The following is a 57,527-nucleotide window of genomic DNA, read 5'->3' on the forward strand; positions in this document are numbered from 1 at the left end:
GGTCGCGTACCGTCGACTGCTGCCCCGGCACGTGCTCGACAACCTGGACGAGGCGTGGCTCGCCCGGCGGTGGAGCGCGGCGGTGCAGGAGCCGCCCTCGGCCGCGCACCGGGTGCTCGTCGCCGTGGAACAGGCCGAGCAATCCTATCTGGTGGGTTTCGCCGCTTCCGGGCCGGCGGACGCCGAGGCGCTCGCCCCGGGCGAGCCGGCGACCGCGCTGGGCAGCGGGGTGGTGGCGGTGACCGACCTGCTGGTCGAACCGCGCTGGGGTCGGCGCGGGCACGGCAGCCGGCTGCTCTCCGCCGCCGTGGACGCCTGGCGGGCCGACGGGTTCACCCACGCGGTGGCGTGGGCGTTCGACGGCGACGAGGCGACCCGCAGGTTCCTCACCAGCACCGGTTGGGAGCCGGACGGCGCGGCCCGCGCGCTGGACGTCGACGACATGCTCGTCGACCAGGTACGGCTGCACGTGGCGGTCCCCGCCGAGCCGACCGGCACACCCGCACCGGGGCCGACCGCCGCGCCCTGACCGGGGGCCGGGCGACACGCCCGCAGCTGAAGCCGGTCCGACGCGTCCCGCCCGGTTCTGTCGTCCCACCCTGGTAGACCGGGAAGGTCAGGGCACGAACGACGGTGAGGGAGACGGGCATGTTCCGGGAGACGAAGGCGTTCAGCGGGTTCTCGGCCGACGACACCGACCGGGCCCGGGAGTTCTACGCCGGCACCCTCGACCTGCGGGTGTCACAGCTGGGCGGTGCCGGTGGTCTGCTGAAACTGCACCTGGCCGGCGACCGGGACGTGGTGGTCTACCCGAAGGCCGACCACGTGCCGGCGGCCTTCACCGTGCTCAACTTCCCGGTGGCCGACGTCGACCGGGCGGTCGACGAGCTGACCGCCCGGGGGGTGGGCTTCGCGCGCTACCCGGGTTTGCCCCAGGACGAGCGGGGGATCATGCGCGACAACGGGCCGACGATCGCCTGGTTCACCGACCCGGCCGGCAACATCCTGTCGGTGATCGCGCAGGAGTGACGCTGCCGGGCCGGGTGGTTCCCGACGTCGGCCGGGAACCACCCGGACGGCTCACCCCTTGTCGGCGCCGTCGTTGGCGTCCCGGACGAAGTACCGCTGGAAGACCACGAAGATGATCGCCACCGGGATGGTGGCCAGCAGCGCCGCACCCAGCTTCAGCGGATACTGGGTGCCCTTGCCGAGCGACCCGCTGACCAGGTCGGCCAGCCCGCGCGGCAGGGTGAACAGGCTCGGGTCCTGCACGGCGACCAGGCTGTGCGGGAACTCGTTCCAGGAGCCCTGGAACGACAGGATGGTCAGGGTGATCAGCGCCGGTTTCGCCATCGGCAGCACCACCGACCAGAAGGTGCGGAACACCCCGGCGCCGTCGATCCGGGCCGCTTCCTCCACGCTGACCGGGATCGATTCGAAGAACTGTTTCATGATGAACACGCCGGCCGCGTCGGCGAGCAGCGGCACGACCAGCCCGGCGTAGCTGTTGTAGAGGCCGAGCTGGTTGAGGACCAGGAACTTCGGGATCAGCAGCACCACACCGGGGACGGCCATCACCGCGATGACGGCGGCGAAGAGCCCGGAGCGGCCCCGGAACCGCAGCCGCGCCAGGGCATAGCCGGCGAGCGAGTCGAAGAAGACCCGGCCGAGGGTGACCAGCACCGTCACCAGCAGCGAGTTGCCGAGCCAGAGCGGGAAGTTGGTGCCGGCGAAGATCCGTTCGAACCCGGCGAGGGTCACCGGGTCGGGCAGCGGGGAGAGCGGGTTTGCCGCCGCGTCCGGCTCGGTCTTGAACGAGTTGCCGAGCTGGATGACGAACGGGTAGAGGAAGACCAGCCCGAAGAAGATCAGGATGGCGTACCCGAGGAAACGGCTGGCCAGGGTGCGGGCCGCGTGGTCGCCGCGCGGCCGTGCCCGGGGCGGCGAGGGGTCGGCGGGGTGGTCGGTGAGCACGGTCATGACGACGACCTCCCGAGCAGCCGACGCCAGGGCCCGGTGCGGGGCGTCCCGGTGTCGCGGTCGGCGAGCACCCGCCGCTGCACCAGCGTCAGCACGATGATGATCAGGAACAGCACGAACGAGATGGCCGCTCCGGAGCCGTAGTCGAAGTCGCGGAACGCGGTCCGGTACGACAGGTACGCCGGGGTGAGCGTGGTCTTGGCCGGGTCGCCCTGGCTCATCACGTACACCTGGTCGAAGACCTGCCAGGAGCCGATCAGGCCGAGGGTGAGCACCAGGAACATGGTGGGCCTGATCATCGGCAGGGTGACGTGCCGGAACTGTTGCCAGCGGGTGGCGCCGTCGAGGGTGCTCGCCTCCTCCAGGGCCACCGGGACGTTCTGGAGGGCGGCCAGGAACATCAGCATGAAGGTGCCGGAGGTGGTCCAGACCACCAGCGTGATGATCGAGACCATCGCGACGCTCGGCCCGGAGAGCCAGTCCCACCAGCTCAGCCCGAACGGCCCGCCGTCGGCGAGGACGGCCGGCGCGGTGTCCATCCCGACCGCGCCGAACAGCAGGTGCAGCACCCCCCGGGAGTCGGCGAACCACTGCGGCCCGGAGATGCCGAACATGCCCAGGAGCTGGTTGACCGCACCGGAGTTGGCGAACAGGAACAGGAAGACCACGCTGATCGCCACCGAACTGGTCACCGACGGGAAGTAGAAGGCGCTGCGGAAGAACGCCTTCCCCCTGAGCATCCGGTTGTTGACCACCAACGCCAGGCCGAGGGCGAGCACGGTCTGCGCCGGCACCACGATCGCCACGTAGTAGGCGTTGTTGCGGATGCTGGTCATGAAGTCCCGACGGGCCAGCCCGTCCTCGGTGAACAGCCGGGTGTAGTTGTCCGCGCCGACGAACGGCGTCCGGCCCGTGAACGGGCTGCCCTGGCCGTTCCAGTCGGTGAGGCTCACCCAGAGCGCCATCAGGATCGGCAACAGCAGGAACAGTCCGAGGATCACCAGCACCGGGGCGACGAAGAGCCAGCCGGCAAGGTTCTCGTTGCCCCGGATGCCCCGTCCGGGGCGGCGCGGTGGGCGGTTGGTCGCGGTGGCCGGTGCCGCGATCGTCTCGGTGGCCATCTCCCCTCCTTCGACTCGGGCCTGGCCGGTGGGGCGCCGCCGGTCGGCGACGCCCCGTGCTCGGGTCAGCTGCCGCCGAGCGCGGCCCTGGCGTTCTTGTCGAAGTTGCCGAGGATCGCCTTCGGGTCGCCGTTGGCCAACCCCTGCAGCGCGGTGTCGAGGTCGCCGACGACGCTGTCCATCTTCGGGGCGTTCACCGGACCCTGGGCGTACTCGGCGCCGTCGATGAACGGCTTGTCGGCGGGGAAGGCGGTGACGTACTGGTCCCGGACGGACTCCCGGGACGGCATCACGCCGAACGCCTTGGCGAAGGTCATCTGCTGGTCACCGGCGGTCATCGCCTCGACGAACCTGATCGCCTGGTCCTTGTACTTCGACTTCGCGGCGATGCCCCAGCACTGGGTGAAGGACAGCGTGCCCGGCCCCTTCGGCCCGGCGGGCAGCGCGACGACCCTGTACTTCACGTTCGGGAAGTCGTTCTGCATCGCCCCCTTGATCCAGTTGCCTTCGATGGTCATCACGGCCTTGCCCTTGCCGAACGCCTCACCGGACCAGCCGGCGTCGAGCTGCTTGGGGTAGCGGGCCAGCCCGTCAGTGAGCAGCGACTTCACGTAGCTGAGGGCGGCCAGGTTCTCCGGCGTGTCGGCGGTGGGCTGCTTGCCGTCATCGCTGAGCAGCCAGCCGCCGTTCTGCGCCAGGAACGCGCCGATCCGGTCCCGGGTGTCGCCGAGCGCCAGCGGCACCTGCCCCTTCGCCTTGATCTTCTTGGCGGTGGCGGTGAGCTGGTCCCAGGTGGTGGGGATGTCCGCGTCGGTCAGCCCGGCCTTCGTCCACAGCTCGGTGTTGATCTGCAGGGCGAGGGTGGAGAAGTCCTTCGGCGCGCAGTAGAGCTTGCCGTCGTAGCTGAACGTGGTGCGCAGGCTCTGGTAGAAGTCGGCGGAGTCGGCGAGCTTGTCGCCGTACGGCTCCAGCGCGCCGACGCTGGCGTAGTCGGCGAACCGGGCGGCGTCGACGTAGAAGACGTCCGGCGGGGTGCCGCCGGCGAGCGCCTGGCCGAGCTGCTGGGTGAGGTCCTGGGCCGGGGTGACGGTGGCCTGGTTGCCGGAGCTGGCCGCCCACTTCGCGGCGGCGTCCTGCACCGCCTTGGTCTCGGCGTCCCCGGAGGAGCCGATCAGGATCTGGAGGTCGGCCGGGCCGGTGGACTGCGCGGTGTCGGAGCTGTCGTCGTCGAAGCCGCTGCCACAGGCGGCGGAGCCGAGCAGCGCCACGGCGGCGAGACCGGCCACCGCCGCGCGGGTGAGGGAGCGAGATGCCATCGGTTTCTCCTGGTCGAAGGGGTGGTGTCAGGCGGTGTGCCGCAGCACCAGGGCGGGCTGGAGCAGCACGGGGGTGGGGGGTCGCACCGATCCGTCGAGCACGGCGGTGAGCAGGTCGACACAGCGGGCGGCGGCCTCGCCGAGTGGCTGGCCGACACTAGTCAGGCCGATCGCACCGGCCACCGGGGTGTCGTCGAAGCCGATCACCGGCACGGTCGGGTCGGCGTTCCGGACGACCTGGAGGGCGCCCAGGGCGAGCGAGTCGCTGGCGCAGACCAGCGCGGTCGGCGGGGTGGCGGCGGTGAGCAGGTCGCGGGCGGCCCACTCGCCCTCGACGATGCCGTCGGGGGTCTCCCGGGCCAGGCCGGTCGGGTCCAGGTCGACCTCGCGCAGGGTGTCCCACCAGCCGGCCCGCCGGTCGTCGCCGACCCCGGAGCCGCCCGGCCAGCCGATCCAGCCGATCCGCCGGTGACCGGCGGCGAGCAGGTGCCGGGTGGCCTGCGCGGTGCCGGCGGCGCCGTCCACGTCGACCCAGCAGTGCGCGGCGAGGTCGTCCCAGGGGCGACCGAAGGTCACGAACGGCACGTGCCGGTCGGCGAGCCAGGCGGTACGCGGGTCGCCGTGGTCGGTGCCGGTGAGCACGAAACCGTCCAGGTCGTAGGAGCTGAGCAGGTCGTCGTAGGTGGTGATCTCCCGCTGCGGGTCGCTGGCGGTGTAGAGCAGGGTGCGGTAGCCGGCTGCCTCGGCGGTCTCGGTGAGGCCGTGCAGGAAGCGGTCGAGCACCGAGCCGTTGATCCCGTCCCGGGTGGGTTCGATCCGGACGGCGATCAACCGGGACCGGCCGGTACGCATCTGCCGGGCCGCCTGGTTGGCGCGGTAGCCGAGGGTGGCGATGGCCTCCTCGACCCGCTGCCGGGTCTCCTGGCGGACGATGTGCGGCGCGTTGATCACGTTGGAGACGGTCTGCCGGCTCACCCGGGCGTGCCGGGCCACCGTGGCGATGGTTACCTTTTCTGGCACTTGACCCCCCTCGCGGTCTTGAACGATCCAATTCGGATAGGGCAGGATTGGATCGTTCAAGTTTCTGGATTGTTTCGCACTGTGCACCGCCCCGGACGGCCTTGTCAAGACGTCGTCCGCCCCCGACCTGAGCTGGAGTCGAAGTCGTGACCGAACGCCACCTGCAACCCCTGCTGCACGACCTGGTCGGGGTGGTCCTCGCCCCGACCAGCGCGCTGGGTGACCGGGCCGGGCAGATCCGCCCGGCCGGCGTCCAGGGCGTCTTCCACGCCGACGCCCGGGTGCTCTCCCGCGCCGAACTGCGCGTCGACGACCGCGAACCGGAAGCCCTCACCCACGGCGTCGACGGCCCGCACGGCGTCCGCTTCGTCGGGCTCACCCGCTGGCTGGGCGACCCCGGCCCCGACCCGACCGTCCGGGTGGAACGGGTCCGGCGGGCCGGCCCGCACGGCATCGACGAGGAGTTGCACGTCGTCTCCACCGCCGGCGGCCCGGTACGCGCCACCGTCAGCGTCGACCTCGGCTGCGACCTGGCCCCCGTCGAGGTGGTGAAGACCGGCGGCGACACCACCGGGCTGGCTGCCCGCACCGACCGCCCCGGCGAGCTGAGCTGGACCGCCGACGACGTCACCGTCACCGTCACCGGCGACGACGCGCGGGTCGACGTCACCGGCGGGCGGGCCACCGCTCCCCGGTTGGCCTGGCCCGTCGAGCTTCCCGCCCGGGGCCGGGCGACGCTGCGCTGGCGGCTGCGGGTGCACGACCCACGGGCCGTGGTCGCCGCCCCCACCGCCGGGCCGAGCTGGTCCCGCCCCGAGGTACGCGCCGACGACCGCCGGCTGGTCCGGCTGGTCGACCGGTCCCTGGACGACCTGCACGCGCTGCGCCTCACCGACCCCGCCCGACCGGAGGACGTCTTCCTCGGCGCCGGGGTGCCCTGGTTCCTCACCCTCTTCGGCCGGGACAGCCTCTGGGCGGCCCGGATGATGCTGCCCCTCGGCACCGAGCTGGCCGCCGGCACGCTGCGCGTCCTGGCCCGCCGGCAGGGCACCCGGGTCGACCCGGCCACCGGCGAGGCCCCCGGCAAGATCCTGCACGAGCTGCGGCGCGGCGAGTTCACCCTGCCCCGCGAGGGGCTACGGCTCCCCCCGGCCTACTACGGGACGGTCGACGCCACCATGCTCTGGGTCTCCCTGCTGCACGACGCCTGGCGTTGGGGCCTGCCCGCCGAGCAGGTCGCGCCGCTGCTGCCCCACCTGGAGGCGGCGCTGCGCTGGCTCGGCGAGCACGCCGACGCCGACGGCGACGGTCTCGTCGAGTACCTCGACACCACCGGGCACGGCCTGGCCAACCAGGGCTGGAAGGACTCCGGCGACTCGATCCGGTTCCGCGACGGCCGGCTCGCCACGCCGCCGATCGTGCTCGCCGAGGTGCAGGGGTACGCGTACCAGGCCGCGATGCACGGCGCCGATCTGCTGGACGCCTTCGGTCGGCCCGACGCCGACAGGTGGCGCGGGCACGCCGCCCGGCTCGCCGCGACGTTCCGGGCCCGGTTCTGGGTCGACGCCGGCCCCGACGGGCCCCGCCCGGCGCTCGCCCTCGACCGGGACAAGCGCCCCGTCGACTCGCTGACCAGCAACATCGGTCACCTGCTCGGCACCGGCCTGCTCTCCGCCGACGAGGAGGCCCGGGTGGCGGCCCTGCTCACCGGCGACGCCCTCGGCGGCGGGTACGGGCTGCGCACGATGTCCACCGACGACGCCGGGTTCAGCCCGCTGTCGTACCACTGCGGGTCGGTCTGGACCCACGACACCGCGATCGTGCTGGCCGGGCTGGCCCGGGGCGGCTTCCACCGGGCCGCGCTCGGCCTGGCCGACGGGCTGCTCGGCGCGGCCGAGGCGTTCGACTACCGGCTGCCCGAGCTGCACGGCGGCGACGACCGCACGTTGCTCGGCCGTCCGGTGCCGTATCCGGCGGCGTGCCGGCCACAGGCCTGGTCGGCGGCGTCGGCGGTGCTGCTGCTGCAGGCGGGCGCGGGCCTGCACCCGGACGTGCCGAACGGGCGGGTCACCGTCCGCCCGCTCGCCGGCCCGGAGTTCGGCGCGCTGACCGTACGCGGTCTGCGGGTGGCGGGGGCTCCGGTCGACGTCCACGTCGACCACACCGGCCATCCCACGGTCACCGGCCTGCCCGCCGGCCTCACCGTCACCCCCACCATCCCCGCTCCCCGCACCGCCCCGGCCCGCCACCCGGTCGGCTGACGACGACCACCGGCTGGTCATGACAGCGCATGGTCAGCCGGTGCTAGTCGAGCAGGGCGTCCAGGCCGATGGTCAGGCCCGGTCGCTGCCGGACCGACCGCACGGCCAGCAGCACCCCCGGCATGAACGAGACCCGGTCGTACGAGTCGTGCCGGATGGTCAGGGTCTCGCCGAGGGTGCCGAACAGCACCTCCTGGTGGGCGAGCAGGCCGGTGGCGCGGACCGCGTGCACGCGTACCCCGTCGATGTCGGCGCCGCGTGCCCCCGGGACCTCGTCCTTGGTGGCGTCCGGCATCGGGCCGAGACCGGCCTCGGCGCGGGCCTGCGCGATCTGCCGGGCGGTGTGGGTGGCGGTGCCGCTCGGGGCGTCGAGCTTGCGCGGGTGGTGCTGCTCGATGATCTCCACCGACTCGAAGTGCCGGGCCGCCCGGGTCGCGAACTGCATCATCAGCACCGCGCCGATGCCGAAGTTGGGGGCGATCACCACTCCGACGTCGGGCTTGTCTGCCAGCCAGCCGCGCACCTGGTCGAGTCGCTGCTCGCTGAAGCCGGTGGTGCCGACCACCGCGTGCACGCCCTGGTCGATGCACCAGCGCAGATTGTCCATGACGACGTCCGGGGTGGTGAAGTCGACGACCACCTCGGCGGCGGAGAGCGCGGACAGGTCGTCGCCCTGGTCGATCGCCGCCACCAGCGCCAGGTCGTCGGCCCCGTCGACCGCCCGGCACACCTCGGCGCCCATCCGGCCCCGGGCCCCCAGCACACCGACCCGGATCGACAGGTCCCGGTCCTTCGTCTGCTCCTCAGTCACGGGGCACAACCTATCCCAATCGGGACGCGGCCCACCGCCGGACCACCACCGTCCCACGGGACGGTGGACGGGCCGGCAAGGGTCGTCCGGCTAGGCCGGGGCAGCCGGGAGCGGAGGCCCCGGTCCGGTCGCCACTTGCTCAGCCGGGTCGCCACTTGCTCAGCCGGTGAAGTCGTGCTTCCCGAACGGGCCGACCACCGCCAGCGACATCGGCCGGCTCAGCAGCTCGGCGGCGAGGGTGTTCACGTCGGCCACGGTCACCGCGTCGACCCGGGCCAGCAGCTCGTCCACCGGCATCAGGTCGCCGTAGAGGAGCTCACCCTTGGCCAGCCGGCTCATCCGGGACCCGGTGTCCTCCAGGCCCAGCACGAACGAGCCCTTGCTCATCCCCTTGCCCCGGGCCACCTCGGCCTCGGTGAGCCCGTCGGCGGCCACCTTTGCCAGCTCGGCGCGGGTCAGCTGGAGCACCTCGTCCACCTTGCCCGGCGCGCAGCCGGCGTAGACGGCGAACAGGCCGCTGTCGGCGTACTGGCTGGCGTAGGAGTAGACCGAGTAGGCCAGGCCACGGCGTTCGCGGATCTCCTGGAACAGCCGGCTGGACATCCCGCCGCCGAGCACGTTGTTGAGCACCCCGAGGGCGAACCGCCGCTCGTCGACCCGGTCGATGCCGGGGCAGCCGAGGATGACGTGCGCCTGCTCGGTCTCCTTCGGCTCGACCAGGACGGTGGCCGGCTTCGTGCGTACCGCCGGGGTGGTCGGCCGGGGGGTGCCCGGCTCGGCCGGGTCGGTGTCCAGCGGCGTGCCGCGCAACGTCTGGCGGACCAGCCTGACCACCGTGGCGTGGTCGAGGTTGCCGGCGGCGGCGACGACGATCTGCGGCGCGGTGTAACGACGGCGGTAGAAGCCCTGGATCTGCCGGCGGGTCATCGGGGTGACCGTCTCCTCGGTGCCGGAGATCAGCCGGCCGAGGGGGTGGTCACCGTAGACGGCGCGGGCGAACAGGTCGTGCACCTCGTCGCCGGGCTCGTCGTCGTGCATGGCGATCTCTTCGAGGATGACCCCGCGCTCGGTCTCCACGTCGGCCGGCTCCAGCACCGAGTCAGCGACCGCGTCGCACATCACGTCGATCGCCAGCGGCAGGTCCTCGTCGAGGACCCGCGCGTAGTAGCAGGTGTATTCCTTGGTGGTGAAGGCGTTGGTCTCGCCGCCCACCGCCTCGATCTCGGAGGAGATCTCCAGCGCGGTGCGCTTGTGGGTGCCCTTGAAGAGCAGGTGCTCCAGGAAGTGCGCGGCGCCGGCCTGCGGGCCGGTCTCGTCCCGCGAACCGACTGTGACCCAGATGCCGAAGGAGACGCTGCGCATCGTCGGGATCGCCTCGGTGAGCACCCGCAGCCCGCTCGGCAGGACGGTACGCCGCACGGTGCCGCCCAGCGGGTCGTCGCTGATCGTCCGGGTGACCGCCCGGGACGCCGCACCGGCGCGACCGGGCTGGCCGGCGGTGGCGTGCCGGACGCGGTCGGGCGGGGTCACCGGCCGTCGGCCCGGGGAGAACGGCGAACGCTGGGCCCGGCTCACGGAAACCTGCTCTCGGTGCGACGAGGGGTGGAGGGAACACACCGGCCGGGTGACGACGTCGTGTCGTCACCCGGCCGGTCACTGCTCAGCTGTGCCGGGTACGCCGACGCGGACGCTCGCCGCCGTCGCCACCCTCGCCGCCGGACGGGCGCTCGCCGCGCTCCGGGCCACGCTCGCCGCCGGACGGGGCCCGACCACCCCGGTCACCGCCCCGGTCACCGCGGTCACGCGGACCCCGGTCACCGCCGCGACCGGCCGGCCGGTCGCCACCGGCGGCCTCACCGGCCTCACCGGCGGCCGGCGCCTCGGCGCCCTCCGGCCGGACCTTGTCCAGGTAGATCTTGCCGCGGGCGTCGATGTCCGCGATCTCCACCTCGACCTTGTCGCCGACGTTGAGGAAGTCCTCGACCCGCTCGACCCGCTTGCCGTCGCCCACCTTGGAGATGTGCAGCAGGCCGTCCCGGCCGGGCAGCAGCGAGATGAACGCACCGAACGCGGCGGTCTTGACCACCGTGCCGAGGAACCGCTCGCCGGCCTTGGGCAGGGTCGGGTTGGCGATCCCGTTGATCCGGTCCACGGCGGCCTGCGCCGACGGGCCGTTGGTCGCGCCGACGTAGATCGTGCCGTCGTCCTCGATGGAGATCTCAGCGCCGGTCTCGTCCTGGATGGCGTTGATGGTCTGGCCCTTCGGGCCGATCACCATGCCGATCTTGTCCACCGGGATCTTGACGGTGGTGACCCGCGGGGCGTAGTCCGACATCTCGGCCGGAGCCTCGATCGCCGCCTGCATCACGCCGAGGATGGTCTGCCGGGCCTCGTTCGCCTGCTGGAGGGCGGCGGCGAGCACGTCCGACGGGATGCCGTTGAGCTTGGTGTCGAGCTGGAGCGCGGTGACGAACTCCGGCGTGCCGGCGACCTTGAAGTCCATGTCACCGAACGCGTCCTCGGCACCGAGGATGTCGGTCAGCGTCACGTACTGGGTCTTGCCGTCCACCTCGTCGGAGATGAGGCCCATCGCGATGCCGGCCACCGGCGCCTTGAGCGGCACACCGGCCGACAGCAGCGCCAGCGTCGAGGCGCAGACCGAGCCCATCGAGGTCGAGCCGTTGGAGCCGAGCGCCTCGGACACCTGTCGGATCGCGTACGGGAACTCCTCGCGCGACGGCAGCACCGGCAGCAGGGCCCGCTCGGCCAGCGCGCCGTGGCCGATCTCCCGCCGCTTCGGCGAGCCGACCCGGCCGGTCTCCCCGGTCGAGTACGGCGGGAAGTTGTAGTTGTGCATGTAGCGCTTGCGGTTCTCCGGGGAGAGGGTGTCCACCATCTGCTCCATCCGGAGCATGTTCAGCGTGGTGACCCCGAGGATCTGGGTCTCGCCCCGCTCGAACAGCGCGGAACCGTGCACCCGGGGCAGCACGCCGACCTCGGCGGTGAGCGCCCGGATGTCGCGCGGACCCCGGCCGTCGATCCGAACCTGCTCGCGCAGCACCCGGTTGCGGACCTCGGACTTGGTAAGCGACCGGAAGGCGGCGGACAGTTCCTTCTCCCGGCCCTCGAACCGACCGCCGAGCTCCTCGGCGACCTTGGCCTTGATCCGGTCCAGGGCCTCCTCGCGGTCGGCCTTGCCGGCGATCTGCAGCGCCTCGCCCACCTCGGCGCGGACCAGCTCGGCCACCGCCTGGTAGATGTCGTCCTGGTAGTCCAGGAAGACCGGGAACTCGGTGACCGGCTTGGCGGCCACCTCGGCCAGCTCGCTCTGCGCCCGGCACAGCTCACGGATCGCCGGCTTGGCGGCCTCCAGGCCGCTGGCGACGATCTCCTCGGTCGGGGCGGTCGCGCCGCCCGCGATCAGGGTCACCGCGTTCGGCGTCGCCTCGGCCTCGACCATCATGATCGCGACGTCGCCGTCGTCGAGCGCCCGGCCGGCGACGACCATGTCGAAGGTGGCGCGGGCCAGCTCCTCCAGGGTCGGGAAGGCCACCCACTGGCCGTCGACGTGGGCCACCCGGGTGGCCCCGATCGGGCCGGAGAACGGCAGGCCGGACAGCTTCGTCGACATCGAGGCGGCGTTGATGGCCACCACGTCGTACGGGTGCTGCGGGTCGAGCGCGAGGATGGTCTCGACGACCTGGACCTCGTTGCGCAGGCCCTTGACGAACGACGGGCGCAGCGGCCGGTCGATCAGCCGGCAGGTGAGGATGGCGTCCTCGCTGGGCCGGCCCTCGCGGCGGAAGAACGAGCCGGGGATCCGGCCCGCGGCGTACATCCGCTCCTCGACGTCGACGGTCAGCGGGAAGAAGTCGAACTGCTCCTTCGGGTGCTTACCGGCGGTGGTGGCGGAGAGCACGACCGTCTCGCCCAGCTGGGCGACGACGGAACCGGCGGCCTGCCGGGCCAGCCGGCCGGTGGAGAAGGTGATCTCACGGGTGCCGAAGGACCCGTTGTCGATCACGGCGGTACGGGATTCGGTGCCGAGGTTGGTCTCGGTCATGTGCGGCGGTACTCCTTCGCGTCGTGGGCCCACGACACCGGAGCTGCTCAGACGGCCGGTCTTCGATCGAAGCGCCCGGGTGGCCGGCATGATGCCGGGATGCCCGGGGGCCACTACCGGAGACCGGTACGCTGACCGGCTCCCTCTCGGGTGGTCGCGCGGCCCTCTTCTTCAGTGGTGTGCCGAACGGGGGAGCGACCCGGTGGCCACTCCCCCGTCACGTCATCGGCGCAGGCCGAGCCGCTCGATCAGCGACCGGTAGCGGCTGATGTCCTTCTTCTGGACGTAGTTGAGCAGCCGACGGCGCCGACCGACAAGCAGCAGCAGCCCACGGCGGCTGTGGTGGTCGTGCTTGTGCACCTTCAGGTGCTCGGTCAGCTCCGCGATCCGCTTGGTGAGGACCGCGACCTGGACCTCCGGCGAACCGGTGTCGCCCTCGGCGGTCGCGTACTCCGTGCGGATCTTGGCCTTGGCTTCCTGGTCGAGCGCCATGTTCTCCCTGTTTCGGTGGGTTGACAACTGATGTCCGTCGTTCGGGTCCGAGTGGACCGGGGACGGACGAACCTCGCACCCGCGGCGTCGTGCAGGCACGCGAGGCCCCGCGTCGGTCATCCGACGTCACCGCCACCCTACCAGCCCGTCGCGGAACCGCCCGGTCAAGGCCCACGCCTGCGACGACGACGGGTCGCCGGCCCACCCCCGCCCGGCGGGTCAGGCGACCGCCCGGCGGGTCCGCGCGACGTCCTCGGCCATCTGGACGAGCAACGGCTCGATCGCGTCGTACCGGATCTGGCCGCGCAGGTGGGCGGCGAAGTCCAGGGCGACCTGTTCGCCGTACAGGTCGCCGGAGAAGTCCAGCACGTGCGCCTCGACCCGGCGTTCCCGGCCGGCGAACGTCGGGTTGGTGCCGATCGAGATGGCGGCCGGCAGCCGCTCGGTCCCTCCGCGCACCAGCCAGCCGGCGTAGACCCCGTCGGCGGGCACCGCCGCGTGCGGCGGGCAGCGCAGGTTGGCGGTGGGGAAGCCCAGCTCCCGGCCGCGCTGGTCGCCCAGGACCACCACCCCCTCGAGCCGGTGCGGTCGGCTGAGCACGGTCGCCGCCGCCGCGACGTCGCCCGCCTCGACCCGGGACCGGATGTACGTCGAGGAGAAGACCGTGCCTTCGGCGGCGACCAGCGGGGCGTGCTCCACCTCGAAGCCGAAGGTCCCGCCGAGTCGTTCCAGCAGCTCGACGTTCCCGGCGGCCCGGTGCCCGAACCGGAAGTTGTCCCCCACCACGACCAGCGCGGCGTGCAGGCGCTCGACCAGGATGTCGTGCACGAACGCCTCGGGCGACAGCCGGGAGAGCTCGGCGGTGAACGGCACCACACAGAGCACGTCGACGCCCAGCGCCTCGATCAACTCGGCCTTGCGGGCGGGCTCGGTGAGCACGGCCGGGTGCGAGCCGGGGCGGACCACCTCGACAGGGTGCGGGTCGAAGGTCACCACCACCGACCGGACGCCCAGTTCGCGGGCCCGCGCCACGGCGTGCCCGATGGTCGCCTGGTGCCCCCGGTGCACGCCGTCGAAGACGCCGATGGTGACGACCGACCGCCCCCACCCACCGGGCGTCGCCTCGTACCCCCGCCACCGCTGCATGCCGCTCCTCTCCTGCTCCACCGCTGACCGGCGCCCACCCGTGCCCGTCGCCGTCGACCCGTCCCGGTCGCCGTCCCCGCTCGTCGTGCCGTACCGTCCGCCGTCCGCACCGACCGCCGCCGTCGGCGCCGGTCGGCGGCCCGGTCAGGCCGGGGCGAGCACGATCTCCGCGCGGGCCCGGCCGTCCCGTTCGCTGACGATAGCGATCAGGCCACCGTCCGGTCCGAAGACGGCGTACGGCCCGTCGATGCCCACCGGGTCGAGCGGACCGCCGTGGGAGAGCGCCTTCGCCTCGTCGACGCCGGCCTCCCGGCGCGGAAAGTACCTGTCGGCGGCGGTGTCCAGGGGCAGGTTGACCACCTCGGGCGCGCGCTGTTCCAACGCCGCGAGGGTGGCCGCCTCGGCGAGGGTGAAACTGCCCACAGCGGTCCGTCGCAGCGCGGTGAGGTGCCCGCCGACGCCGAGCGACAGACCGGCGTCGCGGGCCAGCGCCCGGATGTACGTCCCCGACGAGCAGGTGACGTCGACGTCGACGTCGACCACGTCCGGGGTGTTCCGGCGGATCGCCAGCACGTCCAGCCGGGAGACGGTGACCCGGCGGGCGGGCAGCTCGACGCTCTCCCCGTCCCGGACCCGCTTGTACGCCCGCTCTCCATTGATCTTGATGGCGCTGACCGCACTGGGCACCTGGTCGATCTCGCCGGTGAGGGGCACGAACGCGGCCCGGATCGCGGCGTCGGTCAGCTCGCCGGCGGGCGTGCTGGCGAGCACGTCGCCCTCGGCGTCGTCGGTGACGGTGGCCTGCCCGAGCCGGACCGTCGCGGTGTAGCTCTTGCCCGCCCCGATCACGTACGTCAGCAGCCGGGTGGCCCGACCCACCCCGATCACCAGCACACCGGTGGCCATCGGGTCGAGGGTGCCGCCGTGCCCGACCCGGCGGGTCCGGGCCAGCCGGCGGATCCGTGCCACCACGTCGTGCGACGTCATGCCGCCGGGCTTGTCGACCACGATCAGACCGTCACCGTTCACGACTGCCAAGCCTGCCAGACGGGGTCGCGTCGCCCGCCACCGCACGGCACCCTGCGGCGGACCGGCCGGAACCGGGATCCGCCGGGCACCGCAGCACCCGCGCCGGTGGCCGGTCCGCCCTGGTCAGCCGCGTACGGCGCCGACCACCGCCCAACCACCGGAGCGCAGCCGCAGCAGCAGGGCGGCCAGCCGCAGCAGCACGAACAGGGTCAACCCGGCCCAGATGCCGCCGAGACCCAGGTCGAACACGTAGGTCAGCCAGATCGCCGGCAGGAACCCGCCGAACGCCGCGACGATCGTCAGGTTACGCAGATAGCGCACGTCTCCGGCGCCGATCAGCACCCCGTCGAGGGCGAACACCACGCCGCCGAGCGGTTGCAGCGCCACCAGCCAGGGCCAGGCGACCATGGCCTGCTCGCGTACCCGGGAATCGGAGCTGAACAAGCCGGGCACGACGCCGGCCCCGACGGCGATGAGCACCGCGAACGCCAGACCGCACGCCGCCCCGAGCAACGCGAGGCGGCGGGCCAGGACACGCGCGCCGGCGGCGTCGCCCGCCCCGAGCGCCGCGCCGACCAGCGCCTGCCCGGCGATCGCCAGGGCGTCGAGCAGCAGGGTGGTGAGGAACCACAGTTGTACGGCGATCTGGTGCGCACCGACCGCCGCCGCCCCGAACCGGGCCGCGACGGCGGTGGCGGACAGGAAGCTGGCCTGGAAGGCGACGCCCCGGACCAGCAGGTCCCGGCTGAACATCACCTGTTGGCGGAGCACCGCCGGGCGGGGGCGCAACGCCACCCGCTCGCCCACCAGGGCGGCGACGAACAGCCCACCGGAGACGGTCTGGGCGAACGCGTTCGCCACCGCCGAACCGGTCAGCCCCCAGCCGACGGGATAGACCAGCAGCGGGCAGAGCAGCGCGGAGAGCAGGTTGGGGCCGAGCACGAACCACAGCGGCCGGCGGGTGTCCTGCACCCCGCGCAGCCAGCCGTTGCCGGCGGCGGCGAGCAGCAGGCCGGGAGCGCCGAGCGCGGCGACCCGCAACCACCGCTCGGCCGCGTCGGCCACCTCCCCGGGACCGGCCAGGAGGTCGGTCAACGGCCCGGCCCCGAGCTGCATGCCGAGCGCGACGAGTGTCCCCACGCCGAACGCCAGCCAGGATGCCTGGACACCCTCGGCCACGGCGGCGGCCCGGTCGCCCGCGCCGAACCGGCGGGCCGCCCGGCCGGTGATCCCGTACGCCAGCACGGCCCCCAGCCAGGCGACGAGGGTCAGCACGGTGCCGCCGACGGCGAGCGCGGCGAGCGCCACCCGGTCGAGGTGCCCGGCCACCGCGGTGTCGACCAGCACATAGAGCGGCTCGGCGGCGAGCACCACCAGGGCGGGCAGCGCCAGCGCGGCGATCCGACGCGGCGAGGCCACGGCGGACGGGGCGGCGGTAGACGGGGCGGCAGAGGGGGTCATCGCCGCTGATCCTGTCATGGCCGGGTAAGGATCACAAGACTTGTCATCCCTTACGAACCTCGGCCCCGCCGGACAACCCGGCCGGTACCGGCCGGATCGACGGGCCGCCGAGCCGCCTGTCGACCACCCCCACCACCTGGTCGGCGTGCCCGTAGCCGGACTGCCGCGAGTCGAAGCTGACCGCCGGGTTGTCGCCGAGCAGGAGCAACCGGCCGGGGGCACCGTCAGGTCGTCCCCGACACCGGGGGCGGCGCGCAGGCCGGGCGGGACCGGCTCACCCGACACGGCCGCCACCCGCTTGACGATCAACGGGTGCCCGCCGACCGTGCCGTCCCGTGCGCGGTGCTGACGGCGCAGGACGACGATCTGCCCGGTCCGGAGGTGCTCCGACCGGATCCGGCGGGCCAGCACCCGGTCGCCGGAGCGCAGGGTCGGCGCCATGCTGTCGCCGGAGACCGTGACGACGAGCCGACTGCGGCGCAGCCCCACGAGGACGACCGCCGCCGCGACCGGCACCGACCCGAGCAGCAACGCGCCGACCGGCCCGGTCACGGCGTCCACCCCGGCCCGGTCACCGCAACGGGGCGGCACACGTCGACCACCATCGCCGTCACCCGGTCCGGGCCGGGAGCCCGTCGTGGTAGCCGTCCGCCTGGAGCCGGAACAGGCGTGCGTAGTGACCGTCATGGCGCATCAGGTCACGATGGGTGCCGCGTTCTACGATCCGTCCCGCGTCCAGCACCGCGATCGTGTCCGCGTCCCGCACCGCCCCGAGCCGGTGCGAGATCAACAAACTCGTCCGGTCGCCCCGGCAGCGTCGCAGCCGGCGATGACACCATCGGCTCCGCGCCGTCGTCCCCGACGACCACGGCCACCACCCGTCGCCCGGCTGCCGCCGCCTCGACCACGTCGGGCAGTTCGTCCCGGCAGGGCGGGCAGTCGGCGGCGAGGAAGACGCAGAGCCCGCCGTCCGGTAGCGACTCCCGGGTCACCGGGGTGCCGTCGACCGCGTGGGCGGTGAAGCTCCCGACCGGTGCGCCCACCGGCAGCATCCCGTCGGCCGGCAGTTCGGGCAGGGCGGCCAGCCGGGTGGCGTGTTCCCGCACCCGCCGCACAATTCCCAGACACAGCAACAAATTGACGGCAACAAGTACGCCGACGATGGTGACCGCAGCCGCGAGGAGAAGCACCTCACGGCTCCATTCGATGTCGAAAATGTCGAAACACGGGCTGGCCGGGTGGCCACCGGCCCGCAGTCCGGACCGGTGGCCACCCGGTGGTGAACCGACGGTCCGGGTCAGCAGCCGCAGTGGCCGAACTCGATACGCTCGCTACCGTCGCTGCACTTGTAGACGTACTGGGTCCACTTGTGGTTGGTGCTCGCGCAGCCGCTGCTGGAGTTGCCCGTCACGCACCGGGTCTTCCAGAAGGTGCAGGTCACGGCGGTGGCTGTGACCTGCGGGGCCACCGCCGCCAGCAGCCGATCGGCAACCACGCTCATCGCTCGTCCCATTCCGGCTCCTTCCATCGGGGGCACTCCGCTGCGGCTGGGCCCTCAGCTGGTCGTCCTGTTGTCGGTGCTGGTGCTGGAACGCGGCCGGTCGGTGCCGGCGGGTCGGCTGGCCGCGGCGCTGTGGGGTGACCCCGTGCCCGACGCCGCCACCGCGACGCTGCGCAGCCACGTCTCCCACCTGCGGCGGGCCCTGGACCCCGAACGAGGGGGCCGCGACAGTCGGCCGCTGCGCACGGTCGGCAGCGGCGCCGGCGCGGACGTCACGGTGCCGGCCGCTGCCAGCCTGACCGGCGACAGGGTCGACCGGGCCCGGTCGGCCCTGGCCGAGCTGGCCCGCGCACACCTGGTCAACGAACACCGTCCCGGCCGCTACACCCTGCACGACCTGCTGCGCGCGTACGCGGTCGAACTGGCCGCCGACGCCCCGGGGCGGACGGCGGCCCGCCGCCGGCTCTTCGACCACTACCTGCACACCGCCGACCGCTTGCTGTGGCCGCACCGGGACGCCATCGTCCTCGACCCACCGGACTCCGGCGTGACGGTCGTCACCCCGCAGAGCGACCACGCGGCCACCGGGTGGTTCGCCGCCGAACGACCCCACCTGGTGGCGGCGGTCGAGGCGGCTGCCGGGACGGGCTTCGACCGGCACGCCTGGCAACTGGCCTGGTGCCTGACCACCTTCTGCAACCGGCAGGGGCACTGGAACGACGTGACAGTCACCCAGCGGACGGCGCTGCGCTGCGCCGAGCGGATCGCCGATCCGGGCGATGGTCGCGTCGGCGCATCGCGAGCTGTCACACGCCCTCAGCGGGCAGAACCGGCACGAGGAATCCTGGGTCCATCTTGAGCAGGCCATGGCGCACTACACGGCGGCCGGGGACCTCGACGGTCAGGGGTGGACCTGCGTCACCATGGGTTGGGTTTGCGAATATCTCGGCGGCCAGCAGGAGGCGCTCCGGCACGACCTGCGCGCCCTGGAGCTCTTCCGGGCCACCGGTAACCTCATCGCCCAGGCCAGGGCGTTGAACTCGGTGGGCTGGGACTACGCGCAGCTCGGCGACCACCGGCGGTCGGTCGAGCACTGCCGGGAGGCGCTGGAGTTACAGCAGCAGCTCGCTGACCGGTCGGGGAGGCGAGTTCGTGGGACAGTCTCGGCTACGCGTACCACCGGCTCGGCGACCACCAGGCGGCGACCCGCTGCTACCAGCGCTCCCTGGAACTCCACCGGCTGCTCGACCATCGCCTCTTCGAGGCGGAGACACTGCAGCACCTCGGGGACACCCGCGACGCCGCCGGGGCCACCGAGGCGGCCCGCGCGGCCTGGACGCAGGCGGCGGCCCTCCTCACCCGGATCGACCATCCGCTGAGGGCGATCATCCAGAGCAGGATCGCCGCCCAGGAACAGTCGGTGCTGTCATGATCTCGACTGGTCCGGCAGCGAGGTCAGGCCGGGCACGGCTGCCTTGTTGAGCCCGGCCGGACGGGGCCGGCGGCCCACGGTGACGCCGACGCCGACACTCGTCGGCGTCACCGACGGTGGGTCGGCGTCACTGACGGGTGTCCATGGAGGTCTGCAACGCGCGGCGCATCTGCTCGCGGGCCTCGTCGGTGGTCTCGGTCTTGGGCTTGGTCGCCATGGCGGTGTCCTTCCAGGGTGCGGGTCACCGGAACAGGTGGCCCTACGGGCGGTCCTGCTGAGCGCCGGAAGGGCGGCCCGGGATCACCGGAGCGGCTCGCCTGGCAGCGTGAGCCCGGGTCGGTCAGACCCTGGAGGGAGGCGGCGCCGGGTGTGGCACTACCGCCCACGACCTGCGTCGCGACGCGACGTCGGCCTTTCCCAAGTTAACGTTTACTTTCCACATGGTGTCCACTCTTCCCGCCATCTGGACCGGTCAGGAACGACCCGACGCGCGGCCGGCCCGGCGGCCGACCGTCACGCACGAGCCATCGCCAGAGCCGACGAACGGACCACCCCGCCGGCGTGTCTCGCCGCACCGGGCGGGGCGCACGGGGCGCGGGGCACGGGGCACGCGGGCACGCGGGCATGTCGTCGGCACCCTGGCGGGCCGGGGCGCGGCACAGCGGTGGTCAGTAGGCTCGGTCGCCTGCCACCGGCTGCCCGGGACCGTCCGCACCACGCCGACTGTCGGACGCCGGGCGGTTGGTGCTCAGCGGGCCAGGAAGTGCCAGCCCAGCCACCACCAGAAGCCGAACAGCCCGATCCGGCCGACCGGCACCGGGCCGACCTCGTACCGCATCACGTAGGCGCAGACGTCGCCCAATGACGGAATCCGGGAGTCCTCCCGGCGGGAGGCCCATTCGACCGCCGCGAAGAGCACCAGTGAGGCGAGGAAGCCACCGATGGCAAGGGCACGCATCACCGGCGCACCAGCCCCCAGAACGCGGCCAACCAGACGAACCAGGCCGCCGAGCGGACCAGTTCGTCTTCCAGCAGTGGGTCGGCCAGGCGGGAGAAGGTGGGGAACTCGTCCCCGACCGACATGACGAAGGTGGCACCTTCCAGGACACCGAACACCGCCGCCGGGAGCAGCCACCACGCGGTGCCCCGACCCAACCGGCGCGGTGCCGGACGGCGCTGCACGCGGTTGCCGAGGCCGAGCCAGATCAGCGCACCGCCGGTGCCCAACGTCCAGAGGTTGGCCTGGGCGGAGAACGACGGGAACTGCCCACCGACCAGGGAGATACAGGCCAGCACCGGCACGGTGACCACCGGCCTGTCCCAGGTGCGGGAGACGTCCAGGGCGATCTCGTGCGGCTGCTCCATCGTCCGATTCTCTCCGGGCTCACCGTGTGCGGGAAGACCGACACCCGTCGGCATCGGCACGGCCGGCAGTCAACGCCCCGTCCAACTCCGCCTTGATCAGGGCCATGACCTGGTCGGCGTCACCGCGTCCGGTGAAACCGGCGGCGAAACGGTGACCTCCGCCACCAAGCGCCACCGCCACGGCGCTGACGTCGACGGCACCCTTGCTCCGCATCGACACCGCCCACTCGTCCGGCCCGACCTGCTTGAGCACGCACGCGACGTCCGCCTCGGCGGTGCAACGCACCGAGTCGATCAGCGACTCCAGCACGTACGGCCGCTGGTCGTGCCGGGCCAGGTCGTCGAGGGTGGCGTCGGTCCAGACCAGACCGTGTCCGGCAGCGGCCGCCGGTTCGAGCCGGGCCCGGCCCAGCACCTCACCGAAGAGCCGGACCGCACCGAACGGCCGGGTGTCGAAGACCTCGCGGGAGATGTCGCCGGGGCGCAGGCCGGTGGCGAGCAGTCGGGCGGCGAGCCGGTGCACCTCGGGGGTGGTCGCCGCGAACCGGAACGAGCCGGTGTCGGTGGTCAGCGCTACGTAGAGGCCCGCCGCGATCTCCGCGTCCAACGGCACGTCGAGCCGGGCGAGCAGCTGTTCGGCGACGACCGAGGTGGCCGCCGCCCCCGGGTCCACCAGATGCACCGCACCGAAGCCGGTGTTCGAGGCATGGTGGTCGAGGACCACAGCAGTGCCGGCGGTGTCGAGCCGGTCGACCAGGTCACCGAGACGCGACTCACTCGCGGCGTCGAAGCAGACGACGAGATCCGGATCCGGGTACGCCTCGGCCGCCGGCACCAGCAGGTCGATGCCGGGCAGCCAGCGGAACGGCTCCGGCACCTCGGGCGGCCCCGGGAAGGTCGCCTGCAACCGGCGTACGCCGAGCCGCCGCAGGCCCAGTCCGAAGCCGAGCATGCTGCCCAGCGCGTCACCGTCCGGGTTGACGTGACAGATCAGCAGCACCCTGGCGTCGGCCGGCAGGCCACGTACCGCCGCGACGGCGGCAGCCCAGTCGTCCTCACCGGGGCCGGCGGACGGCGACCCGGCGCGGATCCCGCCGGCCGTGCCCGGGGCGGCTGTCACCGTCGGTCCGTCGCTGACGCGTCGGTGTCGACGGCTTCGTCCTCCGCGTCGTCGTCCTCTTCGTCGACCCGGTACGGCTGGGCGTCACCCGCGTACTTCGCCTGGGCGGCCAGCCGCTGCACCTCGGCGTCGGCGTTGCGGGCCTGGGCGAGCAGGTCGTCGATCTGCTTGACCTGGTCCTGCACGTCGTCCAGGGCGAAGGTCAACGAGGGTGAGTGACGCAGCCCGAGGGCCTTGCCGACGGTGCTGCGCAGCATCCCCTTGGCGCTCTCCAGCGCGGCGGCGGTGCTGGCCTGGGCCGTCGCGTCGCCGAGCACTGTGTAGAAGACGGTGGCGTCGCGCAGGTCGGCGGTGATCCGGGCGTCGGTGATGGTCACCATCCCGAGCCGGGGGTCCTTGATCTGGCTCCGCACCACCGAAGCGACCAGTTCGCGAATCCGCTCCGCGTGCCGGCGAACCTTGGCCGGATCAGTCATGTCCCCCACCTCCAGGGCGTTCCTTCCGCAGCCGGAGCAGCAGCGCCGAACGCCACCGAACCCCGACCACCCAACACCCGAACACTACCCGCGCCCCGCCCCCACCCCGCCCCCACCCACCCACCCCCACCCACCCCGCTCCCCACCCGACTCCACCTCCCCACCCACCCCCCGTACCGCCTCGGTGATCAAGAGGTTTGCGTCAGCTTTGATCTTCAGACTGACGCAAACCTCTTGATCACCGAGGCCAGGCGGACCGGGAGACGGCCGGGTGGGGGGCGGGGGTGGGGGGTCAGGTTTCGGGGGTGTGGAGGTGGCGGCGGACGGAGAGGAGGTCGACTTCGGGGCGGTCGGCGACCAGTCGTTCGCAGGAGTCGAGCACATCGCGGACGTGAGCCGCCTCGGCGGCCACCACGGCCACCCCGATCTCGGCCCGACCGTGCAGGTCGAGCGCGCCCACCTCGGCGGCCGACACCTCGAAGCGGCGTAGTGCCGCCACGATCGGCCGGACATACGATCTCTTTGCCTTGAGCGATCGGGAGTCGCCCGGCAGGAGCAGGTCGAAGAGTGCGGTTCCGGTATACATCGCCCCGGACGTTACGGAACCACCCCGGACATGCTCAAGGGGTTTACGCCGGAAGGCGTAAACCCCTTGAGCACTGTGTCAGCCTCGGATCAGGCGCGCGGCTTCTCCCGCATCTCGAAGGTTTCGATGGTGTCGCCGACCTGGACGTTGTTGAAACCGGCCAGCGTCAGACCACACTCGAAGCCCTCGCGGACCTCCGTCGCGTCGTCCTTGAACCGCTTGAGCGAACTGATCGTGAGATTGTCCGCCACGACCGCCCCGTCCCGCAGCAGCCGCGCCTTGGCGTTGCGGCGGATGATGCCGGACCGGACGATACAACCGGAGATGTTGCCGATCTTGGACGAGCGGAAGACGTCGCGGATCTCCGCACTGCCCAGCTCGACCTCCTCGTACTCCGGCTTGAGCAGCCCCTTGAGCGCGGCGTCGATCTCCTCGATGGCCTGGTAGATGACCGTGTAGTACCGGATCTCCACGCCCTCGCGGTCGGCGATCTCGCGGACCTTGTTGGCGGCCCGCACGTTGAAGCCGATGATCGTGACCGCCTCGGACGAGGCGCTCGCGAGCATGACGTCGCTCTCGGTGATCGCGCCCACGCCCCGGTGGATGATCCTGAGCTGGACCTCTTCCGGGATGTCGAGGTTGAACAGCGCGTCCTCGAGGGCCTCCACGGAACCGGAGACGTCGCCCTTGAGCACCAGGTTGAGCGAGGTCTTCTCGCCCTCCTTGAGCTGCTCCATGAGCGTCTCGAGGGTGGCCCGGCCACGGGAGTTGGCGAAGGACGCCGCCCGCCGCCGTGCCTGCCGCTGCTCGGCGATCTGCCGCACCGTGCGGTCGTCCGCCGCGGCGAGGAAGGTGTCACCCGCGCCCGGCACCGCGGTCAGACCGAGAACCAGCACCGGACGGGCCGGACCTGCCTCGGTGACCTGGTTGCCGTTCTCGTCGAGCATGGCGCGGACCCGGCCGTGGGCCCCACCGGCGACGATCGAGTCACCGGCACGCAGGGTGCCCTTCTGCACCAGCACCGTGGCCACCGCACCGCGACCCTTGTCCAGGTGCGCCTCGATGGCCACACCCTGCGCCGGTCCGTCGATCGCCGCCGTCAGTTCCAGCGACGCGTCGGCGGTCAGCAGGACCGCGTCCAGCAGCTCGTCGATGCCGATGCCGGGCTTGGCCGCCACGTTGACGAACATGGTGTCGCCGCCGTACTCCTCGGCGACCAGGCCGTACTCGGTCAGCTGCTGGCGGACCTTGTCCGGGTTGGCATCCGGCTTGTCGACCTTGTTGACCGCCACCACGATCGGGACGTCGGCCGCCTTGGCGTGGTTGAGCGCCTCGATGGTCTGCGGCATGACACCGTCGTCGGCCGCCACCACCAGCACCACGACGTCGGTGACCTGGGCACCACGGGCACGCATGGCGGTGAACGCCTCGTGACCCGGGGTGTCGATGAAGGTGACCGCGCGGTCCTCGCCCTCGTGCGGGACGTGGACCTGGTACGCGCCGATGTGCTGGGTGATGCCACCCGCCTCGCCGGCCACGACGTTCGCCTTGCGGATCGCGTCGAGCAGCTTGGTCTTACCGTGGTCGACGTGACCCATGACGGTCACCACCGGCGCACGGCTGACCAGGCGGTCCGCCGCGACCTCGGCGTCGAGGTCGATGTTGAACTGCGCGAGCAGCTCACGGTCCTCGTCCTCCGGGCTGACGATCTGCACGTCGAAGCCGAGGTGCTCACCCAGCAGCAGCAGGGTCTCGTCGGAGCAGGACTGGGTCGCGGTGACCATCTCGCCCAGGTTGAACATCTCCTGGACCAGCGAACCCGGGTTGGCGTTGATCTTGTCGGCGAAGTCCGACAGCGAAGCGCCGCGGGAGAGCCTGACGACCTGACCCTGACCCCGGGGAGCACCCGAGCTCATGGTCGGAGCCGACAGGTTGTCGAACTCCTGTCTGCGCTGCTTCTTGGACTTGCGACCACGGGTCGGTCGGCCACCCGGACGCCCGAAGGCACCCGCGGCGCCACCGCCACGGCCACGGCCGCCGCCACCGGGACGACCACCGCCACCGGCCGGGGCACCCGGACGGAAACCGCCACCGGGAGCGCCACCGCCGCCACCGGGGCCACCACGGTAGCCACCGCCGCCGGCGCCACCGCCGCCACCGGGACCACCACGGTAACCACCACCACCGCCGGCGCCACCGCCGCCACCGGGGCGGAAGCCACCGCCACCGCCACCGGGACGACCAGCGCCGCCACCGGGGCCACCACGACCGCCACCGGGGCCGCCGGGGCGACCCGTGGTGGGCCGCTGGCTCGGCATGGAGGCCGGGCTCGGACGCGGCGGCATGGAGGCCGGGCTCGGACGCGGCGGCATGCCGGCCGGACCACTCGGCCGGGGACCGCCCGCACCGGCGGCCGGGGGCCGCTGGGGCTGACCGCCCTGGATGCCGAACGGGTTGTTACCGGCGCCGCGCGCCGGCGGACGACCACCGGGCCGGGCACCCGGACCCGCCGGGGCACCACCGGGACGACCGGCGGCCGGGGTACCCGGACGCGGCGGCACGGCGTTCGGACCAGGACGCGGACCCGGACGGGGACCACCCTCGGTCGGGGGCTCCCGTCGGACGTTGTCCCGCTGCTGCTGCCGAGCGGCCTGGGCGGCCTTGACCGCCGCCTCCTGCTCGGCCTTCAGCGCGGCGGCGCGCGCTTCGGCGGCCGCCACCTCGATGTCATGTGCGCTCGCCGGCTTGGCGACCGGGGTCACCGGCTGCGGCGGGCCAGGGACCGGGCCCTTGGGCTTCGGTCCGGGGGTCGGCGCGGTCGGCCGCCGGGGCGGCATCGGCCGGGCCGAGACCCGGGGGGCACCCGGGGTCGGGGACGGCGTCGGGGTCGGTGCCGGGCTCGGGGCCGCCGCCGGAGCGGTCGGTGCCGACGAACCACCGGCGGACGCCACGAATGCGCCACGCAGCCGTCGGGCGACAGGCGCCTCGACGGTGCTGGACGCGGACTTCACGAACTCGCCCATTTCCTTCAGCTTGGCGAGCACTGTCTTACTCTCGACCCCGAGCTCCTTGGCAAGCTCGTGTACGCGGGCCTTACCTGCCACTGCACTCCTCACTCCGAGGTCGTGCGGGCAGCACCCGCAGCGACCTCACTCCTGCACTTGAAGCCTGGTCATTTCAGGGACTTCATCGTGTGCTCATGTCGGTCGTCCTACCTTGCTAGCGACCCTCGCCCGGTCGGGTTGACCGGGCGTAGTGGTTGGCGCATCGACGTGCTCCGCGACGGCACCGTGGTCAGGGACCCCGGTGAGCCGCAGCGCCCGCCCGAAGGCGCGACGCCGCACCGCCAGCGCGAAGCAGGCCGGATCCGGGTGCAGGTTCGCTCCCCGACCCGGCAGACTGCGGCTCGGATCAGGCCGGAGACTGTGACCATCCTCGTCACCGACCGCGACGATCCGCAGCAATTCGCTGGCCGGCGCGCGTTTCCGGCAACCCACACAGGTGCGCTCCGGTTGCACGCGTCGTACCACTGGAAGAAGTCTACCCCTAGCCGCCCGAGATCGCTCCGCCCGGCTCCGGGACCCCGCCCCGACCGCCGGTGCCGGCCTGCTCCGCATCGGAGCGGATGTCGATCCGCCAACCGGTCAATCGCGCGGCAAGCCGGGCATTCTGCCCCTCCCGCCCGATGGCGAGGGAGAGCTGGAAATCCGGAACGGTGACCCGGGCCGTCCGGGTGGCCAGGTCGACCACCTCGACCCGGAGCGCTTTGGCCGGCGACAGCGCGTTGCCGACGAAGGTCGCCGGGTCGTCCGACCAGTCGATGATGTCGATCTTCTCGCCGTGCAGCTCGCTCATCACCGCGCGGACCCGCTGACCCATCGGACCGATGCAGGCGCCCTTGGCGTTCACGCCCTGGACGGCGGAGCGTACGGCGATCTTGGTGCGGTGACCTGCCTCACGCGCGATCGCCCCGATCTCGACCGTGCCGTCGGCGATCTCCGGCACCTCGAGCGCGAAGAGCTTCTTCACCAGCGCCGGGTGGGACCGGGACAGGGTGATCTGCGGACCGCGCATCCCCTTGGTCACGTGCACCACCACGCAGCGGATCCGCTCACCGTGGGTGTAACGCTCGCCGGGCACCTGCTCGGACTGCGGCAGCACGCCCTCCAGCTTGCCGAGGTCGACGCTGACGATGCCCTTCTCGCTGCGGGCCTCGTGCGCCTGGACCACGCCGGTCACCAGGTCGCCGTCGCGGCCGACGTACTCGCCGAAGTGCACCTCGTCGGTGGCCTCCCGCAGCCGCTGGAGGATCACCTGCTTGGCGGTCATCGCCGCGATCCGGCCGAAGTCGTGCGGGGTGTCGTCCCACTCCCGCACCACACTGCCGTCGTCGTCCAGCTCCTGGGCGTAGACCTGGGCGGCCCCGTTCCTACGGTCGATCTCCACCCGGGCGTGTGACTCGGCACCTTCGGTGTGCCGGTAGGCGGTCAGCAACGCGGTCTCGATCGCCGCGAGGATCGTGTCGAACGGGATCTCCCGCTCGCGCTCCAGTGCGCGCAGCGCCGCGAGGTCGATGTTCACCTCTCCTCGTCCTCCACATCTTCGTCGTCGTCATCTTCGTCGTCGGTGTCGTCGCCGGACTCGTCGTCCGCGCCGGACTCGTCCGCCTCGTCGATCTCGTCCAGGCGGTGGAACTCGACCTGCACCCGGCCGGGACCGAGTTCGGCGTAGCGGTGTTCCACCGGGCCGGACCCGGTCTCCAGCACCACCCGCTCGTCGTCGGCCGTCACCACCCGGCCGGTGACCTGACGGTCCACGGCGGGCTCCCCCTCGGGCCGCTCGGCCCGGACGGTCACCTTGACCAGCCGGCCGGCGTTGCGTCGCCAGTGCCGGGGCAGCGTCAACGGGCGGTCGACCCCCGGGGAGCTGACCTCCAGTTGGTACTCCCCCGCCACGATGTCCCCGCCGGACTCCTCGGCCGCGTCCAGCGCCGCCGAGATCACCCGGGAGACGTCCGCGACGGCGTCCAGGTTGATTCCGCCGTCGGCGTCCACGATCACCCGCACCACGTGCCGGCGGCCGGCCCGGGAGACGGAGACGTCCTCCAGGTCGTAGCCCGCCTCGGTGATCACCGGCCCGATCACGTCGCGCAGCCTGGTGCGGCGGGCGGCCAGGTCGCCCCGGGATGCGCCCGCGCGGTCCCCGCCCCGGGGGCCGTCGGTGCGACGGGATCGTCCCGCCGGCGCCGTCGGCCTGGTAGCACGACCACGCTGCGTCATCTGGGCACCCTTCTCCTGAGCGGCGGCGGTCGTCGGACCGGCACGCCGGGACGCCACCGGGGCGGCAGCGCCGGTGGTTGCGCAGAGCGTAACGCGCCGTCGGGACGACGGTCCCGGCGGCGCACCGACGGCGGTCGCCCGCCGGCCCACACGGATGGTGTTGACTTGTCCGGTGGCCACGGGCAGAACGACAACGCACCCCGACGGAACGGGACGATCCCGGCGCACAGTGCTGCGCGCCGGCGCGCTCCTGACGGTCGGCGTCGCCGCCGTACCGCTGACCGGCTGTGGTCTCCTCGACCGCGACGAGCCCGCCCCACCGCCCGACCCGCTGGAGCCCCTCGCCGGCGAGTCCCGGGCGCTGGCCGACCGGCACCGGGCCGCGATCGCCGCCGACCCGGGGCTGGCCGACCGGCTCACCCCGATCGCCGACGCGCACGCCGCGCACGCCGACGAGCTGCGCCGGCTGATCGGCCGCCCCGAACCCACCGGCCCGGCGTCACCGGGCCCGACCACCGGCGACGGCGCGCGGAACACCCTCCTGACCGAACTGCGGGCCGCCGAGCAGAGCGGCCGGGACAACGCGGCCAGGGCCTGCGCCGACGCGCCGGCCGACCGGGTCGCCGTGCTCGGTTCGATCGCCGCCGCCCGGGCCACCCACCTGGAGGCGCTCAAGTGAACCGCCGTACCGCCCCGTCCGCCCCCGGCGACGCGCTCGCCGACGCGCTGGCCGCCGAGTACGCCGCGATCTACGCCTACGGCCCGATCGGGGTACGCCTCACCGACGCCGACCGGCGGGCGGCCCGCACCGCCGAGGCGGCCCACCGGGCCCGACGCGACGCGCTGGTGCTCCAGCTCAGTGCCGCCGGTGGTGCGGTCCCCGCCGACCAGGCCGGTTATGCGCTTCCGTTCCCGGTCACCGACCGGGCCAGCGCGCTGCGGCTGGCGGTGCAGGTGGAGGAGCGCACCGCGGCGTTCTGGCGGGCGGCGTTGCCGGTCACCACCGGCGCGGACCGCACCCGGGCGCTCAACGCGCTTACCGACTGCGCGGTACGGGCCACCCGCTGGCGGCGCAGCGCCGGGATCGCCCCGCTGACCGTCCCGTTCCCCGGCCGCCCCACGTGACCACCTGACCGACCCACCTGACCGAACCGGCCGCCGGGCGACCGCACCGACCGGCCGACGTGCCGGGCCGGCGTCGACACCGGTTTCCCGGAGAGACAGATCACCGCCGCCCGGCCGGGGGTTTTCCGGCATATTCGACCGATTCAGCGGGTCTCCAGGGCGGTTCCGCACGTGCAGCGGTTGCGGTCCGCATACGGGGTATGCATACTCCGTTGCCATGTCCATCCGTCACGGCCTGCTCGCCCTGCTCGAGCGCGGCCAGATGTACGGCTACCAACTCCGGGCCGCGTTCGAGGAGTCGACCGGCTCGACCTGGCCGCTGAACATCGGGCAGGTCTACACCACCCTCAACCGGCTGGAACGCGACGGCCTGGTCCGCTCGCTGCCCGAGCACGAGGGCGGCCAGCGGCCGTACGAGATCACCGATGCCGGACGGGCGGACCTGGCGCTGTGGTTCGTCACCCCGATCAGCCGCACCGACCGACCCCGCGACGAACTCTCCATCAAGCTGGCTCTCGCACTGACCACCCCCGGCGTGGACGTCCGGGCCGTGGTGCAGACCCAGCGCAGCGCCACCATGCGTACCCTCCAGGAGTTGACCCGGCTGAAGTACGCCAGCGACCGGCCGGAGGACCTGCCCTGGCGGCTGGTGCTGGACGCGATGATGTTCCAGGCCGAGGCGGAGGTCCGCTGGCTCGACCACTGCGAGACGAGTCTGGTCCGGTACCGGCCCACCCCGCCGACCGCCCGCAGCGGGTCACCGCCGGAGGTGGTGGACCGGACCGACCAGGAGGCAAGCCGGTGACCGACCGGGACTCCGCGATACTCGAACTGCGCGACGTCCACCGGACCCACGGCAGTGGCGAGGCCACGGTGCACGCGCTGCGCGGGGTGAGCCTCACCGTCCGGCCGGGGGAACTGGTGGCCGTGATGGGTCCCTCGGGCTCGGGCAAGTCGACCCTGCTCACCCTGGCCGGCGGCCTCGACCGGCCGACCGGGGGCGAGGTGCTGGTCGAGGGGGAACCGCTCGGCGGGCTGGACGGGCGACGGCTGGCCCGCATGCGTCGCCGCCGGATCGGCTACGTCTTCCAGGATCTGAACCTGCTCGGCAGCCTCACCGCCGCCGAGAACGTCTCCCTCCCGCTCGAACTCGACGGGGTCGGGGTGCGGCAGGCCCGGCGGGCGGCGCTGGCCGCCCTGGAGGAGGTGGGCCTGACCGGGCTCGGCGGGCGTTTTCCCGACCAGATGTCAGGCGGGCAGCAGCAACGGGTGGCGATCGCCAGGGCACTTGTCGGCGAGCGACGGCTGGTGCTGGCCGACGAGCCGACCGGGGCGCTGGACTCGCAGACCGGGGAGGCGGTGCTGCACCTGCTGCGCCGCCGGGTCGACGCGGGCGCGGCCGGGGTGCTGGTGACCCACGAGGCCCGGCACGCGGGCTGGGCGGACCGGGTGGTCTTCCTCCGCGACGGTGTCCTGGTCGACTCCACCGCGCCGCTGACCGGGGTCGAGCACCTGCTCTCCGGCAGCGACCGGTGAGCCGGCCGGTCCGGCGGGAACGACCCGGTCGGCTCCGCGAGGCGGTCGGCTCCTGGCGGGCGGCGTTGCGGATCGCCAGGCGGGAGGCCCGCCGGGCGCGGGGGCGTACCGCGCTGGTACTGGCGATGATCGCGTTGCCGGTGTCGGCGTTGAGTTTCGTCGCGGTCAGCTACGACATGGCCGACCTCACCCGGGTCGAGCGCTTCGACCAGCGGGGCGGTGCCGCCGACGTCGAGCTGCGCTGGGTGGCGGAGAATCCCCTGCACCAGGACGGCTGGGGTGAGACGACCTGGGCCCGGCAGGGTGAGCAGGTGAACCGGGAGCGGCCGGTGAGCCGGACAGAGGTCGAGGCACTACTGCCCGCCGGCAGCCGGATCAGCCGGGTCGGCTGGTGGGTGCCGTTCGAGGTCCTCATCGGTGATCGGACCATCACGCTGGACGGACGGGTGCTGGACCTCACGGACCCGCTGCCCCGCTCGACGGTGCGGCTGCGCTCCGGCCGGGTGCCCACCGCCCCCGACGAGGTCATGGTCAGCGCCCGGGCCGCCACACGACTGGGCGTACGGGTCGGCGGGACGGTCGCCGCGGCCGACGGTTCCGGCAGGTGGCGGGTGGTCGGCATGGTGGAGTTCCCCGACCAGCTGGGCGAGGTGGTCGCCCTGACCCCGGGCGGGCTGCCCCGCGTCGGTCAGGGTTACGACGAGAGCTGGCTGGTCGACCTCCCGGGTGAGCTGGACGCCGCCCTGGTGGACCGGCTCAACGCACACGGCGTGACGGTCAGCGCCCGGACACCGGTGCCGGGCGGAGGGTCGTCCGACGCCCCGGGCTCGGGTATCCCGCTGCCCGATCCGGTGGTGGCGAGCAACTCGGTGCTGGTCGGTGGGCTGGGCCTGCTGGAGGTCGTCCTGCTCGTCGGGCCGGCCTTCGCGGTCGGGGTCCGCCGCCGGCGGCGGGACCTGGCACTGGTCGCGGTGGCCGGTGGCGACCCGGTCCACCTGCGGCGGGTCGTGCTCGCCGACGGGGTGGTCCTCGGTGGTCTCGGCGCGGCGCTCGGGTTGCTGTTCGGGGTCACCGCCGCGCTCGCCGGCCGGTCGTTGGTCGAGGAGTACGTCCTGGGCGCGCGCGGCGGCGGTTACCGGGTCTTCCCGGCGGCGCTCGCCGCGATCGCGGCGGTCGCGGTGCTGGCCGGGGTGCTGGCCGCGCTCGCCCCGGCACTTACCGCGGCACGGCAGGACGTGGTGGCCGGGTTGGCCGGTCGCCGGGCCGCACCGCCGCACCGCCGCCGCTGGCTGCTCCTCGGGCTGGTGCTCACCGTGTCGGGCACCTTGGCCGCCGCCCTCGGTGCCGGCCGCAGCGAGACCCCGGTGATCCTCACCGGCCTGATCCTGGGTGAGCTGGGGCTGGTCTTCGCCACGCCGACACTGATCGGGCTGCTCGCCCGGCTCGGCCGGCTACTGCCACCGGCACCCCGGATCGCGCTGCGCGACGCCAGCCGCAACCGCTCCTCGGCCGCCCCGGCGATCTCGGCGGTGATGGCCGCCGTCGCCGGCAGTGTCGCCCTGGGCGTCTACGTGGCAAGCGACGACGCCCGCAACCGGGCCGAGTGGCAACCGAGCCTGCCGCCCGACCGGGTGCTGCTGATCCGGACGGACCGCGACGGCACCGGCCCGCTGCCCCCGCTGCCGCTGGTCACCGAACGGGTCCGGGCCGAGTTGGGAACCGGTGCGGTGCTGCCGTTGGCGGTGCCGGGCTGCGCCGAGGAGGGCACGGACGACTACTGTTCGGTGGCGCCGGTGCTGCCACCGGAACGGATCTGCCCGTACGACGGGGAGTCCTACCGTACGGCGGCGGTACGTCGACAGGCGCTCGCCGACCCGCGCTGTGTCCAGTCGGTACGGAGGATGAACGGCTACTACCTGCCCACCCTGGTCGACGACGGCGCCGCCCTCGGGGCGGTCAGCGGGGCCCCACCGGACGAGATCGCGGCGGCCACCGCGGTGCTGCACGCCGGCGGCGCGGTGGTGACCGATCCCCGGTACCTCGCCGATGGCCGGGTGGTGGTCCGGGTCGACCGCTCGGTCAGCGACTCCCGACCGTCGGAGTCGACCACCGTCACCCTCCCCGGCTACCTGCTGCGTGGCGGGCTGCCGGTCGATCGACTGGTGCTCTCCCCGGCTGCCGCCGGCCGGGCCGCGCTGGTCGCGCAGCCGATCGGCTACGCCGTCGACACCCCCACCGTGCCGACCCCGGCACAGCTCGACCGGGTGGTCAGTGCGCTGCGACCGGTGCTGCCGGTGTCGGCGCAGGCGGAACGTGGTCCGCCGAGCTCCGAGCAGCGGGCACTGCTGCTTCTGCTGGCCGCCGCCGCAGGCGTGATCACGGTGGGTGCCGCCGGGGTGGCCACCGGGCTCGCGGCGGCGGAGGGTCGTCGGGACCTCTCCACGCTCGCCGCGGTGGGGGCCAGTCCCCGGGTACGCCGGGTGCTCTCCCTCTGCCAGGCGGGGGTGATCGCCGTGGTGGGTTCGGTGCTCGGCATCGCCGCCGGCCTCGCCTCCGCACTGATCATCCTGACCTCGGTGAACCGCCAGTACGCCGCGGCGTGGCCCGTCCAGCCGCCGTACCCGGTGGTGGTGCCCTGGCAGACCCTCGGGGTGCTGGTGGTGGTGCCGTTGGTGGCGATGCTCGGCGCGGGCCTGTTCACCCGCTCCCGCCTCGCGGTCGAACGCCGGTTGGACTGAGCGGTGGGTGCGGATGCCGGGTCGACCGGGCAGACTGGCCGGGTGCCCGTCATCGGAACCCTCACCCGCCGGCTCGGCCACCGCGAGTGGTTCGGTACCACCATGCGTCTGCTGGTGCCCGTCGACCGGCTGGTCGGACGGCTCACCCGGGGCCGGGTGGTCGCCCTGGGGCTGGTCCCGTCGCTGATCATCACCACCACCGGGCACCGGTCCGGGTTGCCGCGCAGCAATCCCCTGCTGTACGTGCCGGACGGCGACGGTTTCGTGGTGATCGGCTCCAACTGGGGCCAGCGGCAGCAGCCGGGCTGGGCGCTGAACCTGCTCGCCCGGCCGCAGGCGGAGGTGGCCGTCAAGGGTCGCCGGCTCGCCGTCCGGGCCGACCGGGCCACCGGCGCCGAACGGGAGCGGCTCTGGCAGTTGCTGGTCACCGAGTGGCCGGCCTACCTGACGTACGTGCGCCGGTCCGGCGGCCGGGAGATCCACATCTTCCGGCTGGTCCCGACCGGCCCCGCCCGACCGTGACCGGGCGTCCGGAACGCACCACGACAGCCCGGCAGGCCCGGTGGAACGTCAGCCGAGACCGCCCTGGATACCGATCAACATGCCGATCAGGTACGTCGCGCCGGCCGCCGCCGCGCCGAGCAGCAGCTGACGCAGCCCGCCGATCCACCACGGGCGGTGGGTGAACCGGGCCACGACCGCCCCGGCCACGACGAGCCCCACCCCGCCGACGGCGAGCGCCAACGCCAGGCTGGTGAAGCCGAGCAGGTAGCTCAGCAGCGGGATCAACGCGCCGACGGAGAAGCAGAGGAACGACGAGACCGCCGCCGCCCAGGGGCTGGGCTGGTCGTCGGGGTCGACGCCCAGCTCCTCCCGTACGTGCACCCGCAGCGCTTCCTCCGGGTTACGTCGTACCGCCTCGGCGACCTGGTTGGCCAGGTCCCGGGGCAGGCCCCGGGCCACCCAGGCGTCGGCCAGCTCGCGGGCCTCCGCCTCCGGGTGGCGTTCCAGCTCCCGGCGCTCCTTGGCCACCTCGGCGGCGACCTGCTCGTTGGCCGAGCGGACGCTCGTGTACTCGCCCAGGCCCATCGAGATCGCGCCGGCGACCAGGCCTGCGGTGCCGGTGAGCACGATGCTGTGCGCCGACACCCCGCCGCCGCCGACGCCGGCGATCAGGGCGATGTTGGTGACCAGCCCGTCCATCGCACCGAAGACGGCAGGCCGGAGCCAACCGCCTGACACGTCCGCGTGGTGCGCCTCCCGCAGCGCCGCCGGGGTCTCGGTCACGGCAGGGTCAGGATCTCGTGGCCGTCGTCGGTGACGACGATGGTGTGCTCGAACTGGGCCGTCCACTTCCGGTCCTTGGTGACGACCGTCCAGCCGTCGTCCCACATGTCGTACTGGTAGGTGCCGAGGGTGATCATCGGCTCGACGGTGAAGGTCATGCCCGGTTCCATGATGTCGGTGGGCCGGGGGCTGTCGTAGTGCGGCACGTAGAGGCCGCTGTGGAACGCCTCGCCGATGCCGTGGCCGGTGAAGTCGCGGACCACCCCGTAGCCGAAGCGCTTGGCGTACGACTCGATGACCCGGCCGATCACGTTGATCTGCCGCCCAGGGCGGACCGCCCGGATGCCCCGCATCATCGCCTCGTGGGTGCGTTCGACGAGCAGCCGGGCCTCCTCGCCGACCTCGCCCACGCAGAAGGTGGCGTCGGTGTCGCCGTGCACCCCGCCCAGGTAGGCCGTGACGTCGACGTTGACGATGTCGCCGTCGGCGAGCACTGTGGAGTCGGGGATGCCGTGGCAGATGACCTCGTTGACGCTGGTGCAGCAGGACTTGGGGAAGCCCTTGTAGCCAAGAGTCGACGGGTAGGCGTCGTGGTCGACGAGGAACTCGTGCACCACCCGGTCGATCTCGTCGGTGGTCACCCCGGGCTTGCAGTGCTCGCCGGCGAGCTGGGTGGCCTGGGCCGCCAACCGGCCGGCGACCCGCATCTTCTCGATGGTCTCCGGGGTCTGCACGTGCGACCCGCGCCACTGCTGCGGTTGCTTCTTGCCCACGTATTCCGGTCGGGCGATGTGGCCAGGGACCGCTCGCCACGGGGAGAGCGTGCCTGGGGTGAGCGGGGCACGGACGGTCATGACGACAGACTATCTCCGGGCACCCCGGTGGCTCCGGCACGGCCCGGCGGTTGTTGCCGTGGCAACCACGCTGTGCCATTGTGGCTGCGTGGATCTAGGGGGCGCAACTCCCGTGTTCTCCGCGAGTGCGGAGCTCGCCGGCGATCACCTCCGCGTGACGGTGGCCGGTGAGGTCGACATGGCGACCGCCGACACCATGGTCCAGACCACGCTGCGGGAGCCGGCCCGGCAGATCACCCTCGACCTGCGCGCGGTCACCTTCTTCGACTCCGCCGCCATCCACGCGGTGGTCCAGCTCGCCCAGCGGTTCCCGGGCGCGCTGACCGTGTTCCCGTCCCGGCAGGTCAGTCGGGTGCTGGAGATCTCCGGCCTCGGCGACCAGGAGTGGCTCCGCCCTCTCTGACCGCCCTACCCGACACCGGGTCCGCACCGGCCCCGCCCGGGTCCGCGCCGGGCCGGGCCGGCTCAGTCGGTCAGCCGGCGGCGCAGCGACACCTCGGTCCCCTCCCCGGTACGGCGTACCGTCAGCTCGCCCAGCGCCTCGATCAACGCGAGCCCCCGACCCCGGAAGCCCGCCCCGGTCGACTCCCGCCAGCGGCCGGTGTCACGCACCGTCGCCACCACCGTCCGGTCGACGATCGACACCTCGACGGAGATGGTCGGCTCGACCGGATCGACCGGGTGCTCGATGGCGTTGGCGGCGGCTTCGGAGACCGCGACGGTCAGGTCGAACAGGTCGTTCTCGACGACGGAGTGGGCGACCAGGAAGTCCTCCAGCCGCTTGCGTAGCACACTGAGCCGGGTCGGGTCGGCAGGCAGCCGCAACGCGAACCGGTTCAGCTCGGCGGCCTCCAGGGCCAGCACCGCGACGTCGTCGTGCCGGTTACGCCCGTCGACCCGCTGCACCACGGCGTCCACCAGGTCGGTGACGTGCTCGCCGCCGATGCCGGCGTCGGCCCGGAGCTGGGCCAGCGCCGCGTCGATGCCGGCGTGCCGGTCCTCGATCAACCCGTCGGTGTAGAGCAGCAACCGGCCACCGGGGGCCAGCTCACCCTCGACGGTGCGGTAGTCGGTGCCCACGATCGCGCCGATCGGCGGCCCGAGGGCCCGTTCGTGCAGGAAGGCCACGTCGTCTCCTCGGATCAGCAGGGGGGACGGATGACCGGCGCTGGCGTACCGCAGCCGGCCGGTGCGCGGAGAGAAGGAGAGGCAGAAGACGGTGGCGAACGACTGCCGCTCGGTCGAGCCGACCAGCCGGTTGAGCCGGGTCAACGCCTGCCCCGGGTCGTACCCCTCCAGCAGGTAGGCCCGCAGACCGTTGCGGAGCTGACCCATCGCGGCGGCGGCCCGGACGCCCTTGCCGACCACGTCGCCGATGACCAGCACCACCTCGTCGTCGCCGATGCCGATCACGTCGTACCAGTCGCCGCCGACCTCGACGTCGGTGCTGCCGGGCAGGTAGCGGCTGGCCACCACGGCCCCGGGCAACTGGGGCAGCGAACGGGGCAGCAGGCTGTGCTGGAGGGTGGTGGCGATCCGGTGTTCGGCCTCGTAGAGCTGGGCGTTCTCCAGCCGTACGCCGACCAGGCGGGCCAGTTCCCCGACGGCGGCCTGCTCGGTGCCGTCACCGTCGCAACGCCAGACCCGCAGCTCGCCGAGCTGCCCACCGGCGGTGCCGGTCAGCGGCAGCACCTGCGAAGGCTCGTCGCGGGCGGTGCCGCCGCCGTCGGCCTCGTGGCGCGCGCCGGTGACCGTGGTGACCACCACCCGGGCGGCCTCGGCCAGGTGCAGGGCGTGCCGGGCGGCGACCTGGACCACCTCGGCGGTCGACTTCGCGGTGTTGACCGCCACGGCGGCGTCGGCCAGCGCCCGGAGCCGGCGGATGATCTGCCCGCGTAGCTGGCCCAGCTCGACGTTGGCCCGGACCCGGGCGATCAGCTCGGCCCCGGAGAACGGCTTGGTGAGGTAGTCGTCGGCGCCGACCGAGAGGCCGGCGACCGCCTCGGCGGAACCGGCCCGCGCGGAGAGCAGCACGATCGGCACATGCCGGGTACGCGGGTTCGCCCGCAACGCGGCAACCAGGCCGAACCCGTCCAGCCGGGGCATCATCACATCGGTCAACACCAGGTCGAAGGCGCTCCCGGTGGCCTCCTGGAGGGCCACCGCGCCGTCCGGGACGGCCACCACCTCGTACTCGGCGCCGAGCAGGCGGGTGACGTGCTCACGCAGATCGGCGTTGTCGTCGGCGAGCAGGACCCGGCCGGCCCGCCCGGTCCCGCCGTCGGCCGGGACGGACTGCTCACCGGCGGTCCACAGCGCGGTCTCCGCGACGTAGAGCGGCGCCTGTGACGACTCGACAAGGGGCAGCGGCGTGGCCACCGCCACCCGGTCGGCGGGCAGGTGCGCGGCACCGAACGGGACGGTCACCGTGAAGGTGGTGCCGTGGTCGACCCGGCTCTCGGCCGCCACCGTGCCACCGTGCATCTCGACCAGCTCGCGGACCAGGGCCAGCCCGATCCCGGTGCCCTCGTGGGTACGCGAACGCACCCCCGGCACCCGGTGGAACCGTTCGAAGACGTGCGGCAGCTCCTCGGCGACGATGCCCACCCCGGTGTCGGATACCTCCAGCCGGGCCGCGCCGTCCACCATGCGCACCCGGACCCGGATCTCGCCCTCGAAGGTGAACTTCAACGCGTTGGAGAGCAGGTTGAGGACGATCTTCTCCCACATGTCCCGGTCCAGGAAGACCGGTGCGGGCAGCGGCGGGCAGTCCACCACGAGCCGCAGCCCGGCCCGTTCCGTCGCGGAACGGAAGGTGCTGGCCAACCGGGAGGAGTACACGGCGAGATCGGTGGGCTGGTAGTGGGCGGTCAGCCGGCCGGACTCCAGCCGGGAGAAGTCGAGCACCGTGTTGACCAGCTTGAGCAGGCGCAGCGCGTTGCGGTGCATCACGGTCAGCCGGTCGAGGTGCGACGCGGGCAGCGTGGGATCGGCCAGCATGTCCTCCAGCGGGCCGAGCACCAGGGTCAGCGGGGTCCGGAACTCGTGGCTGACATTGGCGAAGAAGTTGGTCTTGGCCCGGTCCAGCGCGGCCAGCTCGGCGGCGCGGGCCCGCTCCTGCTCGTACACCCGCTGCTGGCCCACCACCCGGGAGACCTGTGCGGCGATCAGGTCGAGGAAGTCGCGGTACTCGTCGGTGAGTGGCAGCCGGGCGGAGAGGCCGACCACCAGCGCCCCGGCCGGCTCGCTGGTGGCGGTGAGCGGCAGCACCAGGGCCCGCTCGGCGGCACCGTCAGGCACCTCGCCGCACAGCTCGGCCACGTGGACCTGGGCGGCGACCCCACCGGCGGCGACGCGGGACAGCACGGTCGGCAACTCGGCCGGCACCCGGGCCGGGTCGACGCCGCTGGCCCCGGTCAGCGTCGGGCGGCCGGTCTCGTCGGTCAGGTGGATCAGGGCGAAGGGGATGTCGGCCCGGTGCCCGTCCAGCACGGCCGCCGCCGCCCGCCCCAGCTCGGCCATGCTGCTCGCCGCGCCGAGCTGCGAGCCGAGTTCGGCCAACGCCCGCAACCGACGCTCGCCGAGGACCCGGCCGGTGGTCTCGTTGACGAAGCAGAAGACCCCGTTGACGCTGCCGTCGGCGTCCCGGATCGGGTCGTAGGAGACGTCGAAGTAGACCTGCTCGACGAAGCCGTGCCGGTCGAGCAGGAACGGGTGGTCCTCGCCCCGGTACGACTCGCCGGTGCGGCGCACGCCGTCCAGCAGCGGGCGGAGCACGTCCCAGGTCTCCGCCCAGTGCTCCCGGGCCGGGCGACCCAGTGCCTGCGGGTGTTTGTCGCCGATGGTCGGCCGGTAGGCGTCGTTGTAGAAGGCGAGCTGGTCGGGGCCCCAGAACAGCACGATCTGGGCCCGCGAGGAGAGCATCATGCCGATCGCGTGGCTCAGCGCGGGCGGCCAGGTGTCGGGGGGGCCCAACGGGCTGGTCGCCCAGTCGTACCCATGCAGCAGGCGGCCCAGCTCGCCACCCGCCGCGAAGGACGCCGCCAGCGCCGGCGAAAGCCCGCCATCCGGTGCCGACGCGCCGTCGCCGGGCGCGGCGTCGCCGGCCGGCGTGAGGCCACCGGACGGCCTGATGTCGCCGGACAGCGCAGGGTCGTCGGACGGCATGGCGTCGGTAGCCGGCAGGAAGGACAGCCCTCGTCCCTCCTCGCCCCCGTAGGCCGAGCTCATCCGCGCCCCCTGCTTCGGCGGTCGTGCCCCCCAACGCCTCGGCAGATGCCGGCCGTGCCCCGTCTTCTACCCCGACGGATCAGGAACGTAACGCACGGGTTCCCGCAGACGCTGGTAACCCGCGGCTCATCCTGCCGTCATTCCCCCGACGGCGCATGGTGAGATCGGCGGAGGAGGGCCGGGCAGCGCTCAGAACACCGGCAGACCGTCGATGCTGGCGGCGTTCTTCGTCGCCCGGTAGTCGACCAGGTCCTCGGCGGTGCGCCTGGAGTGTGACGTGAGCAACAGGTCCCGGTCGCCCCGGTAGTCCATCAGGGGCACCGCGAAGCCACACGAATCGCTTACCCGCTCCACCGTCACCCCGATCACGGCCCGGACCGCGTGCAGGTCGGGCGGGTCGGGAAAATCGGCCACCAGCGCGGCGAAGCCCGGGTCGGTGACCGGGGTGGCGACGCCCCGGCCGTGCAACCGCAGGATCTTCGGCGGGCCGTCGAAGGCACAGAACATCAGCGTGATCCGACCGTTGTCCCGCAGGTGGGCGATCGTCTCCGCCCCACTGCCGTGGTAGTCGAGCCAGGCCACCCGGTGCGGGCCGAGCACCACGAAGGTGCCGCGCATCCCCTTGGGCGAGACGTTGACGTGCCCGTCGGCACCACTGGGCGCGGTGGCCACGAAGAACATCGGCTGCGCCTCGACGAACTCCCGCAGCCGCCCGTCGAGTGCCGGATACACGGTCCCCATGCCGCCATCCTGCTCCCGCCGACCGCATTCCGGGAGACCCATTCCCGCCAGCCAGGACGGCCGTCCCGGTCAGGACTGCCTGCCGACTACCCGGCGCTGCCGTTCGGGCCATCGGCCCCGCCCGGCCAGCCCGATCCGTGACCGGCCCAGGTCCCTGGTCAGACCGCGCGGGCCGCCCGGACCAGGGCGGTCACCGGGCGCGGGTCGTCGTCGTTCTCCGGATGCCACTGCACCCCCAGCAGGAACCGGCGTGCCGGGTCCTCCACCGCCTCGACCACCCCGTCGTCGGCCCAGCCGGTGACGGTGAGCCCACCCGGGTCGGCCACCCCCTGATGGTGGTACGAGTTGACCCGGCCCACCCCGGCCAGCACGCTCGCGGTCCGGCTCCCCGGGGCGAACCGCACCGGGTGTGCGCCGTACACCCCGGGGGCGGGGCGGTGCCGGTCGTGGCCCACCACGTCCGGCAGGTGCTGGTGCAGTGCCCCGCCGTGCGCGACGGCCAGCAACTGCATCCCCCGGCACACCCCGAGCACCGGCAGGTCGACGGCGAGCGCGGCGGCCAGCAGGGCCGACTCCCCGGCGTCCCGGTCCGGCCGGGGCTCGGTGCGCGGATCGACCGGCTGGCCGTAGTGCTCCGGGCCGACGTCCGCACCGCCGGCCAGCAGCAGTCCGTCGAGGACGTCGACCACGTCGGCGTCCAGGTCGTCCGGGGGCAGCACCACGGCCCGGCCCCCGGCGGCGGTCACCGAACGGACGTACGCCTGCGGCACCAGCGACGCCGGGACGTCCCGCCAGACCGCCCAGCTCGCCGGTTCGACGTACCCGGTGATCCCGATCAGCGGACGGGCCCGGCCGGTCTCCCGACGCCCGGCGGCGCGGACCTCCGGCCTGGTGGGATCACCGCCCGGGCCGCTCACAACGGGGTGACGTAGGCGCCGGTGATGCCGCCGTCGACGACGAACTGGGCGGCGGTCATGAACGACGAGTCGTCGCTGGCCAGGAAGGCGACCGCGGCGGCGATCTCCTCCGGTGCGCCGAACCGGCCCATCGGCACGTGCACCAGCCGGCGGGCGGCCCGCTCCGGGTCGGCGGCGAACAGCTCCAGCAGCAGCGGGGTGGCCACCGGGCCGGGGCAGAGCGCGTTGACCCGGATGCCCTCCCGGGCGAACTGCACGCCCAGCTCCCGGGTCATCGCCAGCACCCCGCCCTTGCTCGCGGTGTACGCGATCTGCGAGGTGGCCGCCCCCATCAGCGCCACGAAGGAGGCGGTGTTGATGATCGAGCCCTTGCCCTGCCGGCGCATGTGCGGGATCGCGTACTTGCAGCACAGGTAGACGCTCGTGGTGTTGACCCGCAGCACCCGTTCCCAGGCGTCCAGCCCGGTGTCGAGGATCGAGTCGTCGTCGGGCGGGGAGATACCGGCGTTGTTGAACGCCACGTCGACCCGGCCGTGTCGCTCGGCGACGCCGTCGAAGAGGCTCCGGACGGCCGCCTCGTCGGCCACGTCGACGGCGACGAACTCCCCGCCGACCTCCTCGGCGGCCCGCCCACCGGCCTCGGCGTCGATGTCGACGCAGACCACCCGGGCCCCCTCGGCGGCGAACCGCCGCACGGTGGCCAACCCGATCCCGCTGCCCGCCCCGGTCACCACGGCGACCCGGTCCTGTAGCCGACCCTGCACTGGCGTCACTCCTCTGTGCTGATGAAGACGTTCTTGACGTCGGTGAAGGCGTGCAGCGCGTCCGGCCCCAGCTCGCGGCCGAGCCCGGAACGCTTCATCCCACCGAACGGGGTCCAGTAACGCACCGAGGAGTGCGAGTTGACGCTCAGGTTGCCCGCCTCCACCGCGCGGGCCAGCCGCAGCGCCCGCCCGACGTCCCGGGTCCAGATCGAGCCGGACAGGCCGTACTCGGTGTCGTTGGCGAGCCGGACGGCGTCGGCCTCGTCGTCGAAGGGGAGCACCGAGACGACCGGCCCGAAAATCTCCTCCCGCCAGTGCCGGTCGGCCGGGGAGTCGGCGAGCAGCACCGTCGGGGCGTGCCAGAAGCCGGGGCCGTCGGGACGGGTGCCGGCGAAGGCGACAGTCGCGCCGTCGAGGTAGCCGGCGACCCGGTCGCGGTGGGCGGCGGAGATCAGCGGGCCCATCTCGGCGGTCTCGGCGGCCGGGTCCTCCACCCGGAGCGCCCGGACCGCCGGTTCGAGCAGTTCCAGAAACCTGTCGTACGCCGGGCGCTGGACCAGGATGCGCGAGCGGGCGCAGCAGTCCTGGCCGGCGTTGTCGAACACCGCGTACGGCGCGGTGGCCGCCGCCTTCTCCAGGTCGGCGTCGGCGAAGACCAGGTTGGCGCTCTTGCCGCCCAACTCCAGGGTGACCCGCTTCACCTGGGCGGCGCAGCCGGCCATGATCCGGGTGCCGACCTCGGTGGAGCCGGTGAAGCAGACCTTGCGTACGGCCGGGTGGGTGACGAAGCGTTCGCCGACCACGTCACCCCGGCCGGGCAGCACGGTGAACACCCCCTCCGGCAGGCCGGCGGCCAGCCCCAGCTCGGCCAGGCGCAGGGCGGTCAGCGGGGTCAGCTCGGCGGGCTTGAGCACCACCGTGTTGCCGGCGGCCAGTGCCGGGGCGAAGCCCCAGCCGGCGATCGGCATCGGGAAGTTCCACGGCACGATCACCCCGACCACGCCGAGCGGTTCGTGGAAGGTGACGTCCCACCCGCCGGGCACCGGGATCTGCTGCCCGGTCAGCCGCTCCGGCGCGCCCGCGTAGTAGTCGAGCACGTCACGGACGTTGCCCGCCTCCCAGCGCGCGTTGCCGATGGTGTGCCCCGAGTTGCGCACCTCCAACAGCGCCAACTCCTCCAGGTGCGCGTCCACCAACCCGGCGAACCGCCGCAGAATCCGCCCCCGCTCCCCCGGCGCGACCACCCGCCAGCTCTCGAACGCGACCGCAGCCCGCCCGATAGCCGCATCCACCTCCCCCACCCCGGCCCCCGCCACCTCCGCGACCACCGCCCCACTCGCCGGATCCACCACCCGCGTCACACCCCACCCCTTTCCCCGTCGATCATGGAGTTGCGGTCCCCCACATAAGCCACAATCAGCCACATACCGCCCACCAATACTCCATGATCGATCCGGGGGTGGGGTCAGAGGCGTTCGAAGCCACGGGTGAGTTCCCAGTCGGTGACGGCGGCGTCGAAGGCGGCGAGTTCGACCTGGGCCATGTTGGTGTAGTGGGCGTGGACCTCTTCGCCGAAGGCGGTGCGGGCGAGGTCGGAGGTCTGCCAGAGGGTGAGGGCGTCGCGGAGGGTGGGCGGGACGCGCTCGGCCGTCGGGTCGTCGTAGGCGTTGCCGGTGCACTCGTCGGGCAACTCCAGCTCCTGCTCGATGCCGTGCACCGCCCCGGCGACCAGGGCGGCGATCGCCAGGTACGGGTTGACGTCCGCGCCGGGCACCCGGTTCTCCACCCGCATGCCCTGCCCGTGGCCGACCAGCCGCAGCGCGCAGGTGCGGTTGTCGGTGCCCCAGCGCAGCGCGGTCGGCGCGAACGAACCTGGCTGGTAACGCTTGTAGGAGTTGATGTTCGGGGCGAACAGCAGGCTCATCTCCCGCATGGTGGCGAGCAGCCCGGCCAGCACCCGCTGCCCGGTCACGCTGAGTTGCGCCGGCCCGTCGCCGAGCATCGCCGAGCGGCCGTCGATGTCGCGCAGCGAGAAGTGGATGTGGCAGGAGTTGCCCTCCCGGGCGTTCGGCTTGGCCATGAAGGTGATCGACACGCCCTCCTGGGCGGCGATCTCCTTGGCCCCGTTCTTGTAGATCACGTGGTGGTCGGCGCAGGCCACCGCCTCGTCGTACCGGAAGGCGATCTCGTGCTGGCCGAGGTTGCACTCGCCCTTGGCGCTCTCCGGGGTGAGCCCCGCGCCGGCCATCTCGGTGCGGATCCGGCGCAGCAGCGGCTCCACCCGGGCGGTGCCGAGCAGCGAGTAGTCCACGTTGTACTGGTTGGCCGGGGTGAGGTCGCGGTAACCGCGCTGCCAGGCCTCCTCGTACGAGTCGCGGTAGAGGACGAACTCCAGCTCGGTGCCGGCGTACGCGGTCAGCCCGTGGTCGGCCAGCCGGTCGAGCTGCCGGCGCAGGATCTGCCGGGGCGAGGCGACCACCGGGCCGGAGCCGTCCAGCCACTCCAGGTCGGCCAGGAGCAGGACGCTCCCCGGCTGCCAGGGCATCCGGCGCAGGGTGGACAGGTCGGGGCGCATGGCGAAGTCGCCGTAGCCGCGTTCCCAGCTCGACATCGCGTACCCGTCGACGGTGTTCATGTCGACGTCCACGGCGAGCAGGTAGTTGCAGCCCTCGCTCCCGTTGGCCACCACCTGGTCGAGGAAGAACGGGGCGTGGAACCGTTTGCCCTGGAGGCGGCCCTGCATGTCGGTCAGGGCGAGCACCACCGTGTCGATCTCGCCCTCGGCGACGGCGACCCGGAGCTGTTCCAACGTGAGCGGGGCTCTTCTCATCCGTGCGCCTCCATCACCAAGGTCTACCGGCCTAGCGGATCACCGTCAATGCCCCGTCCGGACGTCCCGGCAAACCCCCATCGGTGGGCACACCGACCCGGCCCGTGCCGGGTCGGCGGCCGCTCCCCGGGCGGCACCCGGCCGCACCGGTCCGGCGACCGTACTCCGGCCGACCGTCGGGTTCCCCGGCGCGTGCGGACGCCACGCGACACGGACGCGAGATGCCCTGCGGTGCAGGCGGAAGATGCCGTGCGACACGGGCGGAAGATGCTATGCCATACAGGCGGGAATTTCAGGAGCGCACAACACCGGAGGCGGTTCTTTCGCGCGCGGGAAAGATGCACGGCGAAACGCAGTTCATCCGTTCGGGCAGACCGTCAATCCGGTTATCGGTAATCGCAAGGTGACCTTGCGTGAAGGCCGCCGCCTTGCCAGACTCTGACCAATCGGTTTCGACGCACCGCGCTTTATCGAATGACCCGCCCACCTTTCCCGGCGAACACCTGCGCAGGTGCGCGCGATGCGCGGTGCGTTCATCGGGAAAACGGCTGGTCGGCGCATCCGTCGCACCCGATGGGATTCCAGCACCGCCCGAACTGCTCCATCACGACGCACAAAGGACGGGTAATGACGAGAGTACGTAGGCGTGGCACACCCCGATCCTTCGCCGCCCTGGTGGCGATCGCCCTCTCCACCGTGCTGCTCGCGGTGGCCGCCCCGGCCCAGGCCGCACCCCCCTCCGGCGCCGAGTCGACAGGCCCCCTGACTTCCCTTTCCGCCGGGAACATCGGTCGGTCGGCGAATTCCTCCGGCACGCTCGCCTCGACCTCGATAACGGGGACCGTCGGCTCCATCAGTGTCACCTGCACGCTGACGCCGAGCACCCCGTTCGTCTACTACGGCGGCCCGTACGGCGGCGGCGAGGAGGGCCTCGCGTCAGTGCAGTGCACCTATCCCGTCTACGCGATCCAGGTCGAGGTCGCCCTGTTCCGCTACGGCACCCAGGTCACCTACAACACCAAGACGGCTTACAGCACCACCCTCGGTACCGTCGACACCGAGTACCCCCGGTCCACCGGCCAATACCAGACGGGTGCGGACGCCTTCATCACCTGGACCTACGGCGGCTCCACCAGTTTCATCCCGCTGACCTTCAGCAACAGCGTCTACCTCTGATCCTCTGACCCGCACCGGCGCACACCGGCCGGCACCAGGGCAGCCCCTGGCCGGAGCCCTCCTCCCGGAGGCTTCCGCCAGGGGCTGCCCACTGGCGTACCGTGGGCGACCGGAAGGTCCGTGGTCAGGCCGGTCCGTCGGCCCGCGCGGCGTCCGCCGTCGCATGCGCCCCCGGCCCGGGTACGTCGACGGTGCGGCGGGGGCCGGTGAACCACTTCCGGGCCGACGCGTACCACCAGATGCCCACTCCGAGCAGCACCCCGCCGACGGCCAGCGGCGCGTAGTTCACCGCCGACCAGCTGAACTCCGCGTTGCCGGGCACCCCGGCCGGCACGATCGGCAGCACGAAGTAGACCGAGATGATCACGATCTCCACCACCGCGATCCACCCGAACAACCTGTACTTGCGGCCGAGCGTCCACGGCCCCGGCTCGAACCGGTCCCCCATCCGCAGCCGTAGCGCGATCGGGATGACGAAGGACAGGTAGAGGCCGATCACCGCCACCGACACCACCGCGTAGAAGGCGACCGGGACACCGCCGCTCTGGTAGAGCGCCGGCAGGGTGAGCACCAGGCCGGCCAGCGTCGCCCCGATGATCGCGTTGGCCGGGGTGCCGTTGCGGTCGACCTTGGACCACAGCCGCCAGCCGGGCACCGCGCGGTCCCGGCTGAACGCGTACGTCATCCGGCTCATCGAGGTCACGCAGCTCATCCCGCAGAAGAACTGCCCGATGGTGGAGATGATGATGACCGTCTTGAAGAAGAACGGGGTCAACGCCGACTCGAAGATCGCCCCGGAGAATCCGCCGGCCGCGTTGATCGCGTCCACGTCGGTGGCGGCGAACAGGAACGCCAGCAGCAGGATCCAGCCGCCCACAGCCGAATAGAAGATCGACCGCCACAGCCCCTTCGCGGCGGCCTGCGACGCGCCCCGGGTCTCCTCGGAGACGTGCGCGCAGGCGTCGAATCCGGTGATCGTGTACTGGGTGAGCAGGAATCCCAGCGGCAGCACATAGAACCAGAACGTCAACCCGCCGGTGTCGCCGTCACCGAATCCGGAGTTGTTGAACCGCTCGGTGAACACGAACTGGAAACTCTGGTGCTCGTCCGGCACCAGCAGCAGGATGGCCACCACGGCGGCCGCGCCGGCCACGTGCCACCAGACCGAGACGTTCTGGAGTACGTCGATGATCCGGTGCCCGAAGATGTTGATCAGCCCGTGCAGGGCCAGGATGATCACGAACAGGACGAATGCCTGCCGTAGCGTCCCCTCCCACCCGTCGAAGAGCGCCGACAGGGTCAGGTTGAGGAAGGTGGCGCAGCCGTAGTCCACCGACGCGGTGACCGCGACGAGGCCGATCAGGTTGAGCCAGCCGGTGAACCAGCCGTGCACCGGCCTGCCCATCTTCGCCGCCCACCAGTAGATCCCCCCGGCCGTCGGGTACGCCGAGACCAGCTCGGCCAGGCAGAACCCGATGATCAGGATGAACAGCGAGATCAGCGGCCAGCCCCAGGAGATGGCGACCGGCCCGCCGTTGTTCCACGCCTGGCCGAAGGTGGTGAAACAGCCGGCCAGGATCGAGATGATCGAGAACGAGATGGCGAAGTTGGAGAAGCCGCTCCACTTGCGGTGCAGCTCCTGCTGGTAGCCGAGTTCGGCGAGTCGTCGGGCGTCGTCGTCCGGCGCGTGCGGTTGCCCGACGGTCGGCGGTTGTCCGGTGGTCGGCGGGGGCGTTGTGGCCACAGCACACCTCCCTGAGGTGGTACCCGGTACTGCCCGGGTGGTCCCGGTGCGAGTGCGCCCGAGTCTCGTCCCGCCGATCACCACGGTCAATCCGTCGCCGGTGCCGAACTCGTAAAATCGCGTCGCCCCAGCGCGGCGGTGGGGACGTCCCGGCCCGGCGGTAATCAGGTTGCCCCGGGCACTGCACCGACGCATGCTTGAGCCCGTGACCAGGCCCGATCGCGACGGGCCGACGCCGGGCGCTCGGCAGGAGCCCGGCTCACGGCGGCGCGGGGCGTCCACCTCTCTCTCACGTACGGCGTGTCGCCGTACCCGACGGACGTCCCGCATCGCCGTACCCGGTCGACACCGGGCCGACCGCCCTGGTGACCATGCGCACCGCCCTTGCCGCGACGGTGGACCGTCCGGTCAGAGGCTGCCACCGGTGCTGCGGAGGTTACTGCCGTCAGTCGGGTTCCGGTGATCGTCCAGACGACGGCGGGCCTGCGCCGACGCCGCCAGGTCAAGGACCACGTCGTCCCCGTCGATCGCCGTCCGTCGCCTGCGGAACCACAGTGCCGACGCCACGAGGACCAGCAGATCGTGATGGGATCAGTACACGACGTTAATCTATGCTCACGGACGTTCGTGACATCCACCATGGAGGCGGGATGAACCACGCACTTCAGGAGGCCATGGCAGAGGTCGGCGAGACAGCAGAGAGTCTTGCTGCTCAAACAGGCGTAGACCCCAAGACGGCAGCGCGGTGGATATCTCCGGGACGTGTGCCGCAACCACGCCGACGGGTGACAGTGGCCGCCATCCTCGGCCGGGACGTTGGTGACCTATGGCCCGATGTCCTCAAGCGCCGCGAGCCACAGTGGCTGAGAAAATGGGTCGACTGGGAGCGCGAAGCGGTCGCGCTGCGGTGGTACGAACACACCTGGGTTCCCGGCCTGCTCCAGACCGAGGCGTACGCGCGAGCCACACTGGGACACAACCTGCTGCCTCCGGACGAGATCGAGGAGCGCGTGGCCTCGCGGCTCGATCGCAGCTCCATCCTCACCAGCGACAGGCCCCCGCAACTCGTCGCCGTCATCGACATGGCGGCGTTACGTCGCCCAATGAAGAGTCACCCCGCCGCGATGAAGGAACAGTTCACCCACCTGGCCGAGATGGCCGAGCTACCGCACATACAGATCCTCGTGGTGAGTGAGGACACTGGGCTCTACCCTGGACTACAGGGCGGCTTCATTCTTGGCACCCTTGGTGACGGCTCAGTAGTGGCACATCTCGATCATCAAGTGCGAGCGCAGGTGGTGAACGAGACCGATGACCTTGTTACCCTCCAGCAAACGTGGGAGGTGATCAGAGGCGAAGCCTTCTCCCGTAAGCAATCACTCAACCTGATCAAGGAAGCAGCGAATACATGGACCTGACCGGCGCACAGTGGCGCAAGAGCACCAGGAGCGGCAGCAACGGCGGCTCGTGTGTCGAAGTGGCCGACAACCTCCCCGGCGTCGTCCTGGTGCGGGACACCAAGGACCGCGACGGCGGCACCCTGACCCTCGCGCCGGACACCTGGCAGGCGTTCGTCGACCTGGCCAAGCAGATCGGCCCCGCTGCCTGACCTGCCGCCCGTCCATCGCCGGTCCACGGTGGGCGGGTCAGGTGAAGAGGAGGCCGGCGATCCAGAGGGCGGCGACCACCAGGCCGGCCAGGAACTCCACCAGCATGGACAGGCCGGCGGCCTTCAGCGCCTGCACGGTCGCCGGCCAGGCGAGCTGGTTGCTGCCCAGCCGCAGCCGTTCGGCCCCCCACACGCCGCCGACGAAGCCGATCACCAGGCCGATCACCGGGATGACGAAGAACCCCACCAACCCGAGCAGCCCCCCGACGAGCAGCGACGACGTCGGCACCCCGGTGCGCTTGAGGTTGCGCCCCGGCCAGGCGTACTTGATCACGGCACCGGCGGCGGCGACCACGGTGGCCGCGCCGAGCACCGCCCAGCGTCCCGGCCCGGCGTCGCCGAAGATCGCCCAGAGCAGCACCCCACCCCAGCACAGCGGCAGCGCCGGCAGACCGGGCACCACCACCCCGGCCAGCCCGGCGACTATCGCGATCGCCGCGACCACCGAGACCGCCGCCCCACCATCGGTCAGGCTCACCCCGCCACCTCTCCCCCGCACGGTCCCGCCCCGGTCACGTCGTCACCATGCCAGAGCACCGGGCTCCCCGCCGGCCACCCGCACCCGACCGGCCGCTTCCGGCCGCCCCACCCCGAACTGGCCGGGGAGCAGGTCACTCCGTCGTCTCCCCGCGCAGGCGGGCGGTGATCTGGTCCGCCGGGGCGGGCGCGCCGAACCACCGGCCCTGCCCGGTGTCGCAGCGCAGCGCCCGCAGCCGTTCAGCCTGCTCCCCGGTCTCCACCGCCTCGGCGGTCACCCACAGCTCCAGCGCGTGCGCCAACCGGACCAGCGCGTCCACGATCCGTTCGTCGCGGTGGTCGGGCGGGGAGTCGCCGCCGTCACCCCGGATGCCCTCGACGAACGGTCCGGCCAGCTTCAGACAGTGGATCGGCAGCCGTCGCAGGTAGACCAGGTTGGAGTAGCCGGTGCCGAAGTCGTCGATGGCCAGTCGTACGCCCAGATCGGCCAACCGGTACAACGACCGTAACGGCTCCCCGGCGGTGCCCATCACGGCGCTCTCGGTCAACTCCAACTGCAACAGCTCCGCCGGCAGGCCCGTCCGGCTCAGCGCGCTGGCCACCGTGTCCACGATGGCCGGATCGTCCGCCTGTCGGGCCGCCAGGTTGACGCTGACCACCAGCTTCGCCTCGGGGAACTCTCGGTGCCAGGCGCGGGCGTCGCGGCACGCCTGCCGGAGCACCCACTCGCCGAGCCGGACGATCAGCCCGGTCTCCTCGGCCAGCCCGATGAACCGGTCCGGGCCGACCAGGCCCAGCTCCGGGTGTGCCCAGCGGACCAGCGCCTCCACCGCGATCATCGAGCCGTCCAGCAGGGAGACGATCGGCTGGTAGTGGACCACGAACTCGCCCCGATCCAGGGCCGCCGGCAGGCCGGCGGCCAGCGCGGACCGGGCGATGTCGGCGGCGCTGCGCTCCGGGTCGTACACCGCCCAGCGGCCCCGGCCCTCCGCCTTAGCCCAGTACAGCGTGGTGTCGGCGGCCTTCATCAGCTCGGAGACGCTGGTTTCGCTGGCCGGGCACTCGACCACCCCGATGCTCGCCGAGACGGCGAGCTGGTGGTCGCCGACCAGCACCGGCGCGGCCACCGCGGCGAGCGCCAGCTCGGCGACCCCCACCGCGTCGTCGATCCCCTCGCCGCCGTTCACCAGGATGACGAACTCGTCGCCGCCCATCCGGGCCACCAGGTGCCCCTGACCGATGACGCAGTCGGAGAGCCGGCGGGCGATGGTGACCAGCAGCCGGTCGCCGAGGTCGTGGCCGAGGCTGTCGTTGACCGCCTTGAAGCCGTCGAGGTCGAGGAAGCAGACGCCGATCCGCTGATCCGGGGCGGCGTCGGCGAAGACCTGACCGAGGGTCTCGAAGAACAGCGTCCGGTTGGGCAGGCCGGTCAGCGGGTCGTGCAGTGCCTGGAAGCGTAACCGCTGCTGGAGCTCGTACCGCTGGGTGATGTCCTCGATCATCGCGACGGTGAACCGGGGGCGGCCGTCGTCGTGCCGGATCAGCGAGACGGCCAGATCCGTCCAGACGACGGTGCCGTCCTTGCGGTAGTAGCGCTTCTCCACCCGTACGCTGTCGTGCTTGCCCTCGATCAGCTCCTGGTAGAGCTCCCACATGCCGGCCGCGTCCTCGGCGTGGAAGAGCGACGCCACGTTGGCCTGCCGCAGCTCCTCAGGGGTGTACCCGAGCATGTCGGCGAAGGACTGGTTGACGTCGATGATCTGACCGTCGATGCCGGCGATGCCGATGCCGATGGCCGCGCCGGTGAAGACCGCCCGGAACCGGGCCTCGCTGTCGCGCAGCGCCCGCTCCACCGAGTCCCGGGCCTGCCAGGCCGACCTGGCGATCCGCTCCTGCTGACTGAAGGTACGGTCCCGCAGCGCGCGGCCGAACCCGGCCGCCAGCCCGCCCTGCGATGCGGCCACCCGGGCGGCCAGGTCGGCCGGCAGGTCGACCGGGGGCAGCACCCGCTGCGGCAACTGCTCACCCAGCGCCCGCACCGACCAGTCGAGAATCCTCGGCTCGGTCAGGTGCGCCTCCACAAGCGCCCGACCGACGTCCTCCGCCGGGGTGGTGGAGAAGTCGTCGGCGAGCAGGGCCTGCGCCAGCCGTACGGTGTGCACGAGCAGCAGTCGTTCGGTCTCGTCCGCGCTCATCGGCACGAACCCGAGCCGGCGTACCGCCCGGGCCCAGTCGGCGGCGTAGCCCTGGGCGCCCGGACGGGCCGCGTCGGTGCCGCCGGATTCCGGTACGGCGGACATGTCCGGCTCAGCCGGCCGGACGGTCGTGCCGCGCGACGCCGCCGAACGCCCCGAACCGCTCGGGGTGATCGTCCACGTCGGACGGCGAGTCGGGCCGCCACAACGGCATGTGCACCACACCGGGCTCCAGTACCGTCCAGTCGCCGAAGAAACCGGTGATCTCGGCGCGGGACCGCAGCGTGATCTCGGTGTCGGTACGCGCAGAGAGGCGTTGCGCGTCCAGCATCTCCTGTGGCTGGTCCTCGAAGGTGGAGTGGGAGACGACCAGGAAGCTGCCGGGTACGGCGGCGGCCCGCAGGATGGCCAGGATGTCGGCCGGCCGGTCGGCGTCCGGGACGAAGTGCACGACCCCGGCGAGCAGGATGCCGAGCGGCCGGTCGAAGTCGATCAGGCCACTGGCCTGGGCCTCGTCCAGGATCCTCTTCGGCTCGCGCAGGTCGGCGTGGACGGCGACGGCCTTGTCGTTGCCGGCGAGCAGTTCCCGGCTGTGCGCCACGGCGACCGGGTCGATGTCGACGTAGACGATCCGGGCCTGCGGGTTGGCGGCCTGGGCGACCTCGTGGACGTTGCCGACGGTGGGGATGCCCGAACCGATGTCGAGGAACTGGTCGATGCCGGCGTCGAGCAGCACCCGGACCGCGCGGCGCAGGAACTCCCGGCCGGAGCGCATGGTGGCGGCGAGGTTCGGGGTCATGCTGGCGATCTGCTCGGCGAGCCGCCTGTCGATCTCGAAGTTGTGCGCACCGCCGAGGAAGTAGTCGTAGACCCGGGCGGCACTGGGCCGGCTCAGGTCGATCTCGGCGGGAAGTCCGTCCGGCGTCTGCATCTCTGCCTGGCCCCCAGTGTGTCGCCGCGGTGCGGGAGGGCACCGGCATCGGCGGCGTGCGCGGGCACGCGGAGCCGCACCGGCCGACCCGCGGATCGTGTGGTGCTGACCACTCTAGGCCCGTCGGTCCAGGTACGGGAGATCAGCTCAGCCCGATCTGTGGCCGGCCGGACAGCCTGGCTGACCTGCGGTCACCGTAGGAAGTCAAGCGCACACCGAAAGGTGACGGCGGTAGCCGGACCGGACACCCCGCCCGGTTGATCGGCGGGAGGTCCGACGGTCGGCCCGGCCGGTCTGGCCCTATGGCCAACAGTGATCGGCCCGGCCGGGTCAGGCGGCGGGTCACCGATAGCCGGCCGAGCCGGTTCAGTCGGCGGATTCGAGCAGCAGGGAGATGCCCTGGCCCACCCCGACGCACATGGTCGCCAGGGCCCGCCGGCCGCCCCGGCGGCGCAGTTCCAGGGCGGCGGTCAACGCCAGCCGGGCCCCGCTGGCCCCCAACGGATGCCCCAGGGCGATCGCCCCGCCGTTCGGGTTGACGTGCTCGGCGTCCTCCGGCAGGCCCAGTTCGCGCAGCACCGCGATCCCCTGCGCGGCGAACGCCTCGTTCAGCTCGATCACGTCGACGTCGGCCAGGGCCACACCGAGCCGGTCCAGCAGCCGGCGGGTGGCCGGCACCGGCCCGATCCCCATGACCCGGGGCGGTACGCCGGCCGCCGCCGCGCCGCGGACCCGGGCGAGCGGGGTCAGGTCGTACCGGGACACCGCCGCCTCGGAGGCGACAAGCAGGGCCACCGCGCCGTCGTTGACGCCCGAGGAGTTGCCGGCGGTGACCGTGCCGCCGGCCCGGAACGGGGTGGGCAGCGCGGCAAGCTTCGAAAGCGTGGTCTCCCGGGGGTGCTCGTCGACCTCGACCAGCTTCGTCTCCCGGCGGCCGGCCGGCACGGTCACCGGCACGATCTCCTCGGCGAACCGGCCGTCGGCCTGCGCCTTGGCGGCCCGCTGCTGCGACCGCAGCGCGAACTCGTCCTGCGCGCGCCGGTCGACGCCGAACTCGGCGGCCACGTTCTCGGCCGTCTCCGGCATCGAGTCGATGCCCCAGCCCGCCTCCATCAGCGGGTTGACCAGCCGCCAGCCGAGGGTGGTGTCGTACACCTCGGCGGCGCGGGAATAGGGCGTGGTGGCCTTCGGCATGACGAACGGGGCCCGGCTCATGCTCTCCACACCACCGGCGAGCACCAGGTCGGCCTCCCCGGCCGCCACGGCGCGGGCGGCGGTGGCCAGCGCGTCCAGGCCGGAACCGCAGAGCCTGTTGACGGTGCTGCCCGGCACCTCCTGCGGCAGGCCGGCCAGCAGCGCCGCCATCCGGGCCACGTTGCGGTTGTCCTCACCGGCCTGGTTGGCGCAGCCCAGCACCACGTCGTCGACCCGGTTCCAGTCCACCGTCGGGTGTCGGGAGACCAGTTCGCGCAGCACGTGGGCGGCCAGGTCGTCGGGGCGCACCCCGGCGAGGGCGCCGGCGTACCGGCCGATCGGGGTACGGACTCCGGCCACGAGGTATGCCACGGTCATCGACGCACGTCCTTCGGGGGTGGGAAGGGGCTGGCGGTCGCCCGGGTCACGGGGGACGTCGGCGTCAGGATATCCGGGCCCGCGCCGGAGGGCTTCCCGCACACCCGCGCCACGACGGGACGCCTGTCGGCCTGGCCCGCGCCGGATAGGTTGGCGGTATGACCCGGGCCCAGTTCAGCGCAGAGACCTCCGGCGGCGGGGCCTTCGTCCGCCAGCCCAACCGGTTCACCGGCCGGGTCAGCCCGCACTCCACGTCGCCCGCGGGCGGCGGCCCGGACGACCAGGGGCGTTGGCCGCTGGAGGCCGGTCGCTACCGGTTGATCTGGTGCCGGGCCTGCCCGTGGGCACACCGGGCCCGGATCGTGCGCGGTCTGCTCGGCCTGGACGAGGTGATCTCGCTGGGCACGGTCGACCCGATCCGCGACGAACGGGGGTGGCGGTTCACCCTGGATCCGGACGGCGTCGACCCGGCGCTGGGCGTCTCTTTCCTCTCCGAGGCCTACCTCGCCACCGACCCGGACTACACCGGCCGGGTGACCGTGCCGGCGCTGGTGGACACACTGACCGGCCGGGTGGTCAGCAACGACTATCCGCAGCTCACCCTCGACCTGTCGACACAGTGGCGACGGTTCCACGCCCCGGACGCCCCCGACCTCTACCCGGTCGCGCTGCGGCCGGACATGGACGCGTTGATGGCGGACATCCACGCCGACGTCAACAACGGTGTGTACCGGTGCGGCTTCGCCACCTCCCAGCAGGCGTACGACGAGGCGTACACGGCGTTGTTCGACAGGTTGGACGCGCTGTCGCAGCGGCTGGCGGAGCGGCGCTACCTGATGGGTGACTCGATCACCGAGGCGGACGTCCGGCTGTTCACCACCCTGATCCGCTTCGACGTGGCATACCACGGACATTTCAAGTGCAACAGGCAGAAGCTGACCGAGATGCCGTTGCTGTGGGCGTACGCCCGGGATCTGTTCCAGACCCCGGGCTTCGGTGCGACGGTGGACTTCGACCACATCAAGCGGCACTACTACGCCACCCACCGCGAGATCAATCCGACCGGCGTCGTGCCGGCGGGTCCGGACACCGCCGGTTGGCTCACCCCGCACGGCCGTGCCTGACCCCGCCCCCGGGTCCGACGCTGGCCCCGCGCTCGCCCCTGACCTCGGTGCCGAAGCGGGAGCACGCCCCGGCCCCGAGGCCGGACCCGTACCGGTCCGGGTGGTCGCCGGGTGGGCCGCCGCCGGGTGCGTGCTGGTCGGCACGGGCGCGGTGACGGTCGCCGTCGCGGCCGGTCCGGTCAGCCTGTCGAGCGGGTACGTCAGTGAGGCCGGCATCACCGGCAACGCTTTCGCGTCGACGTACCGGATGGGGGTCTTCGCCCTGGCGGCGGCGCTGCTGGTGCTGGCCGCCGCGCTGCCGGCGGCGCTGCGGCTCGCGGCCGGCCTGCTCGCGGCCGGCGCGGCCGGCACGGCGCTCTCCGGTGCGGTGACGTGCAGCGCCGGCTGCCCGCTGCCACCGTTCGAGGCGACGACGCCGGCCGACCTGGTGCACGCCGGGGCCAGCATCGCGGCGGCCGGGGCGACAGTGCTCGCGATGCTTGTGGTCGGGTTCCTCCGCCCGGCGACGGCGGCCCTGCGACGGGTGGCCCGGATGGCCGGGGTGGTGGCGTTGCCGGTGGCCGGGGTGATCGCGCTGGGTCTGCTGACGGTGGGGCGGGGTGGCCTGGTGGGGGGCCTGGAACGGGTGCTGCTGGTGATCTGCGCCGGCTGGGGCCTGAGCACCGCTCTGCTGCTGACCCGGCACCGGCACGACCTGCCCGCAGCGGTCCGGCCCGGTGCGACCGGAGCTGACCGACCAGGCGTGACAGGTGATCCGGAGCAGGCCGGACGTGACGAACGGGTCGCCGGGTCGAGAACACCCGTGTAAGGAGCCTCACGCCGGGCACTCATTCCACCTGCCGTCCGGCCGGGAGTAACGTCGGCAGGCGATGACCAATGTCTGGCACCTGACCGTGCGCCTGTACGTCGACCTCCGACGGCAGGCCAGCGGGGTCTGTCCGGCGTAGCCGCGCTCCTGACGCCGCCCGCCGACCACCCCTGCTGACCTTGGACACATCCTGATGGCTTCCGCCCTGCGTAAGTTCCCCTTCTCCGCCCAGATCCTGCTCGGCCTGGTGCTCGGCGTGGCGCTGGGCTTCCTCGCCCGCGCCAACGACCTGAGCTGGCTGGCCAGCACCCTCGACACAGTCGGCGGCCTCTTCGTCCAGCTGCTCAAGC

At 72.6% G+C, this 57,527-nt stretch carries 53 protein-coding genes and 3 pseudogenes (2 of these 56 cut by a window edge); 19 read left to right on the forward strand and 37 right to left on the reverse strand.

Features of this window, described 5'->3' with window-relative positions:
- Both OHQ87_RS16905 and OHQ87_RS16910 read left to right on the forward strand, forming a co-directional pair.
- Positions 1–529 carry the 3' portion of a GNAT family N-acetyltransferase gene (locus OHQ87_RS16905; protein ID WP_328338943.1) on the forward strand. Its footprint begins 77 nt before the window's first position, so the window shows 529 of its 606 coding nt (coding positions 78–606); the start codon falls outside the window, past its left edge; the stop codon is at positions 527–529.
- Positions 530–648: 119 nt separating this feature from the next.
- Positions 649–1,029, forward strand: a complete 381-nt coding sequence (locus tag OHQ87_RS16910) for a VOC family protein (protein WP_328338945.1) — start codon at positions 649–651, stop codon at positions 1,027–1,029.
- Positions 1,030–1,080: 51 nt separating this feature from the next.
- Here OHQ87_RS16910 and OHQ87_RS16915 read toward each other — a convergent pair whose 3' ends face one another.
- From OHQ87_RS16915 to OHQ87_RS16930, 4 genes are all read right to left on the reverse strand, one after another.
- A complete protein-coding gene (locus tag OHQ87_RS16915) occupies positions 1,081–1,980 on the reverse strand; it encodes a carbohydrate ABC transporter permease (protein WP_328338947.1) in 900 nt (299 codons plus the stop codon).
- Positions 1,977–3,101, reverse strand: a complete 1,125-nt coding sequence (locus OHQ87_RS16920; RefSeq protein WP_328338949.1) for a carbohydrate ABC transporter permease — start codon at positions 3,099–3,101, stop codon at positions 1,977–1,979. Before OHQ87_RS16920 ends, OHQ87_RS16915 begins: the two co-directional genes overlap by 4 nt.
- Before the next feature lie 65 nt (positions 3,102–3,166).
- Positions 3,167–4,417 carry a sugar ABC transporter substrate-binding protein gene (locus OHQ87_RS16925; RefSeq protein ID WP_328338951.1) on the reverse strand — a complete coding sequence of 417 codons (1,251 nt, stop codon included), beginning with the start codon at positions 4,415–4,417 and terminating at the stop codon, positions 3,167–3,169.
- Positions 4,418–4,444: 27 nt separating this feature from the next.
- Positions 4,445–5,437 (reverse strand): LacI family DNA-binding transcriptional regulator, encoded by a 993-nt coding sequence (locus OHQ87_RS16930; protein WP_328338953.1) that lies wholly within the window; start codon positions 5,435–5,437, stop codon positions 4,445–4,447.
- 146 nt (positions 5,438–5,583) lie between these two features.
- On the opposite strand from OHQ87_RS16930, the gene OHQ87_RS16935 reads away from it, so the two are divergent.
- Complete coding sequence (locus tag OHQ87_RS16935; protein WP_328338956.1) at positions 5,584–7,698, forward strand: amylo-alpha-1,6-glucosidase; 2,115 nt, start codon at positions 5,584–5,586, stop codon at positions 7,696–7,698.
- 43 nt (positions 7,699–7,741) lie between these two features.
- On the opposite strand, the gene dapB is transcribed toward OHQ87_RS16935, so the two are convergent.
- The 11 genes and pseudogenes from dapB to OHQ87_RS16985 all read right to left on the reverse strand — a co-directional run bounded on the left by dapB (position 7,742) and on the right by OHQ87_RS16985 (position 18,213).
- Entirely contained in the window at positions 7,742–8,509 is a 768-nt protein-coding gene (gene dapB, locus OHQ87_RS16940; protein ID WP_328338958.1) for a 4-hydroxy-tetrahydrodipicolinate reductase, read from the reverse strand.
- A gap of 159 nt (positions 8,510–8,668) precedes the next feature.
- Entirely contained in the window at positions 8,669–10,039 is a 1,371-nt protein-coding gene (locus tag OHQ87_RS16945; protein WP_442930838.1) for a M16 family metallopeptidase, read from the reverse strand.
- 130 nt (positions 10,040–10,169) lie between these two features.
- Positions 10,170–12,572, reverse strand: coding sequence for a polyribonucleotide nucleotidyltransferase (locus OHQ87_RS16950; RefSeq protein ID WP_328338962.1), 2,403 nt, complete (start codon positions 12,570–12,572; stop codon positions 10,170–10,172).
- Positions 12,573–12,794: 222 nt separating this feature from the next.
- On the reverse strand, positions 12,795–13,064 hold the full coding sequence (gene rpsO / locus OHQ87_RS16955; protein ID WP_091246098.1) for a 30S ribosomal protein S15: 270 nt from the start codon (positions 13,062–13,064) through the stop codon (positions 12,795–12,797).
- 219 nt (positions 13,065–13,283) lie between these two features.
- Positions 13,284–14,210 (reverse strand): bifunctional riboflavin kinase/FAD synthetase, encoded by a 927-nt coding sequence (locus OHQ87_RS16960; protein WP_328338967.1) that lies wholly within the window; start codon positions 14,208–14,210, stop codon positions 13,284–13,286.
- 144 nt (positions 14,211–14,354) lie between these two features.
- Positions 14,355–15,284 carry a tRNA pseudouridine(55) synthase TruB gene (gene truB / locus OHQ87_RS16965; RefSeq protein WP_442930477.1) on the reverse strand — a complete coding sequence of 310 codons (930 nt, stop codon included), beginning with the start codon at positions 15,282–15,284 and terminating at the stop codon, positions 14,355–14,357.
- A gap of 78 nt (positions 15,285–15,362) precedes the next feature.
- Positions 15,363–16,700 carry an MATE family efflux transporter gene (locus tag OHQ87_RS16970; protein WP_328338971.1) on the reverse strand — a complete coding sequence of 446 codons (1,338 nt, stop codon included), beginning with the start codon at positions 16,698–16,700 and terminating at the stop codon, positions 15,363–15,365.
- A 43-nt stretch (positions 16,701–16,743) separates the two neighbouring features.
- The gene (locus tag OHQ87_RS16975; RefSeq protein ID WP_328338973.1) at positions 16,744–16,908 is read right to left on the reverse strand and encodes a hypothetical protein; all 165 of its coding nucleotides are present in this window, start codon (positions 16,906–16,908) and stop codon (positions 16,744–16,746) included.
- A gap of 71 nt (positions 16,909–16,979) precedes the next feature.
- A pseudogene (locus OHQ87_RS31395) lies at positions 16,980–17,387 on the reverse strand (S24/S26 family peptidase); the annotation flags it as partial.
- 11 nt (positions 17,388–17,398) lie between these two features.
- Positions 17,399–17,890: a TlpA family protein disulfide reductase gene (locus tag OHQ87_RS16980; protein WP_328338975.1), complete on the reverse strand. Its 492-nt coding sequence runs from the start codon at positions 17,888–17,890 to the stop codon at positions 17,399–17,401.
- A gap of 107 nt (positions 17,891–17,997) precedes the next feature.
- Positions 17,998–18,213 (reverse strand): hypothetical protein, encoded by a 216-nt coding sequence (locus tag OHQ87_RS16985; protein WP_328349116.1) that lies wholly within the window; start codon positions 18,211–18,213, stop codon positions 17,998–18,000.
- Between OHQ87_RS16985 and OHQ87_RS16990 the strand changes: the two genes are divergently transcribed.
- From OHQ87_RS16990 to OHQ87_RS31405, 3 genes and pseudogenes are all read left to right on the forward strand, one after another.
- Positions 18,152–19,060: an AfsR/SARP family transcriptional regulator gene (locus OHQ87_RS16990; RefSeq protein ID WP_328348888.1), complete on the forward strand. Its 909-nt coding sequence runs from the start codon at positions 18,152–18,154 to the stop codon at positions 19,058–19,060. The genes OHQ87_RS16985 and OHQ87_RS16990 overlap by 62 nt on opposite strands.
- Positions 18,981–19,313 (forward strand): annotated as a pseudogene (locus tag OHQ87_RS31400) (tetratricopeptide repeat protein); the annotation flags it as partial. The gene OHQ87_RS16990 and the pseudogene OHQ87_RS31400, both read left to right, overlap by 80 nt.
- A gap of 44 nt (positions 19,314–19,357) precedes the next feature.
- Positions 19,358–19,633 (forward strand): annotated as a pseudogene (locus OHQ87_RS31405) (tetratricopeptide repeat protein); the annotation flags it as partial.
- Between the two features lie 748 nt (positions 19,634–20,381).
- Here OHQ87_RS31405 and OHQ87_RS16995 read toward each other — a convergent pair.
- From OHQ87_RS16995 to rimP, 9 genes are all read right to left on the reverse strand, one after another.
- Positions 20,382–20,591, reverse strand: coding sequence for a DUF6186 family protein (locus OHQ87_RS16995; RefSeq protein ID WP_328338977.1), 210 nt, complete (start codon positions 20,589–20,591; stop codon positions 20,382–20,384).
- Entirely contained in the window at positions 20,591–20,998 is a 408-nt protein-coding gene (locus OHQ87_RS17000; protein ID WP_328338979.1) for a hypothetical protein, read from the reverse strand. Before OHQ87_RS17000 ends, OHQ87_RS16995 begins: the two co-directional genes overlap by 1 nt.
- Before the next feature lie 19 nt (positions 20,999–21,017).
- The gene (locus OHQ87_RS17005; protein ID WP_328348889.1) at positions 21,018–22,088 is read right to left on the reverse strand and encodes a DHH family phosphoesterase; all 1,071 of its coding nucleotides are present in this window, start codon (positions 22,086–22,088) and stop codon (positions 21,018–21,020) included.
- Between the two features lie 26 nt (positions 22,089–22,114).
- Positions 22,115–22,594, reverse strand: a complete 480-nt coding sequence (rbfA, locus tag OHQ87_RS17010) for a 30S ribosome-binding factor RbfA (RefSeq protein WP_328338981.1) — start codon at positions 22,592–22,594, stop codon at positions 22,115–22,117.
- A gap of 292 nt (positions 22,595–22,886) precedes the next feature.
- Positions 22,887–23,180 carry a DUF503 domain-containing protein gene (locus tag OHQ87_RS17015; protein ID WP_328338983.1) on the reverse strand — a complete coding sequence of 98 codons (294 nt, stop codon included), beginning with the start codon at positions 23,178–23,180 and terminating at the stop codon, positions 22,887–22,889.
- Positions 23,181–23,269: 89 nt separating this feature from the next.
- Positions 23,270–26,284, reverse strand: a complete 3,015-nt coding sequence (gene infB, locus OHQ87_RS17020) for a translation initiation factor IF-2 (protein ID WP_442930478.1) — start codon at positions 26,282–26,284, stop codon at positions 23,270–23,272.
- A 93-nt stretch (positions 26,285–26,377) separates the two neighbouring features.
- Positions 26,378–26,710, reverse strand: a complete 333-nt coding sequence (locus OHQ87_RS17025; RefSeq protein WP_328338987.1) for a YlxR family protein — start codon at positions 26,708–26,710, stop codon at positions 26,378–26,380.
- Between the two features lie 16 nt (positions 26,711–26,726).
- Positions 26,727–27,761, reverse strand: a complete 1,035-nt coding sequence (gene nusA, locus OHQ87_RS17030) for a transcription termination factor NusA (protein WP_328338989.1) — start codon at positions 27,759–27,761, stop codon at positions 26,727–26,729.
- Positions 27,758–28,459 (reverse strand): ribosome maturation factor RimP, encoded by a 702-nt coding sequence (rimP, locus tag OHQ87_RS17035; RefSeq protein WP_328338991.1) that lies wholly within the window; start codon positions 28,457–28,459, stop codon positions 27,758–27,760. Before rimP ends, nusA begins: the two co-directional genes overlap by 4 nt.
- 172 nt (positions 28,460–28,631) lie before the next feature.
- Between rimP and OHQ87_RS17040 the strand changes: the two genes are divergently transcribed.
- The 6 genes from OHQ87_RS17040 to OHQ87_RS17065 all read left to right on the forward strand — a co-directional run bounded on the left by OHQ87_RS17040 (position 28,632) and on the right by OHQ87_RS17065 (position 34,380).
- Positions 28,632–29,138, forward strand: coding sequence for a hypothetical protein (locus tag OHQ87_RS17040; protein ID WP_442930479.1), 507 nt, complete (start codon positions 28,632–28,634; stop codon positions 29,136–29,138).
- Positions 29,135–29,584, forward strand: coding sequence for a ferritin-like domain-containing protein (locus tag OHQ87_RS17045; RefSeq protein ID WP_328338995.1), 450 nt, complete (start codon positions 29,135–29,137; stop codon positions 29,582–29,584). Before OHQ87_RS17040 ends, OHQ87_RS17045 begins: the two co-directional genes overlap by 4 nt.
- 217 nt (positions 29,585–29,801) lie before the next feature.
- Entirely contained in the window at positions 29,802–30,389 is a 588-nt protein-coding gene (locus tag OHQ87_RS17050) for a PadR family transcriptional regulator (protein WP_328338997.1), read from the forward strand.
- Positions 30,386–31,120 carry an ABC transporter ATP-binding protein gene (locus OHQ87_RS17055; protein ID WP_328338999.1) on the forward strand — a complete coding sequence of 245 codons (735 nt, stop codon included), beginning with the start codon at positions 30,386–30,388 and terminating at the stop codon, positions 31,118–31,120. The genes OHQ87_RS17050 and OHQ87_RS17055 overlap by 4 nt, the downstream gene beginning before the upstream one ends.
- Positions 31,117–33,858 (forward strand): ABC transporter permease, encoded by a 2,742-nt coding sequence (locus OHQ87_RS17060; protein WP_328339001.1) that lies wholly within the window; start codon positions 31,117–31,119, stop codon positions 33,856–33,858. Before OHQ87_RS17055 ends, OHQ87_RS17060 begins: the two co-directional genes overlap by 4 nt.
- A 42-nt stretch (positions 33,859–33,900) precedes the next feature.
- Positions 33,901–34,380 (forward strand): nitroreductase/quinone reductase family protein, encoded by a 480-nt coding sequence (locus OHQ87_RS17065; RefSeq protein ID WP_328339003.1) that lies wholly within the window; start codon positions 33,901–33,903, stop codon positions 34,378–34,380.
- Between the two features lie 48 nt (positions 34,381–34,428).
- Here the strand turns inward: OHQ87_RS17065 and OHQ87_RS17070 are convergent, their stop codons facing one another.
- Together OHQ87_RS17070 and map are read right to left on the reverse strand one after the other, a co-directional pair.
- Positions 34,429–35,145 carry a VIT1/CCC1 transporter family protein gene (locus OHQ87_RS17070; RefSeq protein WP_328339005.1) on the reverse strand — a complete coding sequence of 239 codons (717 nt, stop codon included), beginning with the start codon at positions 35,143–35,145 and terminating at the stop codon, positions 34,429–34,431.
- On the reverse strand, positions 35,142–35,999 hold the full coding sequence (map, locus tag OHQ87_RS17075; RefSeq protein ID WP_328339007.1) for a type I methionyl aminopeptidase: 858 nt from the start codon (positions 35,997–35,999) through the stop codon (positions 35,142–35,144). The genes OHQ87_RS17070 and map overlap by 4 nt, the downstream gene beginning before the upstream one ends.
- A gap of 154 nt (positions 36,000–36,153) precedes the next feature.
- On the opposite strand from map, the gene OHQ87_RS17080 reads away from it, so the two are divergent.
- The gene (locus tag OHQ87_RS17080; protein ID WP_328339009.1) at positions 36,154–36,402 is read left to right on the forward strand and encodes an STAS domain-containing protein; all 249 of its coding nucleotides are present in this window, start codon (positions 36,154–36,156) and stop codon (positions 36,400–36,402) included.
- Positions 36,403–36,464: 62 nt separating this feature from the next.
- Here OHQ87_RS17080 and OHQ87_RS17085 read toward each other — a convergent pair whose 3' ends face one another.
- The 6 genes from OHQ87_RS17085 to OHQ87_RS17110 all read right to left on the reverse strand — a co-directional run bounded on the left by OHQ87_RS17085 (position 36,465) and on the right by OHQ87_RS17110 (position 45,481).
- Positions 36,465–40,229, reverse strand: coding sequence for a SpoIIE family protein phosphatase (locus OHQ87_RS17085; protein WP_328339011.1), 3,765 nt, complete (start codon positions 40,227–40,229; stop codon positions 36,465–36,467).
- Positions 40,230–40,418: 189 nt separating this feature from the next.
- Positions 40,419–40,970 (reverse strand): pyridoxamine 5'-phosphate oxidase family protein, encoded by a 552-nt coding sequence (locus OHQ87_RS17090; RefSeq protein ID WP_328339013.1) that lies wholly within the window; start codon positions 40,968–40,970, stop codon positions 40,419–40,421.
- A 158-nt stretch (positions 40,971–41,128) separates the two neighbouring features.
- On the reverse strand, positions 41,129–41,809 hold the full coding sequence (locus OHQ87_RS17095) for a gamma-glutamyl-gamma-aminobutyrate hydrolase family protein (RefSeq protein WP_328348890.1): 681 nt from the start codon (positions 41,807–41,809) through the stop codon (positions 41,129–41,131).
- Positions 41,810–41,883: 74 nt separating this feature from the next.
- The gene (locus OHQ87_RS17100) at positions 41,884–42,651 is read right to left on the reverse strand and encodes a 3-oxoacyl-ACP reductase (protein ID WP_328339016.1); all 768 of its coding nucleotides are present in this window, start codon (positions 42,649–42,651) and stop codon (positions 41,884–41,886) included.
- A 5-nt stretch (positions 42,652–42,656) separates the two neighbouring features.
- Positions 42,657–44,012, reverse strand: coding sequence for an aldehyde dehydrogenase family protein (locus tag OHQ87_RS17105; RefSeq protein ID WP_442930480.1), 1,356 nt, complete (start codon positions 44,010–44,012; stop codon positions 42,657–42,659).
- A 104-nt stretch (positions 44,013–44,116) separates the two neighbouring features.
- Positions 44,117–45,481 (reverse strand): glutamine synthetase family protein, encoded by a 1,365-nt coding sequence (locus tag OHQ87_RS17110; RefSeq protein WP_328339018.1) that lies wholly within the window; start codon positions 45,479–45,481, stop codon positions 44,117–44,119.
- Between the two features lie 627 nt (positions 45,482–46,108).
- Here OHQ87_RS17110 and OHQ87_RS17115 point away from each other — a divergent pair.
- Positions 46,109–46,657, forward strand: coding sequence for a hypothetical protein (locus OHQ87_RS17115; RefSeq protein WP_328339021.1), 549 nt, complete (start codon positions 46,109–46,111; stop codon positions 46,655–46,657).
- Between the two features lie 124 nt (positions 46,658–46,781).
- On the opposite strand, the gene OHQ87_RS17120 is transcribed toward OHQ87_RS17115, so the two are convergent.
- Entirely contained in the window at positions 46,782–48,401 is a 1,620-nt protein-coding gene (locus OHQ87_RS17120) for an amino acid permease (protein ID WP_328339023.1), read from the reverse strand.
- A 650-nt stretch (positions 48,402–49,051) separates the two neighbouring features.
- Here OHQ87_RS17120 and OHQ87_RS17125 point away from each other — a divergent pair.
- Positions 49,052–49,819: a DUF5753 domain-containing protein gene (locus tag OHQ87_RS17125; protein WP_328339025.1), complete on the forward strand. Its 768-nt coding sequence runs from the start codon at positions 49,052–49,054 to the stop codon at positions 49,817–49,819.
- Positions 49,816–50,010, forward strand: a complete 195-nt coding sequence (locus OHQ87_RS17130; protein ID WP_328348892.1) for a DUF397 domain-containing protein — start codon at positions 49,816–49,818, stop codon at positions 50,008–50,010. Before OHQ87_RS17125 ends, OHQ87_RS17130 begins: the two co-directional genes overlap by 4 nt.
- Positions 50,011–50,047: 37 nt before the next feature.
- Here OHQ87_RS17130 and OHQ87_RS17135 read toward each other — a convergent pair whose 3' ends face one another.
- The 4 genes from OHQ87_RS17135 to pcaF form a co-directional block, all read right to left on the reverse strand.
- Positions 50,048–50,548 (reverse strand): DUF456 domain-containing protein, encoded by a 501-nt coding sequence (locus OHQ87_RS17135; protein WP_328339027.1) that lies wholly within the window; start codon positions 50,546–50,548, stop codon positions 50,048–50,050.
- Positions 50,549–50,681: 133 nt separating this feature from the next.
- A complete protein-coding gene (locus tag OHQ87_RS17140) occupies positions 50,682–52,847 on the reverse strand; it encodes a putative bifunctional diguanylate cyclase/phosphodiesterase (RefSeq protein ID WP_328339029.1) in 2,166 nt (721 codons plus the stop codon).
- Positions 52,848–52,854: 7 nt separating this feature from the next.
- Positions 52,855–53,673 (reverse strand): SAM-dependent methyltransferase, encoded by an 819-nt coding sequence (locus OHQ87_RS17145; protein WP_328339031.1) that lies wholly within the window; start codon positions 53,671–53,673, stop codon positions 52,855–52,857.
- A 366-nt stretch (positions 53,674–54,039) separates the two neighbouring features.
- On the reverse strand, positions 54,040–55,245 hold the full coding sequence (gene pcaF, locus OHQ87_RS17150) for a 3-oxoadipyl-CoA thiolase (RefSeq protein ID WP_328339033.1): 1,206 nt from the start codon (positions 55,243–55,245) through the stop codon (positions 54,040–54,042).
- A 158-nt stretch (positions 55,246–55,403) separates the two neighbouring features.
- Here pcaF and OHQ87_RS17155 point away from each other — a divergent pair, with 158 nt between their 5' ends.
- The 3 genes from OHQ87_RS17155 to OHQ87_RS17165 all read left to right on the forward strand — a co-directional run.
- Positions 55,404–56,369 carry a glutathione S-transferase family protein gene (locus OHQ87_RS17155; RefSeq protein WP_328339035.1) on the forward strand — a complete coding sequence of 322 codons (966 nt, stop codon included), beginning with the start codon at positions 55,404–55,406 and terminating at the stop codon, positions 56,367–56,369.
- Entirely contained in the window at positions 56,362–57,177 is an 816-nt protein-coding gene (locus OHQ87_RS17160; RefSeq protein WP_328339037.1) for a DUF998 domain-containing protein, read from the forward strand. Before OHQ87_RS17155 ends, OHQ87_RS17160 begins: the two co-directional genes overlap by 8 nt.
- A 205-nt stretch (positions 57,178–57,382) precedes the next feature.
- Positions 57,383–57,527 carry the beginning of a dicarboxylate/amino acid:cation symporter gene (locus tag OHQ87_RS17165; protein WP_328348893.1) on the forward strand. Its footprint extends 1,166 nt past the window's final position, so the window shows 145 of its 1,311 coding nt (coding positions 1–145); it begins with the start codon at positions 57,383–57,385; the stop codon falls past the right edge of the window.

Source organism: Micromonospora sp. NBC_00421, from assembly GCF_036017915.1.
Classification (GTDB): domain Bacteria; phylum Actinomycetota; class Actinomycetes; order Mycobacteriales; family Micromonosporaceae; genus Micromonospora.

Coding starts and splice junctions, on each gene's coding strand:
- OHQ87_RS16910 (WP_328338945.1), top strand. CDS start 649: ATGTTCCGGGAGACGAAGGCGTTCAGCGGGTTCTCGGCCGACGACACC.
- OHQ87_RS17155 (WP_328339035.1), top strand. CDS start 55,404: ATGACCCGGGCCCAGTTCAGCGCAGAGACCTCCGGCGGCGGGGCCTTC.
- OHQ87_RS17125 (WP_328339025.1), top strand. CDS start 49,052: ATGAACCACGCACTTCAGGAGGCCATGGCAGAGGTCGGCGAGACAGCA.
- OHQ87_RS16915 (WP_328338947.1), bottom strand. CDS start 1,980: ATGACCGTGCTCACCGACCACCCCGCCGACCCCTCGCCGCCCCGGGCA.
- OHQ87_RS17110 (WP_328339018.1), bottom strand. CDS start 45,481: ATGAGAAGAGCCCCGCTCACGTTGGAACAGCTCCGGGTCGCCGTCGCC.
- rbfA (WP_328338981.1), bottom strand. CDS start 22,594: ATGACTGATCCGGCCAAGGTTCGCCGGCACGCGGAGCGGATTCGCGAA.
- OHQ87_RS17050 (WP_328338997.1), top strand. CDS start 29,802: ATGTCCATCCGTCACGGCCTGCTCGCCCTGCTCGAGCGCGGCCAGATG.
- map (WP_328339007.1), bottom strand. CDS start 35,999: ATGACCGTCCGTGCCCCGCTCACCCCAGGCACGCTCTCCCCGTGGCGA.
- OHQ87_RS16960 (WP_328338967.1), bottom strand. CDS start 14,210: ATGCAGCGGTGGCGGGGGTACGAGGCGACGCCCGGTGGGTGGGGGCGG.
- OHQ87_RS16985 (WP_328349116.1), bottom strand. CDS start 18,213: ATGGGACGAGCGATGAGCGTGGTTGCCGATCGGCTGCTGGCGGCGGTG.
- OHQ87_RS16925 (WP_328338951.1), bottom strand. CDS start 4,417: ATGGCATCTCGCTCCCTCACCCGCGCGGCGGTGGCCGGTCTCGCCGCC.
- rimP (WP_328338991.1), bottom strand. CDS start 28,459: ATGACGCAGCGTGGTCGTGCTACCAGGCCGACGGCGCCGGCGGGACGA.
- rpsO (WP_091246098.1), bottom strand. CDS start 13,064: ATGGCGCTCGACCAGGAAGCCAAGGCCAAGATCCGCACGGAGTACGCG.
- OHQ87_RS16950 (WP_328338962.1), bottom strand. CDS start 12,572: ATGACCGAGACCAACCTCGGCACCGAATCCCGTACCGCCGTGATCGAC.
- OHQ87_RS16995 (WP_328338977.1), bottom strand. CDS start 20,591: ATGCGTGCCCTTGCCATCGGTGGCTTCCTCGCCTCACTGGTGCTCTTC.
- OHQ87_RS17145 (WP_328339031.1), bottom strand. CDS start 53,673: ATGCAGACGCCGGACGGACTTCCCGCCGAGATCGACCTGAGCCGGCCC.
- OHQ87_RS17090 (WP_328339013.1), bottom strand. CDS start 40,970: ATGGGGACCGTGTATCCGGCACTCGACGGGCGGCTGCGGGAGTTCGTC.
- OHQ87_RS17115 (WP_328339021.1), top strand. CDS start 46,109: ATGACGAGAGTACGTAGGCGTGGCACACCCCGATCCTTCGCCGCCCTG.
- OHQ87_RS16920 (WP_328338949.1), bottom strand. CDS start 3,101: ATGGCCACCGAGACGATCGCGGCACCGGCCACCGCGACCAACCGCCCA.
- OHQ87_RS17140 (WP_328339029.1), bottom strand. CDS start 52,847: ATGTCCGCCGTACCGGAATCCGGCGGCACCGACGCGGCCCGTCCGGGC.
- OHQ87_RS17000 (WP_328338979.1), bottom strand. CDS start 20,998: ATGGAGCAGCCGCACGAGATCGCCCTGGACGTCTCCCGCACCTGGGAC.
- OHQ87_RS16970 (WP_328338971.1), bottom strand. CDS start 16,700: ATGACCCCCTCTGCCGCCCCGTCTACCGCCGCCCCGTCCGCCGTGGCC.
- OHQ87_RS17015 (WP_328338983.1), bottom strand. CDS start 23,180: ATGTATACCGGAACCGCACTCTTCGACCTGCTCCTGCCGGGCGACTCC.
- pcaF (WP_328339033.1), bottom strand. CDS start 55,245: ATGACCGTGGCATACCTCGTGGCCGGAGTCCGTACCCCGATCGGCCGG.
- OHQ87_RS17085 (WP_328339011.1), bottom strand. CDS start 40,229: ATGAGCTCGGCCTACGGGGGCGAGGAGGGACGAGGGCTGTCCTTCCTG.